Source organism: Pseudorhodoplanes sp. (assembly GCF_035565855.1).
Lineage (GTDB): Bacteria > Pseudomonadota > Alphaproteobacteria > Rhizobiales > Xanthobacteraceae > Pseudorhodoplanes.
In genome coordinates, this window is record NZ_DATMRX010000032.1 from 1 (window position 1) to 46,778 (window position 46,778).

General features: G+C 63.7%; 44 protein-coding genes and 1 other RNA gene. 28 read left to right on the forward strand and 17 right to left on the reverse strand.

Features of this window, described 5'->3' with window-relative positions:
* The 12 genes from VN004_RS02000 to VN004_RS02055 all read left to right on the forward strand — a co-directional run.
* The coding region (locus VN004_RS02000) for a UDP-N-acetylmuramate--L-alanine ligase (protein ID WP_325606519.1) at positions 1–823 on the forward strand (823 nt) is incomplete at its 5' end.
* 16 nt (positions 824–839) lie between these two features.
* Positions 840–1,757 (forward strand): UDP-N-acetylmuramate dehydrogenase, encoded by a 918-nt coding sequence (murB, locus tag VN004_RS02005; protein ID WP_325606521.1) that lies wholly within the window; start codon positions 840–842, stop codon positions 1,755–1,757.
* Positions 1,754–2,947: an FAD-dependent monooxygenase gene (locus VN004_RS02010; protein WP_325606522.1), complete on the forward strand. Its 1,194-nt coding sequence runs from the start codon at positions 1,754–1,756 to the stop codon at positions 2,945–2,947. The genes murB and VN004_RS02010 overlap by 4 nt, the downstream gene beginning before the upstream one ends.
* 65 nt (positions 2,948–3,012) lie before the next feature.
* Positions 3,013–3,933: a D-alanine--D-alanine ligase gene (locus tag VN004_RS02015; RefSeq protein ID WP_325606524.1), complete on the forward strand. Its 921-nt coding sequence runs from the start codon at positions 3,013–3,015 to the stop codon at positions 3,931–3,933.
* A gap of 327 nt (positions 3,934–4,260) precedes the next feature.
* Positions 4,261–5,151, forward strand: coding sequence for a cell division protein FtsQ/DivIB (locus VN004_RS02020; protein WP_325606526.1), 891 nt, complete (start codon positions 4,261–4,263; stop codon positions 5,149–5,151).
* Positions 5,148–6,467 (forward strand): cell division protein FtsA, encoded by a 1,320-nt coding sequence (ftsA, locus tag VN004_RS02025; RefSeq protein WP_325606527.1) that lies wholly within the window; start codon positions 5,148–5,150, stop codon positions 6,465–6,467. The genes VN004_RS02020 and ftsA overlap by 4 nt, the downstream gene beginning before the upstream one ends.
* An 88-nt stretch (positions 6,468–6,555) precedes the next feature.
* Positions 6,556–8,286 (forward strand): cell division protein FtsZ, encoded by a 1,731-nt coding sequence (ftsZ, locus tag VN004_RS02030; protein WP_325606529.1) that lies wholly within the window; start codon positions 6,556–6,558, stop codon positions 8,284–8,286.
* A 431-nt stretch (positions 8,287–8,717) separates the two neighbouring features.
* On the forward strand, positions 8,718–9,662 hold the full coding sequence (lpxC, locus tag VN004_RS02035; protein WP_325606530.1) for a UDP-3-O-acyl-N-acetylglucosamine deacetylase: 945 nt from the start codon (positions 8,718–8,720) through the stop codon (positions 9,660–9,662).
* A 186-nt stretch (positions 9,663–9,848) separates the two neighbouring features.
* A complete protein-coding gene (locus VN004_RS02040; protein ID WP_325606532.1) occupies positions 9,849–10,751 on the forward strand; it encodes an outer membrane protein assembly factor BamD in 903 nt (300 codons plus the stop codon).
* A gap of 147 nt (positions 10,752–10,898) precedes the next feature.
* Positions 10,899–12,569 carry a DNA repair protein RecN gene (recN, locus tag VN004_RS02045; protein ID WP_325606534.1) on the forward strand — a complete coding sequence of 557 codons (1,671 nt, stop codon included), beginning with the start codon at positions 10,899–10,901 and terminating at the stop codon, positions 12,567–12,569.
* 58 nt (positions 12,570–12,627) lie between these two features.
* Positions 12,628–14,757, forward strand: coding sequence for an NAD-dependent DNA ligase LigA (gene ligA / locus VN004_RS02050; protein ID WP_325606535.1), 2,130 nt, complete (start codon positions 12,628–12,630; stop codon positions 14,755–14,757).
* A gap of 160 nt (positions 14,758–14,917) precedes the next feature.
* On the forward strand, positions 14,918–15,130 hold the full coding sequence (locus VN004_RS02055) for a hypothetical protein (protein ID WP_325606537.1): 213 nt from the start codon (positions 14,918–14,920) through the stop codon (positions 15,128–15,130).
* On the opposite strand, the gene VN004_RS02060 is transcribed toward VN004_RS02055, so the two are convergent.
* Positions 15,131–16,360, reverse strand: a complete 1,230-nt coding sequence (locus VN004_RS02060) for a multidrug effflux MFS transporter (protein WP_325606539.1) — start codon at positions 16,358–16,360, stop codon at positions 15,131–15,133.
* A 9-nt stretch (positions 16,361–16,369) separates the two neighbouring features.
* On the reverse strand, positions 16,370–18,205 hold the full coding sequence (locus VN004_RS02065) for an aminopeptidase P family protein (protein ID WP_325606541.1): 1,836 nt from the start codon (positions 18,203–18,205) through the stop codon (positions 16,370–16,372).
* A 301-nt stretch (positions 18,206–18,506) separates the two neighbouring features.
* On the opposite strand from VN004_RS02065, the gene VN004_RS02070 reads away from it, so the two are divergent.
* The gene (locus VN004_RS02070) at positions 18,507–18,728 is read left to right on the forward strand and encodes a hypothetical protein (RefSeq protein ID WP_325606543.1); all 222 of its coding nucleotides are present in this window, start codon (positions 18,507–18,509) and stop codon (positions 18,726–18,728) included.
* A 56-nt stretch (positions 18,729–18,784) separates the two neighbouring features.
* Here VN004_RS02070 and VN004_RS02075 read toward each other — a convergent pair whose 3' ends face one another.
* On the reverse strand, positions 18,785–19,681 hold the full coding sequence (locus VN004_RS02075; protein ID WP_325606544.1) for a 50S ribosomal protein L11 methyltransferase: 897 nt from the start codon (positions 19,679–19,681) through the stop codon (positions 18,785–18,787).
* A gap of 201 nt (positions 19,682–19,882) precedes the next feature.
* On the opposite strand from VN004_RS02075, the gene VN004_RS02080 reads away from it, so the two are divergent.
* Genes VN004_RS02080 through VN004_RS02090 form a run of 3 tightly spaced genes read left to right on the forward strand, consistent with a single transcriptional unit; the run spans position 19,883 to position 21,140 of the window.
* Positions 19,883–20,191, forward strand: coding sequence for a polyhydroxyalkanoic acid system family protein (locus VN004_RS02080; protein WP_325606547.1), 309 nt, complete (start codon positions 19,883–19,885; stop codon positions 20,189–20,191).
* 4 nt (positions 20,192–20,195) lie between these two features.
* On the forward strand, positions 20,196–20,801 hold the full coding sequence (locus tag VN004_RS02085; protein ID WP_325606549.1) for a hemerythrin domain-containing protein: 606 nt from the start codon (positions 20,196–20,198) through the stop codon (positions 20,799–20,801).
* A gap of 48 nt (positions 20,802–20,849) precedes the next feature.
* Positions 20,850–21,140, forward strand: coding sequence for a hypothetical protein (locus VN004_RS02090; RefSeq protein ID WP_325606551.1), 291 nt, complete (start codon positions 20,850–20,852; stop codon positions 21,138–21,140).
* A 206-nt stretch (positions 21,141–21,346) separates the two neighbouring features.
* Here VN004_RS02090 and VN004_RS02095 read toward each other — a convergent pair whose 3' ends face one another.
* Positions 21,347–22,279: a YidB family protein gene (locus VN004_RS02095; protein WP_325606553.1), complete on the reverse strand. Its 933-nt coding sequence runs from the start codon at positions 22,277–22,279 to the stop codon at positions 21,347–21,349.
* A gap of 59 nt (positions 22,280–22,338) precedes the next feature.
* Positions 22,339–23,082: a L,D-transpeptidase gene (locus VN004_RS02100; RefSeq protein ID WP_325606554.1), complete on the reverse strand. Its 744-nt coding sequence runs from the start codon at positions 23,080–23,082 to the stop codon at positions 22,339–22,341.
* Between the two features lie 344 nt (positions 23,083–23,426).
* Here VN004_RS02100 and VN004_RS02105 point away from each other — a divergent pair, with 344 nt between their 5' ends.
* The 3 genes from VN004_RS02105 to VN004_RS02115 all read left to right on the forward strand — a co-directional run bounded on the left by VN004_RS02105 (position 23,427) and on the right by VN004_RS02115 (position 24,318).
* Positions 23,427–23,771 (forward strand): hypothetical protein, encoded by a 345-nt coding sequence (locus VN004_RS02105; RefSeq protein ID WP_325606555.1) that lies wholly within the window; start codon positions 23,427–23,429, stop codon positions 23,769–23,771.
* A gap of 111 nt (positions 23,772–23,882) precedes the next feature.
* Complete coding sequence (locus tag VN004_RS02110; protein WP_325606557.1) at positions 23,883–24,059, forward strand: hypothetical protein; 177 nt, start codon at positions 23,883–23,885, stop codon at positions 24,057–24,059.
* Positions 24,060–24,156: 97 nt separating this feature from the next.
* A complete protein-coding gene (locus VN004_RS02115) occupies positions 24,157–24,318 on the forward strand; it encodes a hypothetical protein (RefSeq protein WP_325606558.1) in 162 nt (53 codons plus the stop codon).
* 124 nt (positions 24,319–24,442) lie between these two features.
* Here the strand turns inward: VN004_RS02115 and VN004_RS02120 are convergent, their stop codons facing one another.
* A complete protein-coding gene (locus VN004_RS02120) occupies positions 24,443–24,649 on the reverse strand; it encodes a hypothetical protein (RefSeq protein WP_325606560.1) in 207 nt (68 codons plus the stop codon).
* Between the two features lie 244 nt (positions 24,650–24,893).
* Between VN004_RS02120 and VN004_RS02125 the strand changes: the two genes are divergently transcribed.
* Positions 24,894–25,769, forward strand: coding sequence for a hypothetical protein (locus VN004_RS02125; protein WP_325606561.1), 876 nt, complete (start codon positions 24,894–24,896; stop codon positions 25,767–25,769).
* Positions 25,759–26,439: a hypothetical protein gene (locus VN004_RS02130; protein WP_325606562.1), complete on the forward strand. Its 681-nt coding sequence runs from the start codon at positions 25,759–25,761 to the stop codon at positions 26,437–26,439. The genes VN004_RS02125 and VN004_RS02130 overlap by 11 nt, the downstream gene beginning before the upstream one ends.
* A gap of 24 nt (positions 26,440–26,463) precedes the next feature.
* Here VN004_RS02130 and VN004_RS02135 read toward each other — a convergent pair whose 3' ends face one another.
* The 4 genes from VN004_RS02135 to VN004_RS02150 all read right to left on the reverse strand — a co-directional run bounded on the left by VN004_RS02135 (position 26,464) and on the right by VN004_RS02150 (position 32,284).
* The gene (locus tag VN004_RS02135) at positions 26,464–29,193 is read right to left on the reverse strand and encodes an ATP-dependent helicase (RefSeq protein ID WP_325606564.1); all 2,730 of its coding nucleotides are present in this window, start codon (positions 29,191–29,193) and stop codon (positions 26,464–26,466) included.
* Between the two features lie 169 nt (positions 29,194–29,362).
* Positions 29,363–30,346, reverse strand: a complete 984-nt coding sequence (locus tag VN004_RS02140; protein WP_325606565.1) for a tripartite tricarboxylate transporter substrate binding protein — start codon at positions 30,344–30,346, stop codon at positions 29,363–29,365.
* 239 nt (positions 30,347–30,585) lie between these two features.
* Positions 30,586–31,317 (reverse strand): dienelactone hydrolase family protein, encoded by a 732-nt coding sequence (locus VN004_RS02145; protein WP_325606566.1) that lies wholly within the window; start codon positions 31,315–31,317, stop codon positions 30,586–30,588.
* 19 nt (positions 31,318–31,336) lie between these two features.
* Positions 31,337–32,284, reverse strand: coding sequence for a virginiamycin B lyase family protein (locus VN004_RS02150; RefSeq protein ID WP_325606567.1), 948 nt, complete (start codon positions 32,282–32,284; stop codon positions 31,337–31,339).
* Between the two features lie 216 nt (positions 32,285–32,500).
* Between VN004_RS02150 and VN004_RS02155 the strand changes: the two genes are divergently transcribed.
* Complete coding sequence (locus VN004_RS02155) at positions 32,501–32,917, forward strand: hypothetical protein (RefSeq protein WP_325606569.1); 417 nt, start codon at positions 32,501–32,503, stop codon at positions 32,915–32,917.
* A 7-nt stretch (positions 32,918–32,924) separates the two neighbouring features.
* Here VN004_RS02155 and VN004_RS02160 read toward each other — a convergent pair whose 3' ends face one another.
* Positions 32,925–33,434, reverse strand: coding sequence for a thioesterase family protein (locus VN004_RS02160; RefSeq protein ID WP_325606571.1), 510 nt, complete (start codon positions 33,432–33,434; stop codon positions 32,925–32,927).
* A gap of 227 nt (positions 33,435–33,661) precedes the next feature.
* On the opposite strand from VN004_RS02160, the gene mddA reads away from it, so the two are divergent.
* The 3 genes from mddA to VN004_RS02175 all read left to right on the forward strand — a co-directional run bounded on the left by mddA (position 33,662) and on the right by VN004_RS02175 (position 39,812).
* Positions 33,662–34,468 (forward strand): methanethiol S-methyltransferase, encoded by an 807-nt coding sequence (gene mddA / locus VN004_RS02165; protein ID WP_325606573.1) that lies wholly within the window; start codon positions 33,662–33,664, stop codon positions 34,466–34,468.
* 83 nt (positions 34,469–34,551) lie between these two features.
* The gene (locus VN004_RS02170; RefSeq protein ID WP_325606575.1) at positions 34,552–35,973 is read left to right on the forward strand and encodes an FAD-binding oxidoreductase; all 1,422 of its coding nucleotides are present in this window, start codon (positions 34,552–34,554) and stop codon (positions 35,971–35,973) included.
* A gap of 203 nt (positions 35,974–36,176) precedes the next feature.
* On the forward strand, positions 36,177–39,812 hold the full coding sequence (locus VN004_RS02175; RefSeq protein WP_325606577.1) for an AsmA-like C-terminal region-containing protein: 3,636 nt from the start codon (positions 36,177–36,179) through the stop codon (positions 39,810–39,812).
* Between the two features lie 156 nt (positions 39,813–39,968).
* Here the strand turns inward: VN004_RS02175 and VN004_RS02180 are convergent, their stop codons facing one another.
* The 5 genes from VN004_RS02180 to ssrA form a co-directional block, all read right to left on the reverse strand.
* On the reverse strand, positions 39,969–40,208 hold the full coding sequence (locus VN004_RS02180) for a ribbon-helix-helix domain-containing protein (RefSeq protein WP_325606579.1): 240 nt from the start codon (positions 40,206–40,208) through the stop codon (positions 39,969–39,971).
* Positions 40,144–40,392 carry a DUF4169 family protein gene (locus VN004_RS22490; protein WP_414710218.1) on the reverse strand — a complete coding sequence of 83 codons (249 nt, stop codon included), beginning with the start codon at positions 40,390–40,392 and terminating at the stop codon, positions 40,144–40,146. Before VN004_RS22490 ends, VN004_RS02180 begins: the two co-directional genes overlap by 65 nt.
* A 201-nt stretch (positions 40,393–40,593) precedes the next feature.
* Positions 40,594–42,003: a class II fumarate hydratase gene (gene fumC, locus VN004_RS02185; protein ID WP_325606580.1), complete on the reverse strand. Its 1,410-nt coding sequence runs from the start codon at positions 42,001–42,003 to the stop codon at positions 40,594–40,596.
* A 63-nt stretch (positions 42,004–42,066) separates the two neighbouring features.
* A complete protein-coding gene (locus VN004_RS02190; protein WP_325606582.1) occupies positions 42,067–42,585 on the reverse strand; it encodes an SspB family protein in 519 nt (172 codons plus the stop codon).
* Positions 42,586–42,695: 110 nt separating this feature from the next.
* Positions 42,696–43,058: a transfer-messenger RNA gene (gene ssrA, locus VN004_RS02195) on the reverse strand.
* Positions 43,059–43,431: 373 nt separating this feature from the next.
* On the opposite strand from ssrA, the gene VN004_RS02200 reads away from it, so the two are divergent.
* From VN004_RS02200 to VN004_RS02210, 3 genes are all read left to right on the forward strand, one after another.
* Entirely contained in the window at positions 43,432–43,902 is a 471-nt protein-coding gene (locus VN004_RS02200) for a tripartite tricarboxylate transporter TctB family protein (RefSeq protein ID WP_325606584.1), read from the forward strand.
* A 6-nt stretch (positions 43,903–43,908) separates the two neighbouring features.
* On the forward strand, positions 43,909–45,417 hold the full coding sequence (locus tag VN004_RS02205) for a tripartite tricarboxylate transporter permease (protein ID WP_325606585.1): 1,509 nt from the start codon (positions 43,909–43,911) through the stop codon (positions 45,415–45,417).
* Positions 45,418–45,555: 138 nt separating this feature from the next.
* A complete protein-coding gene (locus VN004_RS02210; protein ID WP_325606587.1) occupies positions 45,556–46,542 on the forward strand; it encodes a tripartite tricarboxylate transporter substrate binding protein BugD in 987 nt (328 codons plus the stop codon).
* Here the strand turns inward: VN004_RS02210 and VN004_RS02215 are convergent.
* Positions 46,532–46,778: hypothetical protein (locus VN004_RS02215; protein WP_325606589.1), on the reverse strand; the 247-nt coding region annotated here is incomplete at its 5' end. The genes VN004_RS02210 and VN004_RS02215 overlap by 11 nt on opposite strands.

Genomic DNA, 46,778 nt, shown 5'->3' on the forward strand with positions numbered 1-46,778 from the left:
CGATGCGGTGAAGGAGGCGTTCAAGGCCTTTGTCGAGAACGTGCCGTTCTACGGTTTTGCGGTGATGTGCACCGATCACCCCGAAGTGCAGGCTCTGGTCGGACGCATCGAGGACCGTCGCATCATCACCTATGGCGAGAATCCGCAGGCCGACGCACGGCTGGTCGATCTCGAACACAAGGGCGGCATGTCACGGTTCTCGGTGGTGTTCCGCGGGCGCGGCACGCAGACCGATCATGTGATCGAGGGCCTGACATTGCCGATGCCGGGACGTCACAACGCGCTCAACGCGACCGCGGCCATCGCGGTGGCGCATGAATTGCTGGTGCCCGACGATCAGATCCGCAAGGCGATAGCCGGCTTTGGCGGTGTGAAAAGGCGCTTCACGCGGACCGGCGAATGGAACGGCGTGACCATCATCGACGATTATGGCCACCATCCGGTGGAGATCAAAGCGGTGCTGCGCGCGGCACGCGAATCCGCGGAAGGCCGCGTTATCGCTGTGGTTCAGCCGCATCGTTACACGCGCCTGAAGGAATTGTTCGAGCAGTTCTGCACTTGCTTCAACGATGCGGATGCCGTGATCGTCGCCGAAGTCTATTCGGCGGGCGAGACGCCCATCCCGGAGATCGATCGCGATCACTTGGTGATGGGGATGCGTGCGCGCGGTCATCGCAATGTCTCTGCGCTGGAAAATTCCGAAGGTCTCGCCTCGATGATCCGCGGTATCGCAAAGCCCGGAGACATGGTGGTGTGCCTTGGCGCAGGCAACATCACGCAATGGGCCTATGCCCTGCCGGGCGAGTTGCAGGCGCTTGGCTGAGAATACAAGCTGGCGCATGACTTTCCCCGACATTACAGCCGATCTGAAATCCTCCATGCCGGAATTGCGCGGGCGGCTGCTCGCCAATCAGCCGCTTGCCGAACTCACCTGGTTTCGCGTCGGCGGCCCGGCGCAGGTGCTGTTCATGCCGGAAGACGAGGCAGACCTCGCTTACTTTCTGAGAAACCTCGCGGCAGACATGCCGGTGGTCGTCATTGGTCTCGGCTCGAATCTGATCATTCGCGACGGCGGCGTACCTGGTGTCGTGATCCGGCTTGGCCGCGGCTTCAACGAGGTGAAGATCGAAGGCAACCGGATCCGGGCCGGTACCGCGGTGCCGGATGTGAAAGTCGCGCGTGCGGCACAGGATGCGGGCCTCTGGGGCTTTGCTTTTTATCGCGGTATTCCGGGTGGTATCGGGGGCGCGCTGCGGATGAATGGCGGCGCCTATGGCCGCGAAACCAAAGATGCGCTCGTGGAAGCGCGCGGCGTCGATCGCTCAGGCACCATCCGCGTCTACAGCAATGCCGACATGCTCTACACCTATCGGCATTGCGGCGCGCCCGAGGACGTGATTTTCACCCAAGCCTTGTTTGAAGGCCAGCCCGGCGATCAGGCAACCATCGCCGCTGAGATGGACAAGATCACCGAGTCGCGGGAGGCGACGCAGCCGATCAAGAGCCGCACCGGCGGCTCGACCTTCAAGAATCCGCCGGGACAGAAGGCTTGGCAATTGATCGACGCCGCGGGTTGCCGCGGGCTCGTGGTGGGAGACGCGCAGGTGTCCGAGTTGCATTGCAACTTCCTGATCAACCGCGGCCAGGCGACGGCCAAAGACATAGAGACTTTGGGAGAAACGGTGAGGGAGCGCGTCAAAGCGAATTCGGGCGTGATGCTGGACTGGGAAATCAAGCGCATCGGAGTGACGCTGTGAACAAGTTGCCGATCATCGTTGTGGGCGGCGGGCTCGGCGGCGCCATGGCCGCGCTGGCGCTCGGCAAAAAGGGTTTCGATGTTCTCCTGCTGGAGGAGGGAGAGGAATTCGGCGTCATCGGCTACGGCATTCAGCTCGGTCCCAATGTATTTTGGATGCTCGATCGGCTCGGGGTGAGCGAAGCGGTGCTGGCCAAGGCGCTGCGGCCGAAGTCCCTCGTCATGTACGACTGGATCGACGGCGGCGTGATCACGCGCATCCCGACCGGCGACTCGTTTGTTCGACGCTTCAAGAAGCCTTATGTGGTCATTCACCGCGTCGATCTGCACGGCGTGTTGCTCGATGCCTGTCGCGCGCTGCCCAATGTGCAGATGATCGCGAAGACCGAGGTCAAGTCGTTTGAGGATCTCGGCGACCGCGTGCGGGTCGATATCGCGGACGGCCGCAAGTACGAGGGCGCTGCGTTGATCGGCGCCGATGGCATCCGCTCGACGATCCGCCAGCAGATGACCAACGAGGGGCCGCCGCGCAGCCTCGGTTATGTCGCGCATCGCACCATCGTGCCGATGAGCGAGGTGAATTTCGACGTCGACACCGACAACGTTGTGATGTGGTCGGGTGACGGCTTCCATATCGTGCATTATCCGCTGCGCGAGCACAGCCTGTTCAATGTCGTGACCGTGTTCAAGACGCTCGACATGGCGCCGACCGATACCGACAGCCCGCATCCCGACCTCGCCCGCGTCTATCGCGACTCGCATCCCACGATGAAGAAACTCTGGGGCATGATGGACCTGTCGCGGCGCGGCTGGGTCTCGCACGATCGCGATCCAATCCGTCACTGGAGCCGCGGCCGCGTCACGCTGCTGGGCGACGCCGCGCATCCGACGCTGCAGAGCCTCGCGCAGGGCGCCTGCATGGCGATCGAGGATGCGGTGTGTCTGGCCGAATTACTGCACGACACCTCGGGCGACCGTGTCGATCAGTCGTTCAGGCAATACGTGAATGCCCGCTATCTGCGGACGGCGCGTGTGCAGTATGAATCCCGCTATTTGTGGGACAATTATTATCATCTCGGCGGCATCGAACGCGAAGTCATGCGCGATACCTGGGAGAAGAAAACCGAGGAGCAGGTGTTCGACTGCATTGCCTGGCTCTATGACGGATTCAAGCTGCCGCAACGGGCATGATGCCTGCGCTGCGAGGGCGGACTTTTGGATAGCAACATGCCGGAGGGCATGAGAAGCGAGGCTGCATGACCAAACACGTCGCGGTCCTGATGGGTGGCTGGTCGGCTGAGCGCGAAGTCTCGCTGCGATCAGGCAACGCCTGTGCCGATGCAGCGGAACGCGCCGGCTACAAGGTGACGCGAGTCGATGTTGGCCGCGACATCGCGCAAGTGCTGACTGCGCTCAAGCCGGATTGCGCACTCAATCTTCTGCACGGCACGCCCGGCGAGGACGGTACCATCCAGGGCCTGCTTGAAGTCATCGGCGTTCCCTACAGCCATTCCGGAGTGATGGCATCGTCGGTCGCGATGCAGAAGGACGTCGCCAAGACCCTGCTGAAGGCGGCCGGCGTTCCGGTGCCCGGCGGTATGGTCGCGAATCGGCTTGAAGCGGCGAAGCGGCACCTTCTGCCGCCGCCTTATGTCATCAAGCCGGTCGCGGAAGGCTCCAGCGTCGGCGTCTTCATCGTCCGCGAGGATCACGCGCATCCGCCGCAGGAGCTCAATCGCCCGGACTGGAAGCACGGCGACAATGTGCTGGTGGAGCCGTTCATCGCCGGCAAGGAACTCACTTGCGCAGTGGTGGCGGACAAGCCGACCGGCGTCATCGAGATCATCGCCAATACGAAGTTCTACGATTACGAAGCCAAGTATGCGCCGGGGGGCTCGACGCATCTGTTGCCCGCGCCAGTGTCTGAGGAAGTCACCGAAGCCTGCCGCAGGTTGGCCTTGCAGGCGCACAAGGCGCTCGGCTGCCGAGGCGTCTCGCGCGCCGACTTCCGCTATGACGACAGCCTGCCCGGCATCACGGGCCTGGCCTGTCTTGAAGTGAACACCCAGCCCGGCATGACGCAGACCTCGCTCGTGCCCGAACTCGCCGCGCATGCCGGTATGAGCTTCGAGGCGCTCGTCGCCTGGATGATCGAGGACGCGTCGCTCAACCGGTAAGGGCCGGTCCGAAGGCTCGCCGCAGCGAGTTCGCGACCGGCAGGCGGAAGCTGAGCGGGATGCTGTCTCGGCAAATAAATCCCTAACGCCATCCGTTAAACTTTTACCAAAAGTTTACCAAACGCGCCGAAGACTGACGCCGACAGGCGCGTCGCGCTCTAGGCTGCCTTCGTGGGGCGCTGCTGTGCGACGCGGGCGAAATTAACGCCGCGACAGCGGCGAGAGACGGAGGTCTTCGGGTGTGTTCGGGACGGCGGCATCGCGGCTTGGCGGCGGCTCCGCTTGCGGTCGTCAGCGCGCGCGGACAGCGGGCTTGAGGGGGTGACCATGCCTGATCAAGCATGCCGACCCGGATCCGCGCCGACACGGCCGCGCGCGAATCGCACGCCGCGGGCCATCGCCCGGATCGAACGCGCACTTCCGCGCGGTGCGGGCACCGTTGCGGTTTTCGCCTTCATGCTGGCGAGCGTCGCCTACGGCATCGCCAAGGGCGGGCATGCCGAGGTCGTCGGCACGCAGCTTGCCGAAATTCGCGACGCAGCCGCCAACAGCGTCGGCTTTGGCATCACCTCGATTGCGCTGACCGGTGAAACCCAGCTCACCCGCGAGGAAATTCTGAACATCGCTGGCGTATCAGGCCGCGCCTCCCTCCTGTTCCTCGACGCCGAGGAGGCGCGCGCGCGGCTGAAGGCCAGCCCGTGGATCGCCGACGCCACCATTCTGAAGCTGTTTCCGGACCGGCTGCATATCTCCATCACCGAGCGGCGTGCTTTTGCGCTGTGGCAGAAGGACGGTCGCGTGCAGGTCGTCTCGCGCGATGGTGTCATGGTGCAGCCCTTCGTGGCGCCCCATGTCGCGCATCTGCCGCTGGTCGTCGGCACGGGCGCGAATGTCAAAGCCGCCGAGTTCCTCTCCGTCATGAACAACTATCCGGCGCTGCGCGACCAGGTGCATGCCTACGTGCGCGTAGCAGATCGCCGATGGAATCTGCGGTTGAAGAACGGCATGGACATCCGGCTCCCGGAAGTCGAGCCGGCGCACGCGATCGAGGCGCTGCTCCAGCTGGATCGGGACAGGAAGATTCTGAGCCGCGATCTGCTCGCCATCGACATGCGCATACCCGATCGGGTGACCGTGCGCCTGTCTGATGAAGCCGCGGCGGCCCGTGCTGAGGCTCTCAAAGACAAGAAGACGAAGCGCAAGGGAGGCGATGCATGACGCCCCTCCAGTTCGGCGTTGCGCCCAAGATGAAGCCGGTGTCTCCGAAGCGCGCTGCGCTCGTCGCCGCACTCGATATCGGCACCAGCAAGATCGTCTGCGTGATCGCCCGGCTCGAACCGGCACGCCAGCACAATGACGTGCTGCGGCGGCGCAGCCATGACATCGAAATTCTCGGCTTCGGACACACCGAGGCGCGCGGCATGAAGGCCGGCAGTGTTGCCGACCTCGAAGCTGCCGACCATGCGATCCGTCAGGCCGTTGAAATCGCCGAACGGTCGGCCGGGGTGCACCTGGAATCGGTTGCAGTCTCGGTCTCCGCCGGCCGGCTGGGCAGCGAGCGCTTCACCGCCTCCGTCGACGTGCCGGGTCCTTCGATTCGCGATGGCGATATCGCGCGATTGCTGCAGGCCGGCAGCCAGCATTCAGCCCGCGAGGGCCGCGTGGTGCTGCATTCGCTACCGCTCGGCTACGCAATCGATGGCGTGCACGGGATCAGGGATCCGCGCGGGATGCTGGCGCGGCGTTTCGGCCTCGACATGCATGTCGTGACCGCCGACATCGCGGCGCCGCGGAACCTGATGCTGGCGATCGAGCGCGGACAACTCGCCGTCGAAGCGATGGTTGCCTCTCCTTATACCGCTGGACTGTCGGTGCTGGCCGATGACGAGGCCGATCTTGGCGCCGCTGTCGTCGACATGGGCGCGGGAACGACGACGATCGCGGTGTTTTCCGGCGGACGCTTCGTCCATGCTGACGGCTTCGCGGTCGGTGGTGGACACGTCACCATGGATCTTGCACGCGGCCTCAATGCGAGGGTCGCAGATGCCGAGCGAATCAAGACGTTCTATGGCACTGTTGTGTCTGGAATGAGCGACGAACGCGATATGATTCCGGTGCCTGCTGTTGGGTCGGATTCGCGGGAGCCGCCGCAGGTCATCTCACGCGCTGCTCTGGTGCCTTTCATCCGGCCGCGCGTTGAAGAGATTCTGGAGATGATTCGCGATCGGCTTTCGGCGTCTCCATTCGCGGCCGAGCCGCAGGGCACCGTGGTTCTGACCGGCGGCGCCAGCCAGCTGGCAGGCTTGCCGGATATCGCGTCGCGCATACTCGGGCGTCAGGTGCGTATTGGGAGGCCCTTGGGCGTGTCCGGTTTGCCGGAAGCTGCCAAAGGACCTGCCTTTGCCGTTGCAGCGGGACTGCTGGTGTATCCGCAGGCCGCGCATCTCGAGCATTTCGAACCGCGGAAAACGCGGCAGGTAATGACAGGCGGCTATTTCGCGAAGGTCGGCAGGTGGCTGAGGGAAAGCTTCTGATGACCCGTTTGCACATTCTCCGGGACGGCCGGCGGCGGACCGGTCCTTGCGGGGAGGTTATCCACGCCCGCGTATGGAAGAGGCAGCCATGACAGTGAATCTCACAGCTCCGGATATCCGAGAACTGAAGCCAAGGATTACCGTATTCGGAGTCGGCGGGGCCGGCGGCAATGCGGTCAACAACATGATCGCGGCGGGCCTCCAGGGCGTCGAATTCGTCGTCGCCAACACCGACGCGCAGGCCCTGTCCTCCTCGAGGGCGCCGCGAAAAATCCAGATGGGTGTCCAGGTCACCGAAGGGCTTGGCGCAGGATCGCAGCCTGAGGTTGGCAAGGCCGCGGCCGAAGAGGTCATCGACGAGATCCGCGATCACCTGAATGGCGCGCATATGGTGTTCGTCACCGCGGGCATGGGCGGCGGCACCGGAACCGGAGCGGCACCGGTGGTGGCCAAGGTTGCGCGCGACATGGGCATCCTGACGGTCGGCGTGGTCACCAAGCCATTCCAGTTCGAAGGCGACCGGCGCATGCGCTATGCCGAGGGTGGCATCGCCGAATTGCAGAAGAACGTCGACACGTTGCTGATCATCCCGAACCAGAATCTGTTCCGGGTTGCCAACGAGAAGACCACCTTCGCCGATGCCTTCGCCATGGCGGACCGGGTGCTCTATTCCGGCGTCGCCTGCGTCACCGATCTGATGGTCAAGGAAGGCCTGATCAATCTCGACTTCGCCGATGTCCGCGCCGTGATGCGTGAGATGGGCAAGGCGATGATGGGAACCGGCGAGGCGTCCGGCGAGAAGCGCGCGATCACCGCCGCGGAGGCCGCGATCGCCAATCCGCTGATCGACGACAACACGATGAAGGGCGCCAAGGGCCTCTTGATCTCGATCACCGGCGGCAAGGACCTGACGCTGTACGAAGTCGACGAGGCGGCGACGCGTATCCGCGAAGAGGTAGACAAGGACGCCAACATCATCGTCGGTGCGACCTTCGATGACAGCCTGGAAGGCATCATCCGGGTTGCCGTGGTGGCGACCGGTGTGGATCGCCCGGCCGCGGCCGCCAAGCCTCCGGTCGAGGCTGCGAAGCGCTCCTCTTACGAAATCCCGCGGCCGCTGGAACGCCAGAAGCCGGCGGCTGCCGCAACGCCGGTCCATGCACCACAGCCCGCCCCGGCGCAGGCTCCCGCTCATGTCGCCTCGATCGATGCCGCGGCGACCGCGGCCGTAGCGGCCGCTCTCGAGCAGGAGATGGGTCACGACATGGACTATCATCCGGCGGAGGGCACGGCGATCGACGATGTCACGATCCGGCCGACCCCGCCGAAGCCGTCGCTGTTCGTCGAGCCGGCCGCGCCGGCTCCCGCGCCGCAGCCGGAAACCTTCGGCAACTTCATCCCGCCGCATCCGGAGCGCGTGCCGCAACGTCCGCGCATGCCGCGAATCGATGAGCTGCCGCCCCAGGCGCAGCGTGAGATTCAGGCTCACCGCGGCGAACTGGTTGCGCCGGAACCGGAAAAGCAGCGCATGTCGCTGCTCAAGCGGCTGGCGTCAGCGGGTCTTGGGTTGAAGACTGAGCAAGACGAGCCGCCGGCGCAGCAGGATCCCCGGATGATGGCGCCTCCGGTGCCGCCGCGCATGCCGCAGCGCCCTGCACCACGGCCGGCAGAGGGACGCGATCCGGTGTCGGACTATGCACGGCGTCCGCCGCATGCTCCGCAAGGACTCGACATGCATGGCCGGACCGCGCCTGTGAATAATCCGCCCGAGGACGATCAACTTGAAATACCGGCTTTCCTCCGCCGCCAGGCCAATTAAGCCGCGGCGAGGATGATGGTGATCCGAAAAAGCCCCGGTGCGAACCGGGGCTTTTTTGTTAACGGGACGTGAGCAAGATCGTAAGTTGTTGATGCGACAAAGCGTTTTTTGCGTTGCGAGAGGGGCATGCCACACCTGTTGTAAAGCTGCAACGGTTTGGCGGAAAATGAGGCGGAGCGCGGACACGATTGCGGCCGGATCAAGGTAACAAAAGGTAAAAAAGCGTGACTTTGGCGGTTGGCGACCTGGGGCTAAGCTTTGAATGCGACGAAGGTTTTCGTTCTGAGAGATTCGGGCAGGGGGGATAGTCCTCCAAAGACTACCTGCCAGGACGGTTCGGGGCAAAACTCTGTCGATTGGGGTCACTTCGGGGGATTGCGCTGCACAACCATCGTGCGGCGTTCAGCCGAAAAACGGACGGAAACGAGCGTATGAGAGCCGCAAGGCAGACCACGCTGCGTGATCAAGTTTCGGTTTCCGGAATTGGGGTTCATTCCGGACTGCCGGTCAATCTCACAATCAATCCGGCCGACGCAGATTCCGGCATCGTCTTTAGCCGGATCGATCCGGACGGCGGCGAGCGCGAGGTGCGCGCTGATTTCCGTTCCGTAACCGCGACCGAACTTGCAACGGTCCTCGGCGATGAATCGGGCGTTCTCTGCTCGACTGCCGAACACATCCTCGCCGCGCTGCGCGGTCTTGGCGTCGACAACGCGTTTGTGGAAATCGATGGCCCGGAAGTGCCGATCATGGATGGCAGCGCGGCTCCGTTCGTCGCCGCCATCGACCAGGTTGGCATCCGGACCCTGTCGGAAGCGCGCCGCTACATCAAGGTCCTGAAGCCGGTGAGCGTGGCGAAGGGCGATTCGTTTGGCGAGTTGCGCCCCGCTGACAGCGGTTTCCATCTGGATATCGAGATCAATTTCGACTCCGCGCTGATCGGGCGTCAGTCGATCGTGCTGGATCTGACGGCCGACACGTTCCGTCGTGAATTGTCGCGGGCCCGCACCTTCGGCTTCATGAAGGACGTGTCCGCGCTGTGGAGCGCTGGCAAGGCACTGGGCGCATCGTTCGAAAACACGCTTGTCCTCAGCGACAACCGCATCCTCAACAACGAAGGCCTGCGCTACCCGGACGAATTCGTCCGGCACAAGGCGCTGGATGCCGTCGGCGATCTGGCGCTCGCGGGCGCTCCGCTCATCGGTGCCTATCGTTCGGTCCGTGGCGGTCATCGGCTCAACCATGCCGTGCTGGTTGCCCTGATGTCCGATCCGTCGGCCTATACCATCGTGGAAGCCGGCGAAGCGCGCCGCGTCCGCGGTCACGCCGAGGCACCGGGACTGGTGGCTCCGGTTTATGGTCCGGATGTCTCCTGACGGGACATCCGTTCCGCGTTCGGGCGAAGGCGGGCGGAGGCCGTTTAACCCTCGCCTTAATCCCGGCCCAATATCGTAAGAAATCCTGCAGGGTCGACTTGGGGGATAACCGCTTTTCCGGCTAGGAAGGGCGCGGATGGGGTCGTTGAGATCCTGATCCCCCCGGCAAGGATCGTGCGAGCGGGTATGACAGCGAGTAAAGGCATTGTCGCGAGGCTGCTGCCGGCCGCAGGGCTGACAGCGGGGGCTGTAGCGCGATTGCTGACGCTGCTTTTCGTCGGATTCGCGCTCGCCGCCTGCGCGACGGAAAAGGAACTCACGATCCCCGACGAGCCCGCCGACAAGCTCTACAATGAAGGCTTGTATCTCCTTCAGCAAAAGAAGGACTACAAGGAAGCGGCGAAGAAGTTCGAAGAGGTCGACCGCCAGCATCCCTATTCGGACTGGGCGCGCAAGGCTCTGTTGATGCAGGCCTATGCCTATTACGAAGCCAAGGAATACGACGACTCGATCACCGCCGCGAAACGCTATGTGGCGATGCATCCCGGCAGTCCGGATGCGGCCTATGCGCAATTTCTGATCGGCTCGTCCTATTACGAGGTGATCCCCGATGTGACACGCGACCAGGCGCGCACCGAACAGGCGATGCGTGAGCTGGAGCAGGTCATCCGTCGCTATCCGGACACCGAATACGCGGCGAGCGCGAAGAAGAAGCTCGACGTCGCGCGCGACCAGCTCGCCGGCAAGGAAATGATGATTGGCCGCTACTATCTGAACAAGAAGGATTTCTCCGGCGCCATCAACCGCTTCAAGCTGGTGGTGACGCAATATCAGACCACCCGGCATGTCGAGGAAGCGCTGATGCGGTTGACCGAAGCCTATATGGCGCTCGGCATCGTCCAGGAAGCGCAGACGGCGGCCGCCGTGCTTGGCCACAACTTCCCTGACAGCCCCTGGTACCAGAACGCCTATCGGCTCGTTCAAAGCGGCGGTCTGCAGCCCTCGGAGAACAAGGCCTCCTGGATCAGCAAGCTGTTCCAGCCAAAGCCCGCGGGCGAGGTTCGGATCGGAACGCCGGTCGTGCGATGACCCGCCGGTCGCGGCGCGGTCGTTTCCGCGCGCGCCGAATCGATTATCGTCGCGGCCGGCGGCGCCCGCTCGTGCTAGATTGCTTTGCGACCTCTTCGCGCGCGGCGAATGCGCCGACGCAGACCCCACGAGCCTTGAAGTCTTCTCATGTTGGTCCGTCTGTCCATCCGCGACATTGTCCTGATCGATAAGCTTGATCTCGAGTTCGCCGAGGGGCTCGCAGTCCTCACCGGCGAGACCGGTGCCGGCAAGTCGATCCTGCTCGATGCCTTCGCGCTTGCGCTTGGGGCGCGCGGTGACGCAGGTCTTGTGCGGCAGGGTGCCGAGCAGGGCCAGGTCACCGCAGTCTTTGACGTTCCAGCGAAGCATCCGGCGCGCGCGCTCCTTGAAGCGCATGGCGTCGAAGCCGACGAGGACCTGATCCTGCGCCGTGTGCAAAGCCTCGACGGCAAGACACGCGCCTTCGTCAACGATCAGCCGGTCTCGGTACAGGTGTTGCGAAATCTTGGCGCTGCGCTCGTCGAAATTCACGGGCAACACGACGACCGTGCCCTGGTGGATGCGGCCACGCACCGTGCGCTCCTTGACGCCTATGCCGGGCTCGAGGCTGCTGCCGCCGATGTCGCGCGGCGATGGGAGGCGCGTCGCACCGCGGCCGACGCTGTCGAAGCGCACCGGATCGAAGTCGAGCGTGCGCAGCGCGAGGCCGATTATCTGCGCCATTCCGTCGCCGAGCTGGGCAAGCTGCGGCCGGAGGCCGGAGAGGAAAAGACTCTTGCTGAACGCCGCGCGGCGATGATGCAGGCCGAGAAGATCGCAAGCGACCTGCGCGATGCCTACGAGGCGGTGGCCGGCAATTCCTCGCCGGTGCCGGGCTTTGCCTCGGCGATCCGACGGCTGGAGCGGCGGAGCGCGCAGGCGCCGGAACTGACGGACCCGGCCGTCAAAGCGCTCGACGCGGCTCTCGCTGCAATCGAGGAAGCGCGCGCACATCTGGAAGCCGCGTTGCGGACCGCGAATTATGACCCGGCCGAACTGGAACGGATCGAGGAGCGGCTGTTTTCGCTGCGCGCCGCCGCGCGCAAGTTCAACACGCCGGTCGATGATCTCGCAGCGCTCGCGGACCGCTACGCCAACGCTCTTGCGTTGATCGATGCGGGGGCCGACAAGCTTGGCGTCCTGGAAAAAGAAGCGACCGAGGCCGACGCGCAATTCCGTACCGCGGCCGCTGCTCTGTCGGAGGCCCGCAAAAAGGCGGCCGCGAAACTCGACAAGGCGGTGAACACCGAGATCAAGCCGCTGAAGCTCGATCGCGCCGTGTTCTCAACCTCGTTGGTGAGCGACAGCAATGCCCCCGGTCCCCACGGTTTCGATCGCGTCGAATTCTGGGTGCAAACCAATCCGGGAACACGACCGGGCCCGTTGATGAAGGTGGCCTCCGGCGGCGAGCTTGCGCGGTTCCTGCTCGCCTTGAAGGTCGTGCTGGCTGACAAGGGGTCGGCGCCGACACTCGTCTTTGACGAGATCGACACCGGCGTCGGCGGTGCGGTGGCTGACGCCATCGGTATGCGGCTCGCAAAGCTCGCCGCGCGCGTGCAGACGATCGCAGTCACCCACGCGCCGCAGGTCGCTGCGCGCGCCAATCGCCACTACGTGATCGCCAAGGGATCGCTCGACAAGGGCAAGCGGGTCGCGACAAGAGTCAGCGAAGTTGCCGCGGAACGCCGGCGCGAGGAAATTGCGCGCATGCTGGCCGGCGCGGAAATCACCGATGAAGCCCGCGCCGCTGCGGAACGGCTGATCAAGGCAGCGGGATAAATCATTCCGGGCGGCGCGAAGCGCCGGACTGACCCGGCAGAACAATGATCACCGGACCATGGCCAAGCGCGCATATCCCTTCACGCCGACGGATCAACTGACCGAGGAACAGGCCGCTGCCGAACTCGCACGGCTCGCCAAGCTGATCGCCGAGCACGACAAGCGCTATTATCAGCAGGACGCGCCGACAATCTCGGATGCGGAATACGATGCGCTGCGCCAGCGCAACAACGATATTGAAGCACGGTTCCCGGAGCTGATCCGGAAGGACTCGCCCTCGCAGCGTGTCGGCGCCGCGCCGACCGGGCGCTTCAAGAAGGTGCGGCATGCGGTGCCGATGCTGTCGCTCGACAATGCCTTCAGCGATCAGGATGTCGCCGATTTCGTTGACCGCGTGGTGCGGTTCCTGAAGCTCAATGAACCGCCGGTCTTCACTGCCGAACCGAAGATCGACGGGCTGTCACTGTCGCTCCGCTACGAGGCGGGGAAGCTCGTCACCGGCGCCACCCGAGGCGACGGCGCCGAGGGCGAGGATGTGACCGCGAATGTCAAAACGCTGCATGATATTCCGCACGCGCTGAAAGGGCGAAACGTCCCGGACGTCGTCGAAATTCGCGGCGAAGTCTACATGACACATGACGACTTCATCGCGCTCAACAAGCGGCAGGCGGAAGCCGACGAGCCGGTTTACGCCAATCCGCGCAATTCGGCCGCGGGGTCGTTGCGCCAGAAGGACCCGGCAATCACCGCCTCGCGCAAGCTGAAATTCTTCGCGTATGCGTGGGGCGAGATGAGCGCGATGCCTGCGGATACGCAGGCCGGCATGGTCGAATGGATCGAGGCGCGCGGCTTTTCGATCAATCCGCTGTTCAAGCTGTGCCATTCGGTGGATGCGATGCTCGCGTTTTATCGCGACATCGAGCAAAGGCGCGCAGCGCTCGGCTACGACATCGACGGCGTGGTCTACAAGCTCAACCGGCTCGACTGGCAGCAGCGTCTCGGCTTTGTGTCGCGCTCACCGCGGTGGGCGATTGCGCACAAATTCCCTGCGGAGAAGGCAACAACGGTTGTCAACGATATCGACATCCAGGTCGGCCGCACCGGCGCGTTGACTCCCGTCGCAAAGCTCGAGCCGGTCACCGTGGGCGGTGTGGTTGTCCAGAACGCGACGCTGCACAACGAGGATTACATCAAGGGCATCGGCAACGACGGAAATCCGATCCGCGGCGGCACCGATATCCGGATCGGTGATACCGTGATCATCCAGCGCGCGGGCGACGTGATCCCGCAGGTCGTGGATGTGGTGCTGGAGAAGCGCCCGAAGAGCGCCAGGCCCTACGAGTTTCCGAAGACCTGCCCGGTCTGCGGCAGCCACGCGGTCCGCGAAGAAGGCGAGGCGGTGCGCCGCTGCACCGGCGGACTGATCTGTCCGGCCCAGCAGGTCGAGCGGCTGCGGCATTTCGTGTCACGCGATGCATTCGACATCGAGGGGTTGGGCGAAAAGCAGGTCCAGGCCTTCTACAATGACGGTCTGGTGATGGAGCCGGCGGATATCTTCACGTTGGCCGAACGCGACAAGAGAGCCACCAAAAAGCTTGCCGATCGCGAAGGTCTCGGCGAGACGTCGGTGCGCAATCTGTTCGCCGCGATCGAGGAGCGGCGCAAGATCCCGCTCAACAAGCTGATCTATGCGCTCGGCATCCGGCATATCGGCGAGACCAACGCGCGGCTGATCGCGCGCCATTACGGCGATGTCGACGCCTTCCTCGAAGGGATGACCGCGGCCGGGGCGGGGCCCGATAGTGAGGCCTATCGGGAGCTGACCAATATCGGCGGCATCGGCGAGGTCGTGGCCGACGCCATCGTCGAGTTCTTCAAGGAGAAGAAGAACCGCGAGGCGCTCGATCGTCTGCTTGAGCAGATCGAGGTCGAGCCGATGGAGAAGGTCAAGTCGGACTCGCCCGTTGCAGGCAAGACGGTGGTATTCACCGGCTCGCTCGAAAAGATGACGCGCAACGAAGCAAAGGCGCAGGCGGAGCGGCTCGGCGCCAAGGTGGCGGGCTCGGTCTCGAAGAAGACCGACTATGTCGTTGCGGGTCCTGGTGCCGGTTCGAAACTCGCCGAGGCGCAGAAGCATGGCGTCACGGTGTTGAGCGAAGACGAGTGGCTGGCCATGGTCGGCGGCTGACCGATTTTAAGGCACGGCCGGGACAGGGGGCACCCGTGGCTGTTGCGAAGCGGCGTTCGCCAGTCCGGGAGATAAGCAAAAACCGCATGGCTGTTTCGACGAAGCGCCAGACGCGATCTGCGCCGCCATCCCCATGTGACCTTCCCCAAGGTTCACAAGGATGACCGCTATGTTGAAATATCCGATCCGGATGGTGTTGGTCAGCGCCGCAATTCTCGCGTCGGCGATGTCAGCGAATGCGCAGGATGCCGCGCGCTCCAATGCAATCCATGAATGCGCAGTGATGGCTCAGCGCTATCCGCAGACCACATTCAGCGCGCTTGAATATGAGCTGTATCGCGCCTGCATGGCGCAGCGCGGACAGGTCGAGTGACTAGCGTCTTGCGCGGCTGAGAAAGACGTAAAACGCCAGCGCGGCCGCGCCGGACAGAACGACCATCGCGACCGCAAGCGGCATGGCCGTGCTTGCGGTCGCGACGATGTGGCTCATCGCCTGCGCCGCGACGGCGCCGGTCGCCATCTGGACGAACCCGGTGATGCCCGATGCGGTACCGGCGGCCTTCGGGCGCACGCTCACGGCGCCAGCCACGCAATTGGGCAGGAAGATGCCGTTGCCGAGCGAAATGGCAAGCTGTGGCACGAACACGGTCCATGGTCCGCCATCCGGAAACGCCGCGACTGTAGCGACGGTGGCGACGGAGCCGATCACGAGCAGTACGAGGCCGATCGCGATCAGCCGGTCGACGCCGTAGCGCTGCGAACTGCGTGACGTGATGAAATTGCCCAGCATGAAGCCGACCGAGGTCGCGATGAACCACACCCCGAATTCGGCGGAGGTTCGCGCCATGATGCTGACGACGACATGCGGACCACCGCCCAGAAACGCGAAAAAAGTCGCGGTGCCGATCGCGGCGACCAGCATATAGCCAAGGAAGCGGCGGTCGGAGAGCAGTTCGCGGCTTTCACTGACGATGTAACGGACGCCGCCGCCGGTGATGTGGTCGGGCCGCGTTTCCGGCAGTGCGAGGAACACCCAGGCCAACACCAGTGCGGCCATCGCGCCCGTCAGAGCGAACGTATATTCCCACCCGAAATGCGTATCGAGGATGCCGCCGATCAATGGTGCGGCCATCGGCGCCAGCACCATCACCGTGGTGACAAGACCGATCATCGCAGCGGCGCGGTCGCGCGTGTAGAGATCGCGGATGATCGCCCGCCCGATGACGAGTCCGGAGGAAGCGCCGAGCGCCTGCAGACTGCGGAAGAGGATCAGCATGCCGATCGATGTCGAAAACATCGCGGCGGTGCTGGCGGCTGCGGTGATGAACAGTCCAGCGAGAAGCACCGGCTTGCGCCCGAACCGGTCCGACAGCGGCCCAAGGACGAGCTGCGACACCGCGAGACCGAACAGGTAGAGAGACAGCGTCAGTTGCACCGTCTCGACCTTGGTGTCGAACAGCACGGCGAGGCCGGGCGTTGCCGGGACCAGAATGTTGAGCGAGACCGGGCCGATGGCGCTCATCACCATCAGCAGCACGATCAGACCGGGCCGAGCCGGGCGCTGATCCGCCGGAACTTCGGCTTTGGGCGTTTGCGCGTCCAAGGGGGGAACTCAGGGTTTCGGAAGCGGGCTGGTCGCAGCCGCGAGCCAGTTCGCCGTGTCATTATCAACAAGCGGGCCGATCGTCTCTGCAACCCGTGCATGGTAGCCATCGACCCACGCTGTCTCCTCCGCCGTCATCTGGCTGACGTCGATCAGCCGGGCGTCGATCGGCGCCAGCGTAATGGTCTCGAATGCGTTCATCTGCTTTTCGGCGCCTGGGATCGGGGGCGCTTCCACCACGAGGACCAGATTTTCGATCCGGATGCCGAACGCGCCTTCCTTGTAATAGCCGGGTTCGTTGGACAGGATCATGCCGCGCTTGAGCGGCACCGCACCGAGCTTCGAAATGCGCGCCGGCCCTTCATGCACCGACAGATAGCTGCCGACGCCATGACCGGTGCCGTGATCGAAATCGACGCCGGCCTGCCAGAGAAATTGCCGGGCGAGCGTATCGAGCTGCGCGCCTGAGATCCCGTCGGGAAACACCGCGCGGGCGATGGCGATATGGCCGCGCAGCACCTGGGTGAAGCGTGTCCGCATCTCCTCGGTCGGGGTGCCGACGGCGATGGTGCGGGTAATGTCGGTGGTGCCGTCCTCGTATTGACCGCCGGAATCGATGAGGAAGAGGTCGCCGGGTGCGATCCGCCGGTTGGTGCGCTCGGTCACGCGGTAATGCACGATCGCGCCATTGGGGCCGGCGCCGGATATGCTCGGAAACGAGATGTCCTTGAGGAGCCCGCTGGCGCGGCGGAAGTCTTCCAGCGCCTCCACCACAGCGATTTCGGTGAGATGTCCACGCGGTGCTTCGCGATCGAACCAGGCGAGAAAGCGCGCCATTGCGGCGCCGTCGCGCGCCTGCGCCGCGCGGGCGCCGGCAATCTCGGTTGCATTCTTCACCGCCTTCAGCGCGGTGATCGGGTCGGTCGCGCGCACGACCTTGCCGCCCGCGGCTTCGACAAGCTTCGTCAAGGCGTGAGCCGCGGTCGCCTGATCGAGCAATATGGTCGCTTTCGCTTTTCCGAGCGCCTCCAGATCCGCGAGCAGCGCGTCCGGTTCGCGAATTTCGGCAAGAGCGGAGAGCTGCGCGCGAACCGCATTCGACAGCTTGCGTCCGTCTGCATAGAGGGTCGGACGGCCTTCCTTCGGCACGACAGCGAAGGCAAGGGGCAGCGGCGTATGTGCCACATCCGAACCGCGGATGTTGAAAGCCCAGGCGACGTTATGTGGATCCGATATCACAAGCGAGTCCGCACGCTGCTTGGCGATTTCGGTTGCGATGCGCTGCAGCTTGTCCTCCGACGTCTCGCCGGCGAAACGCTGATCGTGCAGCACGATCGGCCCAAGCGGCGGCGCCGGACGTTCGTCCCAGATCGCATCCACCGGGTTGGCGCTGACCGGCACGAGCCGGGCACCGACCTTTGCGCAGGCCTTTTCCAGCTTCTCCGCGCTATCCGCTGTATGCAGCCATGGGTCGTAGCCAAGCGTCAGGCCGCTCGCCAGATTTTGCTCGATCCAGGCGGTAGGCGCAGTCTCGGCGCTGTTGACCAAGGTGAAGACCGCCGGGTCGGTCTGCTCGCGTGCCTGCAGCGTGTAGCGCCCGTCAGTAAACAGGACGGCCCGGTCCGGCAGGACGATCAGGAAGCCCGCCGAGCCGGTGAAGCCCGTCAGGAAGGCCAGGCGCTCCTCGGCGGGCGGCACGTATTCGTTTTGGTGACGGTCGGCGCGGGGCAGCAGGAATCCGTCTAGTCCGCGGCGCTTCAATTCAGTGCGGAGCGCAGCAATTCGCGGCGGAGCGGCGGCCGGGTCGGCAGCCTCGTCGAATGTCTGAAATCTGGTTGTGGCCATCACGGAACCTTATCGCGCACGTCCGAGAGAGCGATACCCGAGTTTGTCGCCGTGCGCGCGCCTGACATGAGGAGGCGGCCGGGCCACCGTGTTTGTGCAGTGCGATAAATCGCCACAGTCATGTCGCTCATCAGACCCGGTGAAACTGAGCATAAGTTGCTGGAATATGAAGGGATTATGCGCAATTGGCAGACCGGTCATGAATTATGTGCGCTGCAAAAATTCGGGGACGGCATTATGTTGCAGTGCAGAAAGTCTGGAAGCCCATTTCGGTGTCCATTGACTTCAAAGGAGAGACACCATGACTGCCATCACCGTTGGAACCTCCACCTCCCTGCCGGCTCGGAGCCGTGTCGAGAAGCCGGGTTTGCTCCATCGGCTTTGGGCCGCCTTCGTGGAAAGCCGGATGCGCCAGGCCGAGCGCGAGATTGCGATGCACCGGCATCTGCTTCCCGGCCGGCTTGAGGCTGTTGGCGAGCGGCTTTCGCCGCGCACCGAAAAGGATCTGCCGTTCAACCGCTGAGCGGCGAGACGATTTCGGCTCCGGGGCACGTGCAGATCGGCGCCTGATGCGCCTATTTACGCGCGGCCCCGGCGCATCACCAGCGTCACCCATCCATCCAGCGTCACTTTCGACTGCAGCACCAGCCCCTGGCGGCGGTAGGCGGCAATCACGCCCGGAGCTTGAGCCGCCAAGAGCCCCGACAGGATCAATCGGCCGCGGCGCGCGAGCAGGCGGGTGAGCGGTGCCGACATCCTGCGCAGCGGCGCCTCCAGAATATTGGCGAAGATCAGATCGTAGCGCCGCCTGCATATGACCGTGGCGTCGACGCCGGCCGCGGTCACCATCTCGACCAGGGATCCGACCCCATTCAGCCGCGCATTCTCGCGCGCAACCGCAACTGCCAGCGGATCAATGTCGCTGCCCAGGACGTGAACCCGCATCAGCTTTGCAGCCGCAAAGGCGAGAACGCCGGTGCCCGTGCCGACGTCGAGCACGTGCCACCGTCGCGTTGATCCCGCCGCTTTGCGCAGCGTCTCGAGAGCAAGCAGACAACCTCGTGTCGTTCCATGGTGGCCTGTTCCGAAGGCCAGGGCAGCCTCAATCTCGATCCCGATCTCGTTGCTTCGGATTTGCGCGCGGTCATGCGCACCATGCACGACGATGCGGCCGGCGCGGACCGGCTTCAATCCCTCAAGGCTGGCCGCGACCCAATCCCGCGTGCCGATGGTCGAAAAGGTGATATCGCCCGCCGCACCGGCGGTGTCCGTCACGACGCTCGTGATCAGCGAACGCGCCGCGGCATCATGGTAGGCGACTTCCACCACCCACGACGCGCCGCTTTCGAACAGCGAGATCGCGCTGGTTTCGGGATCGAGGGAGTCCGCCAGAGCATCCGCAATCCGGTGTGCTGCAGCACGATCGGTGGAAATTCGCGCGATCAATGTTTCGGAATGAGCGGCAGTCGCGGTCATGCGATCGACGAATCCCCAGACTTCACAGGCAGGAACCCACAGGCCAGGAGGGGTGGGCGATCCTCTGCCGTCGGGCTTTCGGCAAAGGGTGTTGCACCCCACATCCTGCGGGGCAAGGCCCGCCCGGTTCGAAAGCACTGGATGACCGGCGCAAACCACCTACATCCCGTCAATCGCGCATGCGCGTCACCGGAACAGGCCATGTCCAAACCGATCGTCGTGTCCATCCCTCATTCTCTCGGCAAGGAGGAGGCGTTGCGCCGGCTGAAACCCGGTCTGACCGGCGCTGCGAAGGCCGTGCCCGTGCTGACGGTCGATGAGGAAATCTGGTCGGGCGATCGGCTGACCTTCCGGGTGCGTGCGCTCGGACAATCAGCTGCTGGCACGGTCGACGTCGCGGACGATCACGTGCGGCTCGAGGTGACCTTGCCCTGGCTGTTGCAGAAATTCGCGGAAGTCGCGCAGGCGGCCATTCGCGCGCGCGGCAAGTTGCTGCTGGAAAAGAAATAGCGACATGACCGATCAGGATACGTCGGCCTTGGCCGACCTCGCGCTTGCGCGCCGCTCCGGCTTGCCTTCGGATCTCACATTGTTGCTCGCGCGCTATCCGCGCGATGTCTGGACGGGGCACGCCAATCTTGGACAGATGGCGAGCTTCTGGCTGTCGCGGCACGCGATGTTTCGCGAACTGGGCACGATGCTCGTAGAGGCCGGCGACCGTTTTCGCGACGGCGCCATCGACGCGCAGCAATACGCTGCGTTCTTCGCGCCGCGACTGCAATTTCTGCTGCAGCAGTTGCATGTCCATCATCACATCGAGGACGACCATTACTTTCCGATCTTCCGTAAGGCGGACGCGCGGCTGGTTCGCGGATTCGACATGCTTGAACAGGACCACGACGCCCTGCATGCCTCCATCGAAGCGTCGATCGGGGCTGCAAACAATTTCCTGCAGGCCTTGCGCATGTCGTCGGATGACCTGCGCAAGGTGGCAGATGTTTCGATCGAGCAAGGCATCGTCCTCATAGGCGGGCTCAATCGTCATCTGGATGACGAGGAGGATCTGATCGTCCCGTTGATCCTGGACCGGGGCGAGGACGCGCTCGGCGTCGGGCATTGATCCGGCTGTTGCTGGTGCCCACATGGTGTCCGTCGGACCGGGATATCGATGACACCGCAGACCGAATTTTTTGCGCTTCTGAACCGCTTCGAGGAGCGCATCCCGTTTTGGATCGCGCGCCGATTTCGAGCGCTGCGCGAACCGGGGGCGCGATTTTGGCGCGTGCCGACCGCAAGCCTTCTGGTCGTGGGCGGAATTTTTGGTTTTCTGCCTATTCTCGGCTTCTGGATGTTGCCGCTGGGCCTTGTACTTCTTGCCGTGGATCTTCCGCGCCTGCAGCCGCCGCTTGCACGACTGCTGTCATGGATCGAGCGCAAATGGCCCGCATCGCCCCGATAGCCGCCCGCGCGTGACGCAGATGAGCCATGCACCGTCCGGTTGGGACTCAGGTTCCGGGATTGATCCTGATCAAATTCGCTGCTGAGGCGCACGACTAGCTTTGAGGTGATCGCCGGTCACGGCGGTTTCCCGTGGCGGAGGACCGGGTCACGTCGGGTCGCTCCGCATGCGCAACTTGGCCCGGCCTCGTGCCGGGCCTCTTTCATTCACGTCCAGCGCGACAAATCCTCTTCTGACGGCAGACGGCCGTCAGGCGTGAGCTGGTTGATGACATCCGGCAGGGCTTCGCTCAGACCTTGCAGTAATTCTTTGCGGTCGAGGCCCACCTGATCGGCGAGCTGATTGATCACGTCGGGGCCGAAAGCCCGTTCGATCTCGCTCGGCGTCACCGGTGCGTTCTCACCCTGAGCCACCCAGGAGCGCGCGGTGTCACCGGCGCCGGACTGATCGAATTGCCTGAGCAGATCGCCGAGCACTCCGCCGCCCGCGCCGCCTGCCAGCAACGCGCCCAATCCGCCGGCACCTGCCCCTTGCAGCAGCGCGCTGAGCGGATCGCCCTGCGAACCGGCGAATCGTGAACCCGGAAAGCCACCGCCGCGCCCGCCGCGAAGAATGTCTCCGAGAATATCTTCGAGGCCTCCGCCGCCTTGGCCACCGCGCGGGAAGCCACCGCCGGGACCGCCGCGCGGCTCGCCGCCAGGAAAACCGCCACGTCCGCCACGCAGGATTTCACCGAGGATGTCGCCCAGTCCGCCCCCGCCCGGGGCCATTCCGCCATCATCCATGTCATCCATGGACCGACCGCGGCCGCCGCCCTGCGACGGCGGCGGCATGCGGCGCGTCGATTCGATCAGCGGTCCGAAGTCGCTGTCGTCGGGCGAGCCAGTGCGAGGTTGCGGTATCTGCAGCGGATCGCCCTGCGGCAATTGTTCCGGCGCATCCTCTCGCGAACGGCGTTGTCCCGGTGCGGGCACCGGCACCGGCTGCTGTTGCGCCGTGCCGCCTGCGCGATTCTGATACCAGCGCCACAGCATATAGGCGAGCAACGCCATGCCGATCTTCGTCATGTTGCCGCTGCCGCCGCGCGAGCCGCCACGCGCGGCTCCACCGCCGCCCAGCAAAATATCCAGGATATTCATCGCGTCTCTCCTGACTGCGGCGAAAGCCTAACGATCATGTTCAACAGACGCAGCGCGCGTCAGTCGTAATAATAGCGCGGCTGATAGTAGGACGGATTGCCGTAATAGGGCTGCGGCTGCGGGCGGTAATAGGTTTGACCCTGATAGGGCTGCCAGCGATAGCCGTCGTAATAATACTGCGCCTGGGGCTGCTGGTAGCCGTACTGCTGTTGGCCATACGGCGCGCCATAGGCAGCGCGGGGTGCCGCGTAGCGCTGGCGTGCGCGCGGCTCGTCCTCAGCCGGCGGCGTATAGGTCGGAGGCAGTCCGGTCCCGCGTTCGGCACGTGCGCCGCCCCCTTGCGTGAGTTGCTTGTTGGCGCGGGCAATCGCAATGCGCTCATCTCCGGCGATGGTGACCTTGGTTTTCAGAACGCCTTCTTGCTTGACGAGATCGAACAGCACCTTCGCGTTTTCCGGCGCCAGCCGCACGCAGCCGCCGGACGCCGGACGCCCGAGTTTGCGGGTTTCGAACGAACCATGGATCGCATGACCGCGCTTGGTAAAGAAGATCGAATGCGGCATTGGCGCGTCGTCGAATTCGCGCGAATAATGATCCTTCTCCATGCGGAAGGCCTGGTAGCTGCCGGCCGGCGTGAACCGTCCGGGCCGCCCGGTGGAAACGGGCCAGGTGTGCAGGACCTTCCCGTCGCGCTCGACGGTGAGCGTTTGCGCGGTCTTGTCGACCGTGATGTTGATATCCGCCAGCGCGGGCGCGACGCTGCCGACGCTGAATGCAACGACGAACAAGATGCGGGTACGCATGGAATTACCTCGGACGAGATGCCGATCTTAAGGAACTGGACGGCTGAGTTAAGTCACGATTGCTGGCGTGATTAAGGAGCAAGACTAACCAGCTCTGACGTGAAACGTTGCATTTTCACACAAATACCGTTTCGCGCTGACCCATCCACGCGCAAATGCCCACGCAGCAATGCGCAGGATTTCCGGGCGCGGTGTCAGGCGCCGTCGCCGTTCCCGTCTCCGCGCGGAAATGATCACGACTTCGTCACCTCTCGCCCGGAACCGTTGATGCAATGCAGCATTGGCTCGGAGGTGCCCGGCTCCGACCCGACGGCACCTTCAACCAGAAACGAGAGGATACCGTGATGAGACGTATGATCTCTTTCGTCGCACCCGCTGCGCTGCTGCTCGCGCTGTCGATCGCGCCGGCTGCCGCTCAGGTGCCGCCGCCTGGAAACGTGAACCCAGGGTCCATGCGCTCGGGCGCGGAAGAAACGGGCGCACCGAACCAGCCGCGCAGCTTCTCCTACGGCAGCGGCTATTATGGTTACGGCTATGCTCCTTCCTATGGAGTCGTCATCGGCGATCCGGGCTATAGTGCCTATGCGGCGCAGCCGGGTGTCACTTACGGTCCGTTCGAAGCACCGAATTACGGCTCGTACGGAACGGGAGGTTTCGGCGGACCGAATGCGATCGGAGCCGACGACTGATTTCTTCGGCTCTACAAAGAACCCCGGCGAAAGCCGGGGTTTTTTTGTTGCTCGGGTCATGAACTTGGCTGCTGATCGATCAGACAAAAGCAAGAGCAGGGAGTGATAGCCATGACTTTACGACAATTGATCATCACCGTTGTGTTTGCGGCTGCCTGGTCCGCGTTCATGGTCTGGTGGAGCGCCGATACGAGCGCCTCAAACATCCTCATTCTGTCGGCGATCGGCATCGTTGTTGCCGGGACGTTTGCATGGACGATGAAGCGCTTTGGATATTGGGCGGCCTGACGCGGCGCGCCTGCATGGACAGACCGCGCAGGCCATGTGATCCTTGCGCATGATCACGAGGGGCGGGGAAATGCCATTCAACGCGCGCCAGACTTTCATGATCGCGATTTTCGCGATCTTCTGGACCGCTTTCATGCTGTGGTGGAACGGCGATTATGGCGTCGCGCGCACCGCAATCATGCTCGCCATCGGGGTGATTGTTGCGCTGGTCTGGGGCTTCTGGATGAAGCGATACGGCGCCTGGAAGGATCAGGCGTAAGCGCAAACAGCACGCCGCGCGGCAGCGCCCGCGATTCACCTGCGACCTAGCCTATATGAGCCGCTTGGTCTTTCGGACCGCTCATCGCCGCCCGCATATCGAACCGGCCGTTGCGCGTTGCCGCTTAGGCCGCTTGGCCCGGCTTGGTGAGCCGCACCGCCAGTAGCCAGCTGACCGGCAACAGAACACACAGCGTGCCGAAAAACCCAAGCACGCTCAGCAAGTCGTGGATGTTCGGAAAGTTGTCGAGGACGATACCGACTGCGGCTGCTGCGGCGGCCGACACCAACGCCATCGCCACAAACGCCAGAAGCAGTGTCATGCCCTGCATGGCAACCTCCCGGATGTGCCTCGCAGCTTAACGCGGCGCAGGTGAGGTGGTTCCGGAGCAAAGGAGGCGTGCCGGGACGGACGCGCAACGGCAGGGAGCGGCGAAAACCCGCTGCAGCTCGCTTATTTCCGCGGAGCAATCCGGAAGGATGTGACCAGCCGCTGTGGATCCGGCTTTACAGATTGCAATCTTTAATTGTATAGTGCCAATCATACAACCATAGTCATCCGATGAGGAGTCGGCCATGGTCTTTCAAAGGGTAGTGCTGGGACTGACCGCTTTATTCACGTTGGCTTCGGGGGCAAATGCCAACACAGCTTGTGAAAATCATTCAAATCGAATGCAGGCAGGCGCGCTCTACGCGCTCCTGTGCAATGGCAATTGCCTGGCTCGTGTGGAGCGGGTCGATATCGGCAAACATGCGCTCAGACAAAACGATGCCTTGGTTCATTTGTCGCGGGGGCGACGCTATCAGTTTTTATACAAGCCACAGAATCCAGTTGCTTCCAACAGTCTGGTTGTCGTTCAGGTTAAACGACTAGAGACTTCATCGGGATCGGAGAAACCGGTGCCGGTCGAGTTGCGAAGAGATGCCGTACGATTTGCGTGCGTAGGGCGCAATCGCAGTGCTTCCGTGGAAGCGTGGCCTCCGGAGGGCGTATCGGGCCACGCCGCCCCGAAAATCGGATACACAAGCTACGATCGCTTCCATCGTTATGGATTCACGAACGCGGATGACATGACCTTGCTTCGCAAGTTTCACGTCCGCTATTTCAACGGACAATCTTGCGTCTCAACCCTCGATCCTGTCCGGCGTACCCAGTTTCTGTTTCATGATCACATGAATTACCCATCGAGGCCTTTCGCATTTGCCGCACGGCTGGGACTCTACGTGAACGAAGCGAACGCCCAGCAGCTGGATGCGATAAAGCGCTATGAAAGATTGCGAGTCATCCTCACGAACTACCAGCAAGCCGCCAGTTCGCAAGGGTGCTTCGAATTTTCTGTGAGAACAGGCCCCGCGACAGCCGGGATAGACTTGGGTCTCCGCGATTTGGAGAGGGCAAGTCGTGTTCCGACCTTCGATACGACAGCTCGCTGGTCGTTCGATGTCAAATGAAGAACCGAAACCCGTCATTCCGGGCGCAGGCAACAATAACTGGGCCAATGAGGTCGGATGGGCGCTGAACCGTTTGCAGGTGATATTTCGTTATTGGACCATGCCGCCGGACGCTCTTTCGCTCAGGGGCATGTCGCCAGAGGAAGGTGTCAGTGCTCGTGCGCTGGCTCTGATCGTGATCGTTGCATTGACGTTCGCGATTCGTGGGGAGGCCGATTCTACGACCAACGGGGCGATGCTCACGTTGCTTGCGGGCGGACTTGCGGCCGCCATTTCAGTTGTGATGAATCAAGTGTCGTCGGTTTTGGGCCCCACAAACCGGGATCATCTTCTGATCTCGACTTACGCGTCGACCATCCTGGTGATGCTCATCGTACTGGTCTGCCAGACGTTTCTCATTGATTTGAACTGGTATCAGGACTTTGAAGATCTGGTAGGCGCGATCCTTGGTGATAAGCGCTTCGTGGCGGCGCCCGCCATTCTGGGCGTGGTGGTTACGTATGTTGTGCTTCTGGTAAAGGCCAGGTTCTGGGACGGCAACGAACTCGACCTTCAATCGGTCTTATGGGCGTTCGCCATTGTGGCCAGTTCGGGAGTGCTTGTTTTCTTTGTCGCGTTCGTCAGGAATGATGTCTTCCGCTGGCTAATCAGTCAGTTGCGTCCAGCCTAGGATCTGAATTGCGTGAGCGCGCCGCTACACCCGCTCCACGAAACTATCCACCACGCGTTTCTCGCCGGCCTTGTCGAACTGGATAGTCAGCTTGTTGCCATCCACGGCCACCACATTGCCGTTGCCGAACTTGATGTGAAACACGCGGTCGCCGCTTCTGAATGGCGACGATACGCCGGTGGATTTGGCGACGAGTTCGCCTTCGATGGTGAGCGGCTCGCGGCGCGGCGCGAAGCGGCCCTTCGAGGTGCCGGTGCCGCGCGAGGAATGGGAGCCGGGGCGGGCGCTGTCGCCCCCCTCCCGACCGGCAAAGCCGGCCGACCTCCCCCTTTCAGGAGGAGGTGAAGACGAGTATGCGCCGCGGCTGTCGTCGTCATCGTCCGAGAAGCGTCCTCCAGACTCGTATTCCGAGCCTTCGTCGCCGAAGCCGCCGAATTCATCGTCGTCGCGCTTGCGCTTCTGTGCGCGCTGCCAGCCTGGCGTCGCATAGCTCGAGGCGGCCGGCGTGAAATTGTCGAAGCGCGAAGGTCCATATCCCCCGCCCATGCCGCGGCCGCCGCCAAAAGCGGCGCCCAGACCACCGTAACCGGCCATGCCGCCGAAGCCGCCCTTTGCTTCCGTTACTTCGACATGGTCTTCCGGCAATTCGTCCAGAAAGCGCGACGGGATGGTCGAATTCCACAAGCCCTTCATGCGGCGGTTGGTGGCAAAATAGATTTTCGCGCGCTTGCGCGCGCGCGTGATCGCGACATGCGCCAGCCGGCGCTCTTCCTCGAGACCGGCGCGGCCGCTTTCATCCAGCGAGCGCTGATGCGGAAACAGGCCTTCCTCCCAGCCGGGCAGGAACACCGTGTCGAATTCCAGCCCTTTGGCGGAATGCACGGTCATGATGCTGACGGCGTCTTCGATGCCTTCGGCGTCGCGGTCCATAACGAGCGCAATGTGCTCAAGGAAGCCGTTGAGGTTCTCGAAATCCTGCATGGAGCGCACAAGCTCCTTGAGGTTTTCGAGCCGGCCAGCGGCATCCGCTGAGCGATCCTTCTGCCACATCTCGGTGTAGCCGCTTTCGTCCAGCACGATTTCGGCAAGCTCGGTATGCGGCAGGTGTTCCGCCTGTGTGCGCCAGCGATCGAACGCGGTCATGAGATCGCGCAAGGAGGCGCGGGGCTTGGGCTTCAGCTCGTCTGTTTCGACGATGGCGCGCGCGGCCTCGGTGAGCGGCACACGGCTCACGCGCGCGAAATCGTGCAGCTGCTTCACCGTTGCGTCGCCAAGGCCGCGGCGGGGAACATTGACGATGCGCTCGAAGGCAAGATCGTCGGCCGGCTGATTGATAACGCGCAGATAGGCGAGTGCATCGCGGATTTCGGCGCGCTCATAGAAGCGCGGGCCGCCGATCACGCGATAGGGCAGGCCGAGCGTGACGAAGCGATCTTCGAATTCGCGCATCTGAAACGACGCACGCACAAGGATCGCGATCTCATCCAGCTTGTGTTTCTTGCGCTGAAGCTGCTCGATCTCCTCGCCAATGGCGCGCGCTTCCTCCTCGGAATCCCAGGCGCCGGTGACGGTGACCTTCTCGCCAAGGACGTCCTCGGTGCGCAGCGTCTTGCCGAGCCGGCCCTCGTTATGCGCGATGAGATGCGAGGCCGCGGCGAGGATATGGCCGGTCGAGCGGTAATTGCGTTCGAGGCGGATCACGGTCGCGCCTGGAAAATCCTTCTCGAAGCGCAGGATGTTGTCGACCTCGGCGCCGCGCCAGCCATAGATCGACTGGTCGTCATCGCCGACGCAGCAGATGTTGCGAATTTCTCTCGCTGCGCTCTTTGCGTCGCCATCACCGGGCCGGCGCACCGCGGGAGCGTCGTGACCCGATGATCCATCGCCATGCGAAACGATGGATTGCCGGGTCAAGCCCGGCAATGACTGGTGAGAGGACGAAGACCGCGGCTGCCCCAGCAGCCGAAGCCACAGATATTGCGCGACGTTGGTGTCCTGATACTCGTCGACCAGAATGTAGCGGAAGCGGCGCTGATAATCGGCGAGCACGTCCGGGTGGTGACGGAACAGCCGCAGCTGCTCGAGCAACAGATCACCGAAGTCGCAGGCATTGAGCGTCTTCAGGCGCTCCTGATAGGCAGCATAAAGTTCCTTGCCCTTGCCGTTCGCGAAGACCATCGCTTCGCCCGCCGGAACCTGATCCGGCGTCAGCCCGCGATTTTTCCAGCCGTCGAGGATCCCGGCGAAGATGCGTGCCGGCCATCTTTTTTCGTCGACATTCGCCACGTCCAGGAGCTGCTTGATCAGACGGATCTGGTCGTCGACGTCGAGGATCGTGAAGTTGGACTTCAGCCCGACCAGCTCGGCATGACGCCGCAAAATCTTGACGCCGATCGCGTGGAAAGTGCCAAGCCACGGCATTCCTTCGACAATCTGCCCGACCATGTCGCCGATCCGCAGCTTCATCTCGCGCGCGGCCTTGTTGGTGAAGGTCACCGCGAGGATCTGCGAGGGATGGGCGCGTCCGAGCCGCAGGATATGGGCGATCCGCGTTGTAAGTACTCGCGTTTTCCCGGTTCCGGCGCCGGCCAAAACCAGCACCGGGCCGTCGAGGGTCTCGACCGCGAGCCGCTGCTCCGGATTGAGGGCGTTGAGGTAATCGGGCAGGGGGCCACCCTGCATCGCCTGCATCGCGCGCGCGGCAATGCCGGATTTCTGGCCCGGTTTTTCTGGACTTTTTGCGTGCTCAGCCATGCGAATCTCAAGGCCCAACATGGCACCTGAGAGGGCAAAACGGGAGGGGTCCGCCGTCCCTTTGTGGACGGCGACCGCGGATGGTCTGCCTCCAGCCGGCGATGTTCGGCCTCCGACCCCGTGATGCTCGGCAGAGCGTCTGCGATGGTCTGCGATCGTCTGCCGTCCTTTATTGCGGCTTGTATTCCTTGCGCGGCTCGTTGGCGATCTTCACCAGATCCTCGGCCGCCTTGCGGTCCTCCTTCAGGAACTTCGCGAACTCCGCCGGGCTGGTCGGCGCCGGGACCACCAGCTGCTTCTCCAGGAACTCGCCGAATTTCGGATCGCCGAACACCGACACGAAGGCCGCATTGACCTTGTCGACGATAGCCTGCGGCGTGCCCTTGGGCGCGGCGAGGCCCCACCAGCCTTGCCCGGGATAATTCAGCCCGGCTTCCTTGAGCGTCGGCACGTCAGGGAATTGCTTGGAGCGCTGATCGGCGGCGATCGCCAGCATTCGCACCTTGCCGGCCTCCATCGCGCCGCGGAAATTCCCGACGCCGAAACGCGTCATCTGCACCTCGTTGGCAGAAAGCGCCTGCGCGGCCGGTCCGCCGCCCTTGTAGGGCACGCCGACGATCTTCGTGTTCCATTGATTGTTGAGCCAGACGCGGAACAGGTCCGGGAACGAGGCATTGCCGAGCGTCGCGAAATTCAGCCCGTCCGGCTTTCCTTGTGCGAGCGTGCGCAATTCGGCCACCGTCTTCGCCGGCAGCTCTGCGTTCACGAACAACCCTTCGGTGAGGAAGAACAGCCGCGTGACCGGCACGAGTTCGTCGGCATTGTAGGGCAGCTTGTCGAACTGCACCGGGTTGTACGACATCGTGGAGTGATAGATGACGCACAGCGTGTAGCCATCACCGGCCGATTGTGCACAGGCCTGACCGCCGAGAATGCCGGCGGCGCCGCCGCGGTTCTCGATGACGAAAGGCTGTCCGAGCTTCGGCTCGATCTCCTTCGCCGCCGCGCGGACGATCACGTCGGTGACGCTGCCCGGCGCGATCGACACGATCAGCCGGATCGGCTTGTCGGGGTAGGTTTGTGCGTGCGTGGGCGAGACTGAAAGTGCAGCGGCAATGAAAGCGCCGGCGCACAGGCGCGCAATGCGGATCATGGCTTTATCTCCCTGGACGATTTTTCTTTTTGTCGGCGATGGTGCTTGCGCAAGATAGCGGCACAGCTTTCGCCGCTTCAAGCCGCGCAAACCGCAATGCGGTACAGCGGCGCAAATAAAGCTCTGTCGCGGCACCGAAATCCCGCGCGCAAGGCAAGTGGCGCGCTATGCCATCGGCCTTCATTGAAGGCCTGCTCCCCGCATATGCGGGGAGCCTGAACGTTTCGAGCGCGTGCGAACTACAGCCGCTTCGCGAATGCATCCTGGATGAAGTCGTCGAGCATCCGGTAGGTCTGATGCGCGGCGCCGGGATGAAACTTCGCAAAGCCCGGCATGTCGGTCTCTTCCTCCGAGAAGGAATGCAGACGGCCACCGAAATCGAGCATCTGCCAGTTGGCTTCAGCCGCATCGAGTTCGGCTTCCAGCGCGTCGCGATCGGCCTTCGGCGCAACCGGGTCCTTGCTGCCATGCAGGACGAAGATCGCGGCTTTGATGTCGCCCTTCTTCGCCGGCATCGTGGTGGCGAGATCGCCGTGCAGGCACACAACTGCGTCGAGATCCGCACCGCTGCGTGCAAGCTCCAGCACATTGCCACCGCCGAAACAGAAGCCGACCGCTGCCTTCTTCGATGAGTCGCCGATACCGCGCTTCTCGGCCTCTGCAATCAATGTCTGCAGTGCCGCATTGACGCGCTTGCGACCTTCCACGCGGTCGGCGCGCACCGCCATCATGAGGTCCTGCGATTCCGGCGGGCCCTCCGCGGTCTTGCCCTCGCCATACATGCAGGCAACGAACGCGATGTATTTGTCGCCGGCCATCTTCTCGGCGCGCTTGATGATGGTGTCGGTGACGCCAAGCCAGTTCGGCATCACCAGGAGCAGCGGCCGCTTGGTTGTGATCTTGTCATTCCAAACCAGCGCCCCGTGCCCGACCACGTTTCCGGCCTGATATTTTATTCTCTCGACTGCCACGCCTTCCTCCAACCATCAGTTACTGCGGGATGACTTCGCCGATCATCCCGGCATCGAACAATGTGACATACAATCGCCCGTTCGACATCGTCGAGATGCAGCGCGCTCCGGCATTCGGCACAGGGATCGGATATTCGCCGACCATGGTGCCGTCGGGGCGCATGCGGCCAATCTTGTTCGCGGCGTTGGCGGTGAACCACAGATCGCCATCGGGCCCGACGCACACGCCGCGCAGGGACGAATTGGGCGTCGTGACCTTGTGTTCGGTGATGCGGCCCTCGCGATCGATGCGGCCCAGCGCATTGGTCGAGGTCTGCACGAACCAGATCGAGCCGTCCGGATGCGTCGCCATGGCGCGTGGCTGGCTGTCGTGACTTGGGATCGGGAATTCTGTGACGACGCCATCCAGGGTGATGCGGCCGACGCGGTTGCCTGCGGCTTCCGAAAACCACATGGCGCCATCCCGCTCGGCGATGGACAGCGGCTTCGCGCCTGGCGAGATGCCGGCTGAAAATTCGGTGACGCGGCCATCCGGTGTGATGCGGCCGATCTGGTTTGCATCGGTTTCAGAAAACCAGACATTGCCGTCGGGACCGACCAGGGTTCCGTCGGGACCCGCATTCGGTGTCGGCAGGTCGAACAGGGTGATGTCGCCGCGCAGGGTGATGCGGCCGACCTTGTTCGCCTTCTTGGCGCAGAACCACATGTTGCCGTCGCCGCCGACCGTGATGCCGATCGGCATGGCATTCGCGACCGGAAGGTCGAACTCCCTGAACGAGGCGTCGGCCGGATCGAAACGTCCGATCTTGGAGGCGCCGCTTTCGCAGAACCACAGCGCGCCATCCGGCCCTTCCATGCAGATATAGGGCTCCGACTTCGGCGAGGGGATGCGATGCGCGCGGATGACCGGCGGCTGCTCGCTGCGCGGGCGATCGGCGGGACGGAGCGGCGAGGCCGGCGCTGACATTGATCCTCCGGGTGCCGTTCTTCGGCACGGCTTTTCTTGGGTGCCGGGAACCTATCGGGGGGCCCGCACGAGTCAAGGAGACTGGTCGCGTGTCTCACGATGCGGTCGGCCCGAAGCAGCACGAGGCTTTGCGGGGCGGGCGAGGGTCGCACATCACGCTCTCGTGTTGGCCGCTGCGATGCGGAACGCGGGCTTCGCATTTGCGTTCGGGGGAGCATGAAGCTCCTCGTCGGCATATCCTTGTACCTGGCCACGGTTGCAGCCCTGGTGGGCGCGACCTTTGCGGCATTCTCTTCGCTTGAGCGCAGCAAGCCTGCGGACGCGCCTGTGCTGGCACGCGCGGACGAGGGCGAGGTTGCCCGTCAGGAAAAGACCAGGGAAGAGATCAAGACCGATCCCAACCGCGTACCGGTCTGGATCGTGGCGACTCCGAAATATGACTATACGCCGCCTCCGCCCGGTTCGATGCGTCCGGCCCGCAGCCTGATCATCGGGGACGAAGCGCGCGGGGCGCTGGCCAAGGTGCCGCCCCCACGCAAGCCGCGCCCGGACACGATCGAAAGGCCCGCGGCGCAACCGGCTTTGCGCGCGGCGGAGTCCCGACGGGACAACGATCCGTTCTACCGGGATTGAACTGGCTTCAGGCTTTTTGCGGCATCGCGATCCGCTTGCCGACCGCCTCCGGTCGGGGCAGCCGCTCATGCGATTTGCGGATGTCGCAGAGACGCTTCACGACGTCTGCGGGAAACGGCGCCACCTTTCGGACTGACATGTCGATATGCAGCGACAGGTTCTCGCAGGTTGCCGCGACCCAGCCCTCGCGCGCGTGAAACAATTGCTGAAAGAAGTGCAGGCGTTTTGAATCGTATTCCAGCAACTGGAAGGTAACCCGCACCGGATCGCCGTCTTTCAATTCGCGCAGATAGCGAAGGTGCACCTCGGCGGTGAAGAAGGAGTGGTTGCGCTCCTTCAGGTAATCCCAGCCGAAGCCCGCGAGGGTGTACATCTCGTCCACGCCGCGGTCGAACAGCACATGATAATAGGCCATGTTCATATGGCCATTGAGATCGATCCAGGCCGGCTCCACCGGCATCACGGACGAAACAAACGGCGCAAAAAAGACAGGTTCGAAATCGGTGCGATCGAGCATGCAGCAATATTGCTGCAGCGCACGCCCGGTGTAAATCGGAAAGCGCGCCGTTTGCGCATTTGGATAAAAATGCGGCAACTTTCTGCCGTGGACGTTTGGTCAATTTCGACGGACGCACGGTCAACCCGCACGGACGCGCGGTCAACTTGCGCGGACGCGCGATCATTCTTCAATTCCCTGGGGGCGTTTATCTCCCCGGCCATAAATCGGCTGGATGGAGACGCCCCATGGACAAGCTGCAACGCCTTCTGATTTTCCTGTATGGCCTCGTCGCCTACGCTATCTTCTTCGCCACCTTCTGCTATGCGATCGGCTTCGTCACCGGGTTGATGGTGCCGAAGCACCTCGATTCAGGCGCGGTGGTGCCGCTGTCGGAAGCGCTGATGGTGAACCTGTCGCTGCTCGCGCTGTTCGCGGTCCAGCACAGCGGCATGGCACGGCGCGCCTTCAAGGCCTGGCTGACCCGCACCGTGCCGCCCGCGATGGAACGCAGCACTTATGTTCTCGCAACGAGCGCAGTGCTGATCCTGATGTTCTGGCAGTGGCGGCCGATACCGGCTGTGGTGTGGGAGGTGCCGTATCCGGCGCTCGCCGTCGCGGTGCAGGTCGTCTCGATCGCGGGGATCGCGCTTGTCCTCGTCGCGACCTTCCTGATCAACCACTTCGAGCTGTTCGGCCTGCAGCAGGTGTTCGACAATCTGCTCGGCCGGACGGCGTCCGAGGCGCGCTTCAAGACGCCGTCGCTCTACAGGATGGTGCGCCACCCGATCTATCTCGGCTTCATCATCGCGTTCTGGGCGGCGCCGGTCATGACGGTCGGGCATCTGCTGTTCGCGGTGATGACCACGGCCTACATCTTCATCGGCATTTTCCTCGAGGAGCGCGACCTCGTGGAGCAGTTCGGGGATGATTATCGCCGCTACCGCGAGCGGGTGGCGATGATCGTTCCGTTCCTTGGTGGGTGGAGCGGGCCGCAGCCCGAACCGAAGCTCGGCTCTCGCCCCATCCAACCGGTCGCCGTCCGCGAGAGATGAGCATAGCCCGGATTGCCGCACTGCCTTGCGGCAGTCCGCCTCTCTGCTAGGGTCGGCGCCCTCTACTGCCAAAGAGGGCGCCGATGGCTGTTGCCGCTGCCAAATATTCGAACGAACGCCGCGACCCGCGGGCCATCGAAGCCGCGATCGGCGATCTTGCAAAGAGCTTCGGAAATCGCCTCGTCACCTCGCAGGCGGTGCGCGAGCAGCACGGCCACACCACCACCTGGATCGAAAATCAGCCGCCGGACGCCGTGGTGTTTCCGCAATCCACGTCAGACGTGCAGGAGGCGGTGCGCATCTGCGCGCGTCATAAAGTGCCGGTCATCCCGTTCGGCACCGGCACATCGCTGGAAGGCCACGTCAACGCCCCACAGGGCGGCGTGTCGATCGATTTCCGGGACATGAACCGGATCATCGCCGTCCACGCCGAGGACCTCGATTGCGTGATCGAGCCGGGCGTCACCCGCAAGATGCTGAACGAGCATTTGCGCGACCAGGGGCTGTTCTTCCCGATCGATCCGGGCGCCGATGCGTCGCTCGGCGGCATGGCCGCGACCCGCGCCTCCGGCACCAATGCCGTGCGCTACGGAACGATGCGCGACAATGTCATGGCGCTGAAGGTCGTCCTCGCCAATGGCGAGCTCATGACCACCTCGACACGGGCGCGCAAATCGTCATCCGGTTATGACCTGACCCGCCTGATCGTCGGCTCCGAGGGAACGCTCGGCGTCATCACCGAACTCACGCTGAAGCTGCACGGGATCCCCGAGGCGATTGGCGCTGCGATCTGTCCGTTCCCGTCAGTCGAAGCGGCATGCAACGCAACGATCCTGACGATCCAGTCCGGCATTCCGGTCGCGCGCATCGAACTGCTCGACGAGGTGCAGGTGAAGGCCTGCAACGGCTATTCGAAGCTGTCACTGCCGGAGAGCCCGCTTCTCCTTCTCGAGTTCCACGGCACCGAGGCCGGCGTCGCCGAGCAATCGCAGCGCTTCGGCGAGATCGCCGCCGATCTCGGCGGCGGCCCGTTCGAATGGACCGTGAAAGCCGAAGACCGCACGCGCCTCTGGCAGGCCCGTCACGACGGCTATTGGGCGGCCAAGTCGCTGCGGCCGGCGTCGCTGCCGCTGGCGAGCGACGTATGCGTGCCGATCTCGCGGCTGGCCGAATGCGTGGTCGAGACGCAGGAGGACCTCAAGGCCGCGGGTCTCCTCGGTCCGATCGTCGGCCACGTCGGCGACGGCAATTTCCACGTTGCGCTTCTGGTCGATGGCAACGATCCGAACGAAATCGTGGCGACCGAGAAATTCCTGTCCCGGCTCGCCGAGCGCGCGCTGCGGATGGGTGGAACCTGTACCGGCGAACACGGCGTCGGCCAGGGCAAGATGAAATATCTGCTTGCCGAACACGGCGAGCCCGCGCTCGCTGCGATGCGCGCGATCAAGGCGGCGCTCGACCCGGACAACATCATGAATCCGGGCAAGCTGGTGCCGGGCGCCTGATGGGGTGAGCGGGCCGTTCACGGCGTCACCGGCGCGAAATCGGGCGCACTCCATCGGTCGAAACAGGCGGTAGCAACATAGATTTGCCGCCAAACGGCGCTATTCTTGGCCCGTCTCGGAAACAGCCGGTCCTGCGACAGCCTCTGCCTTGCAGTGCGCAATAGGCGGGGTCATGTTTTGTAGCGGAAGACTCAGGTGGACCCGTGCAGGCGACTCTGCTGACCTTGGCGATTGCCGCGATCCTTGCCCTGCTCGCGGCACTGTTCGGGCCGTATTTCGTTGACTGGAACGCGCAGCGGGCGACCTTCGAACAACAGGCGAGTCAGGCGATCGGGCTTCCGGTGCGGGTATCGGGGACGATGGATGTGCGGCTCTTGCCGTCGCCATCCCTGGTGCTGTCCGGCATAGAGATCGGCCAACCCGGTGACCCGCAGACCCTGCGCGCCAAGGCGCTCGGCATAGAATTCGCGTTGCCGCCGCTGTTGTCCGGGAAGCTGCGGGCGGTCGAAATGCGCTTGATCGCTCCCGAAATGCGGGTGTCCCTGACCCCGGACGGACAGGCGCTCCTGCCCAATGCGCTGGCCGGCATCGACACCCAGGCGCTCTCGATCGACAAGTTCGTGGTCGAGGATGCGACCGTCCTGTTCACCGACGCCGCGAGCGGAACCAGCGCTGCGCTGAACAAGCTCTGGTTCACCGGAGAGGTGCGCGCGTTACCGGGTCCGATCCGCGGCGAGGGCGCCTTCGTGATGGACGGAGCGCTGTTCGGCTACCGGATCGCAACCGCGCGGCCGGAAGCGAACGGCTCGCGCATCAAGCTCGTGATCGATCCGGCCGATCGTCCGGTGTCCGCTGAGGCGGAAGGGGTGTTGACCGCGACGGGTGGCGTGCCGCGTTTCGACGGAACGGCGATCATCGCGCGCCGCGTTCCGCTCAAGGGCGACAAGGGCGATATCGCCGAGCCCTGGCGCATCACGGCGCGGGTGAAGGCGAATGCCGCTTCGGCCTTGTTCGAGCAGGTCGAATATCAATACGGCCCCGAGGAGCGTGCGCTGAAATTGCAGGGCACCGCGGAAGCGAGGTTCGGCGCGCATCCGCGGCTCGATGCCGTGCTCTCGGCGCGGACCCTCGATGCCGACAAGCTTCTTGGCGGTGGCGACGCGGCGGGGCAGGCGCCGCGCGGGGCGCTGGCCGCCTTGGTTGCGGCGGCGGAACGGATCATCGGGCCGCCGATCCCGACCCAGGTGGGATTTGGCATAGACTCCCTCACCTTGGGCGGCGCCAGCCTGCAGAATATTCGTGGCGACGTTGAATTCGATCGCGGGCAGATGATCCTGACCGGCTTCGAAGTGCGTGCGCCGGGCTTCACGCAGATTCAGGCGAGCGGCCGGATCGACAAGGCCGATGACCGTCTCGCCTTTGCCGGCCCCGTATCCGTGACCTCGACCGATCCGCGCGCGTTTGCCGAATGGCTCGACGGCAAGCCTGGAGCAAGCCTTTTGCCGGCGCGACCGCTCCGGTTTCGCGGTGACGTTACTATTGGCACGGACAAGATCGCGATCGCGGGCATGCAGGCGGAGTTCGACCGCAAGAGCGTCGATGGCGATCTCTCTTATGTCTTTGCCAAAGATTCGGAGCCGCCGCGATTGGCGGCATCGCTCCGCGCCGATGAGTTCGACCTCGATGGCTGGATCGATGCGGCCGGCTCTCTCCGGTTCCCGATCAATGTCGATCGGCCGGGCGATGCTTCGCTCGCGCTTGCCTTCAAGCGTTTGCGGTTTCGCGGGATCGACGGCGACGGCGTGGACGTCAGGCTGACGATGAAGGCCGGCAAGCTGACGATCGACAGGCTGGCGGTCGAAAGCATCGGCGGCATCGCTCTCGACAGCAAGGGCAGTGTAGACGTCGAAGCGCGTCGCGGCTCGGTGGCGTTCGGCGTCACGCTTCGTGATCCGCAACAGCTCGCGGCTCTGGCCAAGACCGCGCCAGCCTCTGTTTCCGAGACGTTGCAGCGCGTGGCTCAATCGGCAACCCCCGGAAAGCTCGCCGGCAAGGTGACGGTCGAGCCGGCGGGCAACTCCGGCGACAGTCGCTTGACGTTGACGCTCGAAGGCCCGCTGGGCGGCGTCGACGTCAGGCTGAATTCCGTGCTCGCTGGCCAATGGACCGAGCCGGACAAGGCGAATGTCACGCTGGACGGTGTGCTGAATTCCGGCGACGTCAATGCATTGCTCAGGCTTGTGGCAGCCGAACGCGTTGTCTCCGTCCCGAAGCAGCCCGGCACCATTACCTTTTCGATGAAGGGCGCGCTTGCGGGCGATGTCGCGATCGACACCCGCATCGTCTCGGCCAATCTCGACATGCGAGCGAACGGAACCGTTCGTCCCTTGGGACCGGAGGCCGGACAGGGATCGATGGACGTCACGATCGGCACCGCCGATGTCGTTCTTCCCGGCGCGGCAGCCGCTATTCCGGTTGCACTCAAGACCAGGCTTGTGCGCGACGGCTCCGGGATGCGGCTTGACGACATGTCCGCGACCATTGCCGGCTCTACGGTGCGAGGCCGGCTTGGCCTCGTCTTCAGCGATCCGTTCGGGATCGATGGCGAGCTGCGCACCGATCGGGTGGATCTCGCCGCGGTCGCCGCGACTGCGTTCGGCGCAAAGCGCGCAGCCAAAAGCGATGCACTCTGGAGCGAGACGCCCTTTGCAGTGCCGGCCTTGCCGAAGCTCTCCGGACGCGTGAATGTGAGCGCCGCGCAAGCTGCCCTGACGCCGTCGCTTCAGGCGTCGAAGTTCCGGTCGATGCTGCGGTTCGACGACGCGCAGCTCGTTGTCGAGAATATCGCGGGCGAAGTTCTCGGCGGTCAGGTGTCGGGCGAAATCACGATCCGGCGCGCGCCGGACGCGATTGGTCTGCAAGGCCGCATCGCGCTCGCTGACGCCGATGCCACGCAATTGCTGTTTGGCGATGGCGCAGCCCCGCTGACTGGCCAGGCCGCCCTGTCCGTGCAATTCGAAGGCCTCGGACGGTCACCCCGCGCGCTTGTCGGGTCGCTCAATGGTTCCGGCACGCTGACGCTTGAGCATGCACGGATCGCCTCACTCGACCCCAGGGTGTTCGCGACCGCAATCGCCAAGGTCGATCAGGGACTTCCCGTCGATGCTCCCCGTGTCCGCGAACTCGCCAGCAGCGCTCTCGACGCCGGGCCATTGGTGGTCCCGCAGGCGCAAGCAGGATTGACGATCGCGGCGGGCGTGGCGCGGATCGACACCTTCAAGGCGCGCGCGGAGACGGCCGATCTTGCGGTGAGCGGCTCCTACGACTTTTCCAATTCGCGGATCGATCTTCGCATGGCGATGACGGGTCCGGCCGACGGCACGACATTGCAGCCCGAAATCGCAGTGCAATTGCGCGGGCCGTCCTCAGCGCCTCAGCGCTCGCTCGATGTGTCGGCGCTGACCGGCTGGCTGGCTCTGCATTCGGTGGAACGGCAGACCAAGCGGATCGAAGCGATCGAGCAGGGTCGCGCGGTCGAACAGGCGCCGCCGCCTCCGCAAAAAGAGGCCGAACCGCAAAAGCCTGAAGCGCGCGTGACGCCGCCCGAGCGCCGCAAGCCGCCGGCTCTTCAACCGGCGCAACCGTTGCCGCCTGCCGTCGAGATCAGACCTGCGCCCGGTGAGCGCCGGCGCATCCTGCCGCAGCCGCGAGAGCCCCGCATCGAGTCACAGCGAATAGAGCCGCAGCGTCCAGCGACGGCCAATCCGTTCCCGACTCCGATCGGGTCGCCGCCACAGCAGCGGCCAAGCCCGCCGCAAGGCGTGCGGCCGGTCTTCTAAGGCGATCGTACACAGAGAGAGTCGTTTGGACTGACTGCTGTACTGACTGCGCGCCCCGCCTTCGCCGCCGTTCCGGAAAGTCCCCCAGGCTCTGGCGCGCCCGACGATCCGGAATGACGAACGAATGGTTCAGGCAGAGCCCATAAGGCTCGCCGCCTAGCGGCGTGTATCCCTGTCGAGGGACTGCCCGCGATAATGGTCGAGTACGAATAATCTGATCGCGGACGACAGGTTGCCGTGCCGCCGTTGCGAGTCGATGCTGGCGACAATGTCCGACAGCGTCATGTTGCGGCCGTCGGCGATCTCTTTCAGACCTTTCCAGAACGCGTCTTCAAGACTGACGCTCGTCTTGTGACCGGCGATCACGATCGATCGTTTCACGACCGGCGACTTCATTGGCCTCTCCGCTTCCAATCCGGTGGCCGTCGAGATTGCTTGCAGACTTGTCACGTTGCGCCCCTTCTATCTTGCGCTCCGCCTTGGATCGACCAAAAGATAGTCGACGCGCAGCAGCGTTATCCGCTTCACGCTGCCGATCGCGTTTCTTCCGCGCCAGCCGAAGATTCAAGACGTCGCCCATCAAAGACCCGGTGTTAGACCGGCTATCTTTGGACCCCCTCGGGCCCAAATCTATGCGCACATACCGGCTGTTGATTGCGCCATTAGCGTGGCGACGGCAAGGCGGAATTGGCAACGAACAGAAAATGGAGTTGTCAGCGGTTCAAGCCGCGTTCTGAACGTGAATGCGCCCGCAAAAATGCTGCAAATGCGCTGTCAGCGCTCATCCCGGTCGAATCATGCGCTCGGGACGGACCAGGCGCTCAAATTCGTCCTGACTGACGAAACCGCCGGTGACCGCCTCGTGCTTCAGCGTGGTCCCATTCTGGTGCGCCCGCTTGGCGACCTTGGCGGCGTTGTCGTAGCCGATCTTCGGCGCCAGCGCCGTCACCAGCATCAGCGAACGCTCCATCAATTCGCGAATGCGATCCTCGTTGGCGCGAATGCCGACCACGCAATTGTCGGTGAAGGACCGTGACGCGTCCGCCAGCAGCCGGATCGATTGCAGCATCGCCAATGCGATCACCGGCTTGAACACGTTCAGTTCGAAATGGCCCTGGCTCGCCGCAACGGTGATGGTGGTGTGATTGCCGAACACCTGGCAACACACCATGGTCAGCGCTTCGGCCTGGGTCGGATTGACCTTGCCGGGCATGATCGACGAACCCGGCTCGTTCTCGGGCAGGATCAGTTCGCCAAGTCCCGAACGCGGACCCGAGCCGAGCAGGCGGATGTCGTTCGCGATCTTGAACAGACCGGTCGCCATCGCATTCAGCGCGCCATGCACGAACACATAGGCGTCGTGCGCCGCGAGAGCCTCGAACTTGTTCTGCGCGCTGACGAAGGGCAGGCCGGTGATGGCGGCCGCGCGTTTGGCGAAGGCCGCGGCGAATTTCGGATGCGCGTTCAGTCCTGTGCCGACCGCGGTCCCGCCCTGCGCGAGCGGATACAATTGCTTGACCGCAAGCTTGATGCGCTCGATCCCGAATTTGAGCTGCGCGGCATAGCCGGAAAATTCCTGCCCGAGTGTGAGCGGCGTCGCATCCTGCGTATGGGTGCGGCCGATCTTCACGATCCGCGCGAATTCCTTCTCCTTGGCGTGAAGCGCCTGATGCAGATGGTCGAGCGCGGGCAACAGCGTATTGGTGATCTCCATCGCCGCGGCGATATGCATCGCGGTCGGGAAGCTGTCGTTCGACGACTGGCTCATGTTGACGGCGTCGTTCGGATGCACCGGCGATTTCGACCCGAGCGGCGCGCCGAGCATTTCGTTGGCGCGATTGGCGATGACCTCGTTGAGGTTCATGTTGGTCTGTGTGCCGGAGCCGGTCTGCCAGACCACCAGCGGAAATTCCTCCGACAGCTTGCCGTCGATCACTTCCTGCGCCGCAGCGACGATCGCGTTGCCGCGCTTCTTGTCGAGCACGCCGAGCGCCATGTTGGTTTCCGCCGCCGCGCGCTTGACGATGCCGAAGGCGCGGATCAGCGGCTCCGGCATGCGGTCACCGCCGATCCGGAAATTCTGCAGCGAGCGCTGGGTCTGGGCGCCCCAGTATCGATCCGCCGGAACATCGATCGGACCGAAGCTGTCGGTCTCGCTGCGGGTTTGCGTCTTGGTTTGTTTGCTGGCCATGCGCGCAAGTGTAGCGTTGCGCGCGGCGCTCACCTAGACGGGATTGCCTGGAATTGATGGAGATTATTTCTTGCGGAAGCGATCGAGCCGGACCACTTCGCCGGACGGCTTGTCGGCTTCGGCTTCGGCTTCGGCCTTCTTCGGGGCGGCCGGCGCAGGCGTGATCTCGACGGGCGTCGCCTCGGCCGTCGCCGTGGGCTGATCGGCAGCCGGCGCCGCTTCGGCTTCGATGGTTTCGAATTGCAGGCCGAACTGCACGGACGGATCGAAGAAGCTCTTGATCGCCGCGAACGGAATGCCGAGCTTTTCGGGGACGCCGCCGAACGACAATCCGACCTCGAAGCCGGTATCGGTGACCTTCAGATCCCAGAACTGATATTGCAGGATGATCGTCATCTCGTGCGGGAACTGCTCCCGCAGCCGCGGCGACATCTTCACGCCCTCGGCGTCGGTTCGAAACGAAATCGAGAAGTGATGCTCGCCCGGCAATCCGCTCTTGGCGGCATCAGCGAGCACCTTGCGCACCAGTCCGCGCAGCGCATCCTGGGCGAGAAGGTCGTAACGGATATGGTCGATCGCCATCGCTGATTGCACCAGAGAGCCAAGCTCAAGAATCGCCTGCAATGGTAGCCCGGCCGAGCCCGTCCGTCAGCCCGTGGGCAGGCATCGCGGAAGGTCCGCAGGCATGGGAAAGTGGAGGCTTCTGTTGCCAGGTGCCTCCGAACCCCGCCTGACGGAGCTAAACCCGCCAGGGCTTTAAGTCGGTCTTACAGACTGCGTTACGCAGCCTGAGCAACCGGAGCATAGTTGTCGTTGGCAACTATACGTTTGGCCCGATAACGGTGGATACCATGCCGAGCGAAAGAACAACCTTTACGCCCTCGTCGATCCTGTATCGCCCCCATCAGCAGCGGCGCGTCTGACGAGCCGCTGGTGGTGGAGGCGCCGGGCACTGCCCCCGGGTCCGAAAGGTTTATTGCGAAGTCCGTTTATCGCCATAGCCGGCTTGCGCCGGCCCGCCGAATATAGGTTGGCGGCGCCGGGGAGGGAAGGGTGCCGGCGCTTCCCACGAAAAAAATCCTATTTTCGGAGGACCTCGCGTCGGGCCCTCTGCGCGGTTCCGCGATCCGGCCCTCCCATTCGGAGCGGGCGGGGCCGGCGCCGAGCGATCCCGTTCGCATCAAGCGGCGAGCGATCTGGTTGTTGTGCACATACGCAAGGCAACCTTGCCGCGTGTGCGTCCCCTAAACGGAACGACACCCCAAATTAAACGGAACGACACCCCAAATTCTGTACCGGATCGCGGTGCGCAACCAGTCAACTCCACGGTTTCTTATTGTTCCAAGGAGCGATTTGCTAGACAAACGTCTCCGCTTGGGCGAAAGACCCGAGCGGGGACACTGTAGAAATACGAGCGTGGGAGGGCGTATGGCCGAGGGCGCACCGCAGGCAACGGGGCCTATTCGAAATCCGCAAGACTTTTGGGGTGGTATAGCGGTTCTTCTGTTCGCGCTGTTCACGCTTTATGCGGGCTCCGATCTACCCGGCATGCGCGGGTTTGCTTTCGGACCAGGGACGGCACCGCGGCTGTTCGGCGGACTGCTGGTGGCCGTATCGCTCATCATCATCGTGAACGGTGTGATTTCGAACGGACCGCCGCTCGAGCGATGGGGCATCCGGGCGCCGGTTCTGTTTATCGCCTCGGTGGTCTTTTTCGGCGCCACGGTCCGCCCGTTGGGCCTGGTCATCTCGGCATTCGTGACGCTGATGATCGCTTCGGCCGCCTCGAAGGAGGTGCGCTGGGTGGAATCGGCGGTATGGTCGGCGCTTCTGACCGCCGCCAGTATCGCGCTGTTTGTGTACGGCCTGAACCTTCCTATGCAGCTCTGGCCGCGGTGATCTGTCATGTGGGATCTTCTCAATAACCTTGCGTTTGGCGTCGGCGTTGCGGCGAGCCCGCAGAACCTGTTGCTGTGTCTCATCGGCGCGCTGGTGGGAACGCTGATCGGCGTCCTTCCCGGCCTTGGTCCGGTCGCGACCATCGCCATGCTGTTGCCGATCACCTATGGCCTGCCGCCGGTGGGCGCGCTGATCATGCTCGCCGGCATCTATTACGGCGCGATGTATGGCGGCTCGACGACGGCCATCCTGGTGAACATTCCAGGCGAATCTGCGTCCGTGGTGACAACGCTCGACGGTCACCAGATGGCGAAACAGGGCCGTGCGGGCCCCGCTCTCGCCATCTCGGCCATCGGCTCGTTCTTTGCCGGCTGCGTGGCGACCGTCATCATCGCGGCTGCCGCCGCGCCGCTGACCAGTATCGCGCTGCTGTTCGGGCCAGCCGAGTATTTCTCGCTGATGGTGCTCGGCCTGATCTTCGCCGTGGTGCTGGCGAAGGGTTCGGTGGTGAAGGCCATCGCCATGATCCTCGTCGGCCTCGTGCTGTCGATGATCGGCTCCGATCTCGAAACCGGCGCGGGCCGCCTGAACTTCAACATTCCGGAGTTGGCCGACGGACTGGGCTTCGTCGTGATCGCGATGGGCGTGTTCGGCTTTGCCGAGGTGCTGCGCAATCTCGAGGTCGAGCATAACCGCGACATCGTGCAGGCCAAGATCACCGGCCTGATGCCGACACGCGAAGATCTCATCGCCGCGGCGCCGGCGATCGGACGTGGCACGATCCTCGGCTCGGCGCTCGGCATTCTGCCGGGCGGCGGTTCGGTGATCGCGGCCTTCGCCTCCTACACCCTCGAGAAGAAGCTCTCGAAATATCCGCAGAAGTTCGGCCGTGGCGCCATCGAAGGTGTCGCCGGTCCTGAAACTGCGAACAATGCGGCGTCGCAGACCTCCTTCATCCCGCTGCTGACCCTCGGCATTCCGCCGAACCCGGTGATGGCGCTGATGGTCGGCGCGATGACCATCCACGGCATCGTGCCCGGTCCGCAGGTCATGACCAAGCAGCCCGAACTGTTCTGGGGCATGATCGCCTCGATGTGGTTCGGCAACCTGATGCTGGTGGTGATCAACCTGCCGATGGTCGGCCTCTGGGTGCGGCTGCTGCGGGTGCCCTATCGCCTCTTGTATCCGCTGATCCTGATCGTGTGCTGCATCGGCGTCTATTCGGTGAACAACTCGCCGACCGACGTCTATCTCACCGCGGCCTTCGCCCTCGTGGGCTACTGGCTGGTGAAGCATGATTTCGAGCCGGCCCCGATGCTGCTCGGCTTCGTGCTCGGCCCGCTGATGGAGGAGAACCTGCGCCGCGCCATGCTGATCGCGCGCGGCGATGCGATGGTGTTCCTGCAGCGTCCGATTTCGGCCGGATTGCTGATCGTGTCGGCCATCCTGCTCGTCATCGCGGTCCTGCCGATGATGCGCAAGAAGCGCGACGAGGTGTTCGTCGAGGAGGGTTGAGGAGGCTCAAGGCCGGCTCTCAACGAATGTCTGACTTGATTTCGGGCGGCGTTTCGGTGAAACGCCGCCCGAAATCCATCTACCCGGGCGCCCCAACGGTCCGGGATCCTAGGAAACGCCAGTGTGGAGATCTTCAGAATGCGTATCCTGTCACGCCTAACGGGCCTCGTGGCCGGCGTTGTGGCCCTCGCCGCGCAGGGCTTGCCCGCGCAGGCGCAGAGCTATCCCTCCCGCCCCATCACCATGATCGTGCCGTTCGCGGCCGGCGGCCCGACCGACATCGTGGCGCGCATCGTTGCCGACCATATGTCGAAGACGCTGGGCCAGCAGATCGTGATCGAAAACGTGGTCGGCGCCGGTGGCACCACCGGGGCGACCCGTGCGATGCGGGCCAATGCCGACGGCTACAACATCATCATGGGGCACATGGGAACCCATGCGGCGGCGGTCGCGCTGTATCCCAAGCTCGCCTATCACCCGCTCAAGAATTTCGAGCCCATCGGTCTTGCCGCGGGCACGCCCGTGCTGATCGTGGCCAAGAAGGACTTTCCGGCCAAGGACCTGAAGGAATTCGCCGCCTATGTGAAAGCCAATGTCGACAAGGTGAATGCGGCGCATGCCGGCGTCGGCTCGGTGTCGTTCACGAGCTGCCTCCTCCTGAATTCCGTGCTCGACGTGAAGCCGACCGCCATCCCCTTCCAGGGAACCGGGCCGGCGCTGAACGCCCTCCTTGGCGGCCAGGTCGATTACATGTGCGACCAGATCGTGAACCTCGTCCCGCAGATCAAGGCGGGCAACATCAAGGCCTACGGCATCGGCACCCCGGAGCGGAACCCGGCTTTGCCTGACGTCCCGACCACCAAGGAAGCCGGATTGCCGGCCTTCCAGGTGTCGGCCTGGAACGCGCTGTTCGCGCCGAAGGGCACCCCGAAGGAGGCGCTCGACAAGCTGTCGGACGCGCTGTCCAAGGCACTCGACGACGAAGGCGTGCGCAAGCGTCTGCTCGACCTCGGGAGCGACATTCCCGGCCCGGACCGTCGCGGCCAGGAAGCCCTGAACAAGCTCGTCGACAGCGAGATCAACCGCTGGACCCCGGTGATCAAGGCCTCGGGCATTACCCAGTAACCATTTGCACCGGATGCATGACGGGAAGGGCGGCCAGGTCTGGCCGCCCTTTTTCGTGCCGGGAATCGGATAGGCTCGCCGCGGTCCGGATTTGTTGTGCAGGCTTCAGGTTGGCTCCGGCGAACTGCTTTCGCGCGGGCGGCCGGATGCTTAAGTTGATCCGCAACGGACAGGCTGCGGCATGAAGCAATATCTCGATCTGATGGAACACGTCCTGCGGGATGGCGTGGAGAAGC

Coding starts and splice junctions, on each gene's coding strand:
- VN004_RS02205 (WP_325606585.1), top strand. CDS start 43,909: ATGTGGGATCTTCTCAATAACCTTGCGTTTGGCGTCGGCGTTGCGGCG.
- VN004_RS02110 (WP_325606557.1), top strand. CDS start 23,883: ATGACTTTACGACAATTGATCATCACCGTTGTGTTTGCGGCTGCCTGG.
- VN004_RS02155 (WP_325606569.1), top strand. CDS start 32,501: ATGAAGCTCCTCGTCGGCATATCCTTGTACCTGGCCACGGTTGCAGCC.
- ftsA (WP_325606527.1), top strand. CDS start 5,148: ATGACGCCCCTCCAGTTCGGCGTTGCGCCCAAGATGAAGCCGGTGTCT.
- VN004_RS02210 (WP_325606587.1), top strand. CDS start 45,556: ATGCGTATCCTGTCACGCCTAACGGGCCTCGTGGCCGGCGTTGTGGCC.
- VN004_RS02015 (WP_325606524.1), top strand. CDS start 3,013: ATGACCAAACACGTCGCGGTCCTGATGGGTGGCTGGTCGGCTGAGCGC.
- VN004_RS02040 (WP_325606532.1), top strand. CDS start 9,849: ATGACAGCGAGTAAAGGCATTGTCGCGAGGCTGCTGCCGGCCGCAGGG.
- VN004_RS02120 (WP_325606560.1), bottom strand. CDS start 24,649: ATGCAGGGCATGACACTGCTTCTGGCGTTTGTGGCGATGGCGTTGGTG.
- VN004_RS02075 (WP_325606544.1), bottom strand. CDS start 19,681: ATGACCGCGACTGCCGCTCATTCCGAAACATTGATCGCGCGAATTTCC.
- VN004_RS02200 (WP_325606584.1), top strand. CDS start 43,432: ATGGCCGAGGGCGCACCGCAGGCAACGGGGCCTATTCGAAATCCGCAA.
- VN004_RS02080 (WP_325606547.1), top strand. CDS start 19,883: ATGTCCAAACCGATCGTCGTGTCCATCCCTCATTCTCTCGGCAAGGAG.
- VN004_RS02150 (WP_325606567.1), bottom strand. CDS start 32,284: ATGTCAGCGCCGGCCTCGCCGCTCCGTCCCGCCGATCGCCCGCGCAGC.
- VN004_RS22490 (WP_414710218.1), bottom strand. CDS start 40,392: ATGGGCGACGTCTTGAATCTTCGGCTGGCGCGGAAGAAACGCGATCGG.
- recN (WP_325606534.1), top strand. CDS start 10,899: ATGTTGGTCCGTCTGTCCATCCGCGACATTGTCCTGATCGATAAGCTT.
- VN004_RS02125 (WP_325606561.1), top strand. CDS start 24,894: ATGGTCTTTCAAAGGGTAGTGCTGGGACTGACCGCTTTATTCACGTTG.
- VN004_RS02135 (WP_325606564.1), bottom strand. CDS start 29,193: ATGGCTGAGCACGCAAAAAGTCCAGAAAAACCGGGCCAGAAATCCGGC.
- ftsZ (WP_325606529.1), top strand. CDS start 6,556: ATGACAGTGAATCTCACAGCTCCGGATATCCGAGAACTGAAGCCAAGG.
- VN004_RS02160 (WP_325606571.1), bottom strand. CDS start 33,434: ATGCTCGATCGCACCGATTTCGAACCTGTCTTTTTTGCGCCGTTTGTT.
- VN004_RS02095 (WP_325606553.1), bottom strand. CDS start 22,279: ATGAATATCCTGGATATTTTGCTGGGCGGCGGTGGAGCCGCGCGTGGC.
- murB (WP_325606521.1), top strand. CDS start 840: ATGACTTTCCCCGACATTACAGCCGATCTGAAATCCTCCATGCCGGAA.
- VN004_RS02105 (WP_325606555.1), top strand. CDS start 23,427: ATGAGACGTATGATCTCTTTCGTCGCACCCGCTGCGCTGCTGCTCGCG.
- VN004_RS02070 (WP_325606543.1), top strand. CDS start 18,507: ATGACTGCCATCACCGTTGGAACCTCCACCTCCCTGCCGGCTCGGAGC.
- VN004_RS02140 (WP_325606565.1), bottom strand. CDS start 30,346: ATGATCCGCATTGCGCGCCTGTGCGCCGGCGCTTTCATTGCCGCTGCA.
- lpxC (WP_325606530.1), top strand. CDS start 8,718: ATGAGAGCCGCAAGGCAGACCACGCTGCGTGATCAAGTTTCGGTTTCC.
- VN004_RS02055 (WP_325606537.1), top strand. CDS start 14,918: ATGACCGCTATGTTGAAATATCCGATCCGGATGGTGTTGGTCAGCGCC.
- fumC (WP_325606580.1), bottom strand. CDS start 42,003: ATGGCCAGCAAACAAACCAAGACGCAAACCCGCAGCGAGACCGACAGC.
- VN004_RS02020 (WP_325606526.1), top strand. CDS start 4,261: ATGCCTGATCAAGCATGCCGACCCGGATCCGCGCCGACACGGCCGCGC.
- VN004_RS02190 (WP_325606582.1), bottom strand. CDS start 42,585: ATGGCGATCGACCATATCCGTTACGACCTTCTCGCCCAGGATGCGCTG.
- mddA (WP_325606573.1), top strand. CDS start 33,662: ATGGACAAGCTGCAACGCCTTCTGATTTTCCTGTATGGCCTCGTCGCC.
- VN004_RS02170 (WP_325606575.1), top strand. CDS start 34,552: ATGGCTGTTGCCGCTGCCAAATATTCGAACGAACGCCGCGACCCGCGG.
- VN004_RS02065 (WP_325606541.1), bottom strand. CDS start 18,205: ATGGCCACAACCAGATTTCAGACATTCGACGAGGCTGCCGACCCGGCC.
- VN004_RS02130 (WP_325606562.1), top strand. CDS start 25,759: ATGTCAAATGAAGAACCGAAACCCGTCATTCCGGGCGCAGGCAACAAT.
- VN004_RS02085 (WP_325606549.1), top strand. CDS start 20,196: ATGACCGATCAGGATACGTCGGCCTTGGCCGACCTCGCGCTTGCGCGC.
- VN004_RS02115 (WP_325606558.1), top strand. CDS start 24,157: ATGATCGCGATTTTCGCGATCTTCTGGACCGCTTTCATGCTGTGGTGG.
- ligA (WP_325606535.1), top strand. CDS start 12,628: ATGGCCAAGCGCGCATATCCCTTCACGCCGACGGATCAACTGACCGAG.
- VN004_RS02100 (WP_325606554.1), bottom strand. CDS start 23,082: ATGCGTACCCGCATCTTGTTCGTCGTTGCATTCAGCGTCGGCAGCGTC.
- VN004_RS02180 (WP_325606579.1), bottom strand. CDS start 40,208: ATGAAGTCGCCGGTCGTGAAACGATCGATCGTGATCGCCGGTCACAAG.
- VN004_RS02090 (WP_325606551.1), top strand. CDS start 20,850: ATGACACCGCAGACCGAATTTTTTGCGCTTCTGAACCGCTTCGAGGAG.